General features: G+C 59.4%; 55 protein-coding genes and 2 pseudogenes (1 of these 57 cut by a window edge). 29 read left to right on the top strand and 28 right to left on the bottom strand.

The annotated features are described in order from the left end of the window. Positions 1-64 precede the first annotated feature (64 nt). Complete coding sequence (gene rnt, locus TMS3_RS14235) at positions 65-742, bottom strand: ribonuclease T (RefSeq protein ID WP_025165948.1); 678 nt, start codon at positions 740-742, stop codon at positions 65-67. Beyond that, the gene (gene pyrC, locus TMS3_RS14230; RefSeq protein WP_025165947.1) at positions 739-1,785 is read right to left on the bottom strand and encodes a dihydroorotase; all 1,047 of its coding nucleotides are present in this window, start codon (positions 1,783-1,785) and stop codon (positions 739-741) included. The genes rnt and pyrC overlap by 4 nt, the downstream gene beginning before the upstream one ends. A 168-nt stretch (positions 1,786-1,953) precedes the next feature. On the opposite strand from pyrC, the gene TMS3_RS14225 reads away from it, so the two are divergent. The 3 genes from TMS3_RS14225 (at position 1,954) to gloA (ending at position 4,736) form a co-directional block, all read left to right on the top strand. Beyond that, the gene (locus tag TMS3_RS14225; RefSeq protein WP_025165946.1) at positions 1,954-2,877 is read left to right on the top strand and encodes a flagellar protein MotY; all 924 of its coding nucleotides are present in this window, start codon (positions 1,954-1,956) and stop codon (positions 2,875-2,877) included. A gap of 132 nt (positions 2,878-3,009) precedes the next feature. Next, positions 3,010-4,227: an argininosuccinate synthase gene (locus TMS3_RS14220; RefSeq protein ID WP_025165945.1), complete on the top strand. Its 1,218-nt coding sequence runs from the start codon at positions 3,010-3,012 to the stop codon at positions 4,225-4,227. Between the two features lie 116 nt (positions 4,228-4,343). Next, entirely contained in the window at positions 4,344-4,736 is a 393-nt protein-coding gene (gene gloA / locus TMS3_RS14215; protein ID WP_025165944.1) for a lactoylglutathione lyase, read from the top strand. A 69-nt stretch (positions 4,737-4,805) separates the two neighbouring features. Here the strand turns inward: gloA and TMS3_RS14210 are convergent, their stop codons facing one another. The 9 genes from TMS3_RS14210 to metG form a co-directional block, all read right to left on the bottom strand. After that, positions 4,806-4,985 (bottom strand): PA3496 family putative envelope integrity protein, encoded by a 180-nt coding sequence (locus TMS3_RS14210; RefSeq protein ID WP_025165943.1) that lies wholly within the window; start codon positions 4,983-4,985, stop codon positions 4,806-4,808. A 107-nt stretch (positions 4,986-5,092) separates the two neighbouring features. Then, positions 5,093-5,731: an endonuclease III gene (nth, locus tag TMS3_RS14205; protein ID WP_025165942.1), complete on the bottom strand. Its 639-nt coding sequence runs from the start codon at positions 5,729-5,731 to the stop codon at positions 5,093-5,095. Further along, the gene (locus TMS3_RS14200) at positions 5,728-6,441 is read right to left on the bottom strand and encodes an electron transport complex subunit E (RefSeq protein ID WP_025165941.1); all 714 of its coding nucleotides are present in this window, start codon (positions 6,439-6,441) and stop codon (positions 5,728-5,730) included. Before TMS3_RS14200 ends, nth begins: the two co-directional genes overlap by 4 nt. Continuing rightward, the gene (rsxG, locus tag TMS3_RS14195) at positions 6,434-7,075 is read right to left on the bottom strand and encodes an electron transport complex subunit RsxG (RefSeq protein WP_025165940.1); all 642 of its coding nucleotides are present in this window, start codon (positions 7,073-7,075) and stop codon (positions 6,434-6,436) included. Before rsxG ends, TMS3_RS14200 begins: the two co-directional genes overlap by 8 nt. 3 nt (positions 7,076-7,078) lie before the next feature. Then, positions 7,079-8,110, bottom strand: a complete 1,032-nt coding sequence (locus tag TMS3_RS14190; RefSeq protein WP_025165939.1) for an RnfABCDGE type electron transport complex subunit D — start codon at positions 8,108-8,110, stop codon at positions 7,079-7,081. Positions 8,111-8,173: 63 nt separating this feature from the next. Then, positions 8,174-10,846 carry an electron transport complex subunit RsxC gene (gene rsxC, locus TMS3_RS14185; RefSeq protein WP_025165938.1) on the bottom strand — a complete coding sequence of 891 codons (2,673 nt, stop codon included), beginning with the start codon at positions 10,844-10,846 and terminating at the stop codon, positions 8,174-8,176. After that, positions 10,843-11,418 (bottom strand): electron transport complex subunit RsxB, encoded by a 576-nt coding sequence (gene rsxB, locus TMS3_RS14180; protein WP_025165937.1) that lies wholly within the window; start codon positions 11,416-11,418, stop codon positions 10,843-10,845. Before rsxB ends, rsxC begins: the two co-directional genes overlap by 4 nt. Then, positions 11,415-11,999, bottom strand: coding sequence for an electron transport complex subunit RsxA (gene rsxA / locus TMS3_RS14175; protein WP_025165936.1), 585 nt, complete (start codon positions 11,997-11,999; stop codon positions 11,415-11,417). Before rsxA ends, rsxB begins: the two co-directional genes overlap by 4 nt. Positions 12,000-12,155: 156 nt before the next feature. Next, positions 12,156-14,213: a methionine--tRNA ligase gene (gene metG, locus TMS3_RS14170; RefSeq protein ID WP_025165935.1), complete on the bottom strand. Its 2,058-nt coding sequence runs from the start codon at positions 14,211-14,213 to the stop codon at positions 12,156-12,158. A 218-nt stretch (positions 14,214-14,431) separates the two neighbouring features. Between metG and apbC the strand changes: the two genes are divergently transcribed. Next, on the top strand, positions 14,432-15,520 hold the full coding sequence (gene apbC / locus TMS3_RS14165) for an iron-sulfur cluster carrier protein ApbC (protein WP_025165934.1): 1,089 nt from the start codon (positions 14,432-14,434) through the stop codon (positions 15,518-15,520). A 201-nt stretch (positions 15,521-15,721) separates the two neighbouring features. On the opposite strand, the gene TMS3_RS14160 is transcribed toward apbC, so the two are convergent. Next, positions 15,722-15,931, bottom strand: coding sequence for a cold-shock protein (locus TMS3_RS14160; RefSeq protein WP_004423761.1), 210 nt, complete (start codon positions 15,929-15,931; stop codon positions 15,722-15,724). A 323-nt stretch (positions 15,932-16,254) separates the two neighbouring features. Between TMS3_RS14160 and dcd the strand changes: the two genes are divergently transcribed. Both dcd and TMS3_RS14150 read left to right on the top strand, forming a co-directional pair. Continuing rightward, positions 16,255-16,821: a dCTP deaminase gene (gene dcd / locus TMS3_RS14155; RefSeq protein WP_025165933.1), complete on the top strand. Its 567-nt coding sequence runs from the start codon at positions 16,255-16,257 to the stop codon at positions 16,819-16,821. 290 nt (positions 16,822-17,111) lie between these two features. After that, positions 17,112-17,339, top strand: a complete 228-nt coding sequence (locus tag TMS3_RS14150; protein ID WP_025165932.1) for a hypothetical protein — start codon at positions 17,112-17,114, stop codon at positions 17,337-17,339. Positions 17,340-17,524: 185 nt separating this feature from the next. Here the strand turns inward: TMS3_RS14150 and TMS3_RS14145 are convergent, their stop codons facing one another. The 4 genes from TMS3_RS14145 to TMS3_RS14130 all read right to left on the bottom strand — a co-directional run bounded on the left by TMS3_RS14145 (position 17,525) and on the right by TMS3_RS14130 (position 21,708). Continuing rightward, entirely contained in the window at positions 17,525-20,062 is a 2,538-nt protein-coding gene (locus TMS3_RS14145) for a penicillin acylase family protein (protein WP_025165931.1), read from the bottom strand. Between the two features lie 478 nt (positions 20,063-20,540). Further along, positions 20,541-21,005: a DUF2489 domain-containing protein gene (locus TMS3_RS14140; protein WP_025165930.1), complete on the bottom strand. Its 465-nt coding sequence runs from the start codon at positions 21,003-21,005 to the stop codon at positions 20,541-20,543. Between the two features lie 7 nt (positions 21,006-21,012). Further along, on the bottom strand, positions 21,013-21,204 hold the full coding sequence (locus TMS3_RS24660) for an SEC-C metal-binding domain-containing protein (RefSeq protein ID WP_043301902.1): 192 nt from the start codon (positions 21,202-21,204) through the stop codon (positions 21,013-21,015). A 6-nt stretch (positions 21,205-21,210) separates the two neighbouring features. Next, positions 21,211-21,708, bottom strand: coding sequence for an LEA type 2 family protein (locus TMS3_RS14130; RefSeq protein WP_025165928.1), 498 nt, complete (start codon positions 21,706-21,708; stop codon positions 21,211-21,213). A 112-nt stretch (positions 21,709-21,820) separates the two neighbouring features. Between TMS3_RS14130 and TMS3_RS14125 the strand changes: the two genes are divergently transcribed. After that, positions 21,821-22,378 (top strand): hypothetical protein, encoded by a 558-nt coding sequence (locus TMS3_RS14125; protein ID WP_025165927.1) that lies wholly within the window; start codon positions 21,821-21,823, stop codon positions 22,376-22,378. 36 nt (positions 22,379-22,414) lie between these two features. On the opposite strand, the gene TMS3_RS14120 is transcribed toward TMS3_RS14125, so the two are convergent. Beyond that, the gene (locus TMS3_RS14120) at positions 22,415-22,897 is read right to left on the bottom strand and encodes a YchJ family protein (protein ID WP_407691617.1); all 483 of its coding nucleotides are present in this window, start codon (positions 22,895-22,897) and stop codon (positions 22,415-22,417) included. 7 nt (positions 22,898-22,904) lie between these two features. Then, entirely contained in the window at positions 22,905-23,402 is a 498-nt protein-coding gene (locus TMS3_RS14115) for a DUF6231 family protein (RefSeq protein WP_025165925.1), read from the bottom strand. A gap of 430 nt (positions 23,403-23,832) precedes the next feature. Here TMS3_RS14115 and TMS3_RS25625 point away from each other — a divergent pair. The 4 genes and pseudogenes from TMS3_RS25625 to TMS3_RS14095 form a co-directional block, all read left to right on the top strand. Further along, a pseudogene (locus TMS3_RS25625) lies at positions 23,833-24,195 on the top strand (OmpA family protein); the annotation flags it as partial. A gap of 379 nt (positions 24,196-24,574) precedes the next feature. Continuing rightward, positions 24,575-25,069, top strand: a pseudogene (locus tag TMS3_RS14105) (OmpA family protein); the annotation flags it as partial. A gap of 64 nt (positions 25,070-25,133) precedes the next feature. After that, positions 25,134-25,517, top strand: coding sequence for a DUF1145 domain-containing protein (locus TMS3_RS14100; RefSeq protein WP_235576642.1), 384 nt, complete (start codon positions 25,134-25,136; stop codon positions 25,515-25,517). Continuing rightward, positions 25,510-26,271 (top strand): hypothetical protein, encoded by a 762-nt coding sequence (locus TMS3_RS14095; protein WP_025165921.1) that lies wholly within the window; start codon positions 25,510-25,512, stop codon positions 26,269-26,271. Before TMS3_RS14100 ends, TMS3_RS14095 begins: the two co-directional genes overlap by 8 nt. A gap of 47 nt (positions 26,272-26,318) precedes the next feature. Here TMS3_RS14095 and TMS3_RS14090 read toward each other — a convergent pair whose 3' ends face one another. Then, positions 26,319-26,783, bottom strand: coding sequence for a CopD family protein (locus tag TMS3_RS14090; protein ID WP_025165920.1), 465 nt, complete (start codon positions 26,781-26,783; stop codon positions 26,319-26,321). 288 nt (positions 26,784-27,071) lie between these two features. Here TMS3_RS14090 and dinG point away from each other — a divergent pair, with 288 nt between their 5' ends. From dinG to TMS3_RS14010, 15 genes are all read left to right on the top strand, one after another. Then, the gene (gene dinG / locus TMS3_RS14080) at positions 27,072-29,216 is read left to right on the top strand and encodes an ATP-dependent DNA helicase DinG (protein ID WP_025165918.1); all 2,145 of its coding nucleotides are present in this window, start codon (positions 27,072-27,074) and stop codon (positions 29,214-29,216) included. Positions 29,217-29,288: 72 nt separating this feature from the next. Then, positions 29,289-31,637, top strand: coding sequence for a beta-galactosidase (locus TMS3_RS14075; RefSeq protein ID WP_025165917.1), 2,349 nt, complete (start codon positions 29,289-29,291; stop codon positions 31,635-31,637). Between the two features lie 62 nt (positions 31,638-31,699). Then, positions 31,700-32,845, top strand: a complete 1,146-nt coding sequence (locus TMS3_RS14070) for an EstA family serine hydrolase (protein ID WP_025165916.1) — start codon at positions 31,700-31,702, stop codon at positions 32,843-32,845. Between the two features lie 94 nt (positions 32,846-32,939). Further along, complete coding sequence (locus tag TMS3_RS14065) at positions 32,940-33,581, top strand: OmpA family protein (RefSeq protein ID WP_025165915.1); 642 nt, start codon at positions 32,940-32,942, stop codon at positions 33,579-33,581. Between the two features lie 47 nt (positions 33,582-33,628). Further along, the gene (pdxH, locus tag TMS3_RS14060) at positions 33,629-34,276 is read left to right on the top strand and encodes a pyridoxamine 5'-phosphate oxidase (RefSeq protein ID WP_025165914.1); all 648 of its coding nucleotides are present in this window, start codon (positions 33,629-33,631) and stop codon (positions 34,274-34,276) included. A 257-nt stretch (positions 34,277-34,533) separates the two neighbouring features. Next, positions 34,534-34,998 (top strand): outer membrane lipoprotein, encoded by a 465-nt coding sequence (locus tag TMS3_RS14055; protein WP_025165913.1) that lies wholly within the window; start codon positions 34,534-34,536, stop codon positions 34,996-34,998. 346 nt (positions 34,999-35,344) lie between these two features. Beyond that, complete coding sequence (locus TMS3_RS14050) at positions 35,345-38,137, top strand: monovalent cation/H+ antiporter subunit A (protein ID WP_025165912.1); 2,793 nt, start codon at positions 35,345-35,347, stop codon at positions 38,135-38,137. 1 nt (position 38,138) lies between these two features. Beyond that, the gene (locus TMS3_RS14045; RefSeq protein ID WP_025165911.1) at positions 38,139-38,468 is read left to right on the top strand and encodes a Na+/H+ antiporter subunit C; all 330 of its coding nucleotides are present in this window, start codon (positions 38,139-38,141) and stop codon (positions 38,466-38,468) included. After that, the gene (locus TMS3_RS14040; RefSeq protein ID WP_025165910.1) at positions 38,465-39,970 is read left to right on the top strand and encodes a monovalent cation/H+ antiporter subunit D; all 1,506 of its coding nucleotides are present in this window, start codon (positions 38,465-38,467) and stop codon (positions 39,968-39,970) included. The genes TMS3_RS14045 and TMS3_RS14040 overlap by 4 nt, the downstream gene beginning before the upstream one ends. Further along, a complete protein-coding gene (locus tag TMS3_RS14035; RefSeq protein ID WP_025165909.1) occupies positions 39,967-40,470 on the top strand; it encodes a Na+/H+ antiporter subunit E in 504 nt (167 codons plus the stop codon). The genes TMS3_RS14040 and TMS3_RS14035 overlap by 4 nt, the downstream gene beginning before the upstream one ends. After that, positions 40,455-40,724, top strand: coding sequence for a K+/H+ antiporter subunit F (locus tag TMS3_RS14030; RefSeq protein WP_025165908.1), 270 nt, complete (start codon positions 40,455-40,457; stop codon positions 40,722-40,724). Before TMS3_RS14035 ends, TMS3_RS14030 begins: the two co-directional genes overlap by 16 nt. A gap of 9 nt (positions 40,725-40,733) precedes the next feature. Next, positions 40,734-41,066, top strand: coding sequence for a Na+/H+ antiporter subunit G (locus TMS3_RS14025; protein WP_025165907.1), 333 nt, complete (start codon positions 40,734-40,736; stop codon positions 41,064-41,066). 306 nt (positions 41,067-41,372) lie between these two features. Next, on the top strand, positions 41,373-42,278 hold the full coding sequence (locus TMS3_RS14020) for a DMT family transporter (protein WP_025165906.1): 906 nt from the start codon (positions 41,373-41,375) through the stop codon (positions 42,276-42,278). Positions 42,279-42,291: 13 nt separating this feature from the next. After that, positions 42,292-43,386, top strand: a complete 1,095-nt coding sequence (locus TMS3_RS14015; RefSeq protein WP_025165905.1) for a PLP-dependent cysteine synthase family protein — start codon at positions 42,292-42,294, stop codon at positions 43,384-43,386. Positions 43,387-43,652: 266 nt separating this feature from the next. Continuing rightward, positions 43,653-44,165, top strand: coding sequence for a GNAT family N-acetyltransferase (locus TMS3_RS14010; RefSeq protein WP_025165904.1), 513 nt, complete (start codon positions 43,653-43,655; stop codon positions 44,163-44,165). A gap of 231 nt (positions 44,166-44,396) precedes the next feature. Here TMS3_RS14010 and TMS3_RS14005 read toward each other — a convergent pair whose 3' ends face one another. The 3 genes from TMS3_RS14005 to TMS3_RS13995 form a co-directional block, all read right to left on the bottom strand. Then, positions 44,397-46,013 (bottom strand): NAD(P)/FAD-dependent oxidoreductase, encoded by a 1,617-nt coding sequence (locus TMS3_RS14005; RefSeq protein ID WP_025165903.1) that lies wholly within the window; start codon positions 46,011-46,013, stop codon positions 44,397-44,399. A 249-nt stretch (positions 46,014-46,262) separates the two neighbouring features. Further along, a complete protein-coding gene (gene gap / locus TMS3_RS14000; protein WP_025165902.1) occupies positions 46,263-47,261 on the bottom strand; it encodes a type I glyceraldehyde-3-phosphate dehydrogenase in 999 nt (332 codons plus the stop codon). A gap of 72 nt (positions 47,262-47,333) precedes the next feature. Further along, on the bottom strand, positions 47,334-48,005 hold the full coding sequence (locus TMS3_RS13995) for a COG3650 family protein (RefSeq protein ID WP_025165901.1): 672 nt from the start codon (positions 48,003-48,005) through the stop codon (positions 47,334-47,336). A gap of 67 nt (positions 48,006-48,072) precedes the next feature. Between TMS3_RS13995 and TMS3_RS13990 the strand changes: the two genes are divergently transcribed. Beyond that, positions 48,073-48,471, top strand: a complete 399-nt coding sequence (locus TMS3_RS13990) for a DUF488 domain-containing protein (protein WP_025165900.1) — start codon at positions 48,073-48,075, stop codon at positions 48,469-48,471. A 479-nt stretch (positions 48,472-48,950) separates the two neighbouring features. On the opposite strand, the gene TMS3_RS13985 is transcribed toward TMS3_RS13990, so the two are convergent. From TMS3_RS13985 to TMS3_RS13965, 6 genes are all read right to left on the bottom strand, one after another. Further along, positions 48,951-49,157, bottom strand: a complete 207-nt coding sequence (locus tag TMS3_RS13985; protein WP_025165899.1) for a cold-shock protein — start codon at positions 49,155-49,157, stop codon at positions 48,951-48,953. 411 nt (positions 49,158-49,568) lie between these two features. Then, positions 49,569-50,111 (bottom strand): hypothetical protein, encoded by a 543-nt coding sequence (locus tag TMS3_RS13980; protein WP_025165898.1) that lies wholly within the window; start codon positions 50,109-50,111, stop codon positions 49,569-49,571. A 471-nt stretch (positions 50,112-50,582) separates the two neighbouring features. Then, positions 50,583-51,350, bottom strand: coding sequence for a hypothetical protein (locus tag TMS3_RS13975; RefSeq protein WP_025165897.1), 768 nt, complete (start codon positions 51,348-51,350; stop codon positions 50,583-50,585). Between the two features lie 122 nt (positions 51,351-51,472). Then, positions 51,473-51,940: a hypothetical protein gene (locus tag TMS3_RS25065; RefSeq protein ID WP_152985510.1), complete on the bottom strand. Its 468-nt coding sequence runs from the start codon at positions 51,938-51,940 to the stop codon at positions 51,473-51,475. An 80-nt stretch (positions 51,941-52,020) separates the two neighbouring features. Further along, positions 52,021-52,584, bottom strand: coding sequence for a hypothetical protein (locus tag TMS3_RS13970; protein WP_025165896.1), 564 nt, complete (start codon positions 52,582-52,584; stop codon positions 52,021-52,023). Between the two features lie 86 nt (positions 52,585-52,670). Further along, positions 52,671-53,993, bottom strand: coding sequence for a hypothetical protein (locus tag TMS3_RS13965; RefSeq protein ID WP_025165895.1), 1,323 nt, complete (start codon positions 53,991-53,993; stop codon positions 52,671-52,673). A 154-nt stretch (positions 53,994-54,147) separates the two neighbouring features. Here TMS3_RS13965 and TMS3_RS13960 point away from each other — a divergent pair, with 154 nt between their 5' ends. Together TMS3_RS13960 and TMS3_RS13955 are read left to right on the top strand one after the other, a co-directional pair. Continuing rightward, the gene (locus TMS3_RS13960) at positions 54,148-55,110 is read left to right on the top strand and encodes an integron integrase (protein ID WP_025165894.1); all 963 of its coding nucleotides are present in this window, start codon (positions 54,148-54,150) and stop codon (positions 55,108-55,110) included. 442 nt (positions 55,111-55,552) lie between these two features. Continuing rightward, positions 55,553-55,962, top strand: the start of a protein-coding gene (locus TMS3_RS13955; RefSeq protein ID WP_025165893.1) for a glycosyltransferase. The gene runs 1,804 nt beyond the window's last position; 410 of the gene's 2,214 nt are visible here — the first part of the coding sequence; the start codon lies at positions 55,553-55,555; the stop codon falls past the right edge of the window.

Raw genomic sequence — 55,962 nt, 5'->3', positions numbered from 1 at the left:
GCCGCGCGCTTACGAAAAACCCGGCCTAGGCCGGTTTTTTTGCTTTTAGGTTACTGCGGCGAGATCAGTCGTCGAAATCCATCCAGCCGCCCATCTCCTTCCAGCGGTTGACGATGCCGCAGAACAGTTCGGCGGTTTTTTCGGTGTCATAGCGCGCCGAGTGCGCCTCACGGCCATCGAACTCGATATCCGCGGCCTGACAGGCTTTAGCCAGTACGGTCTGACCGTAGGCGAGGCCCGCCAGGGTGGCGGTGTCGAAGCTGGAGAAGGGGTGAAACGGGTTGCGCTTGATCTCGCACCGGGCAACGGCGGCATTGAGGAAGCCGAGGTCGAAGCTGCTGTTATGCCCGACCAGAATTGCTCGCTTGCAACCGTTGGCTTTCAGCGATTTGCGCAGACCGCGAAAAATTTCGGTCAGGGCGTGTTCTTCGCTTACCGCCATGCGCAGCGGGTGGTCGAGTTTGATACCGGTGAACTCCAGCGCTGCCTGTTCGATATTGGCGCCCGCAAAGGGTTCTACGCGGAAGAAGTGCGTGTGGTCAGGGTAGAGAAAGCCCTGCTCGTCCATGGCTACGGTAGTGGCGGCAATTTCCAGCAGGGCATCGGTGGCGCAGTTGAAACCGCCGGTTTCCACATCCACCACCACTGGCAGGTAGCCGCGAAAGCGCGCCGCCATGGGGTGGCGCGAGCCGTTGCCGTTGCTGCTGCCGTCACGTTCGTCGTCGAAATGTTCGTCGCTCACGCGTTGTCCTCCAGCAGGCGCCAGTTCAGTGTTTCACCGGCTCGTAGTGGCACAACGACGTGTTCGCCAAGTGGCAGGCTGGCCGGCGCGGTCCATGTCTCGCGCACCAGGGTAATGGTCTCGCTGTTGCGCGGCAGGCCGTAGAAGTCTGGGCCGTGCTTACTGGCGAAGGCTTCCAGTTTGTCCAGCGCATTACGCTGCTCGAAGGCCTCGGCGTACAACTCGATCGCGGCGTAAGCGGTGTAACAACCGGCACAACCGCAGGCGGCTTCCTTGGCATGCTGGGCATGCGGCGCCGAGTCGGTGCCGAGGAAGAACTTGCTGCTGCCGCTGGTGGCCGCGTCGAGCAAGGCTTCCTGATGCAGGTTGCGCTTGAGGATCGGCAGGCAATAGAAGTGCGGGCGAATGCCGCCCACCAGCATGTGATTGCGGTTGTATAACAGGTGGTGCGCGGTGATGGTTGCGCCGACATTGGCCGACGCCGCGTTGACGAACTCCACCGCATCGCGTGTGGTGATGTGCTCGAGCACTACGCGCAGGCTGGGGAAACGCTCAACCACGCGGCTCAGTTGCTCGTCGATAAAGAACTTCTCGCGGTCGAACACGTCGACTTCACTGCGGGTTACCTCACCATGCACCAACAGCGGCAAGCCGACTTCGGCCATGACTTCGAGTACCGGGAAGATTTTGTCGAGGCTGGTCACCCCGGAGTCGGAGTTGGTGGTCGCGCCGGCCGGGTAGAGTTTGGCCGCGTAGACGAAGCCCGAGGCCTTGGCCGCGCGCACATCGTCGGCGCTGGTCGCGTCGGTGAGGTAGAGCACCATCAGCGGTTCGAAGTGGCTGCCGACCGGGCGTGCGGCGAGGATGCGTTGGCGATAGGCATCGGCTTCGCTGGCGTTGCGCACCGGTGGCACCAGGTTCGGCATGATGATGGCGCGGGCGAAGGTGCGGGCGACATCGGCGACGGTGCGTGGCAGCGCGGCACCATCGCGCAGGTGGATATGCCAGTCGTCGGGACGCAGCAGGGTCAGGCGGTCAGTCATGGAGGTTTCCAGGCGGGCAAAACGTTGCAGGAATGCTACCGGAAAAGCCCCCCCAGAGCACGCTGGACATGCGCCGTGACGCTGCACGCTGGTCTTACCCAGGGCTTAAGTTATTTGCTTTGCCACCGATACCCCGAGGTAACGCCGTTATTCCTTGTGGAGCTTGCCGTGCGCCAGCCTTGCCTTGTCCTGTTCAGCCTGATTGCCAGCTTGCCTGTATGCCTGCCTGCCTGGAGCATCAGTTTCCAAACCCGCCTGGAAAAGGTCGAGTGGCAGATCGAGGGCGACCAGTTCGAGTGCCGTCTGTCACAGGCAATCACCGGCTTCGGTGCTGGCGAGTTCGTCCGTCGTGCCGGAGAGCAGGCGACTTTCCGTTTGCAGGCGCGTGAGCACTGGCTGCGGGCCGGCTCTGCCACACTGCTGGCGGCAGCCGCGCCCTGGCAGCCGGGGCGCGGCGATATCAACCTGGGAGTGGTCAGGGTCGGCACTGGCGAGGTGCCGTTCAGCAGCTCTCAGGAGCAAGCCGCGCGTCTGCTCACCGGCTTGCTCGAGGGGCGCAGTCCGCTGATCCGTCATCGCACCCCGCAAGGCGGCGACAGCCTGGAAGTGCGCTTGCTGCCGGTCAAGTTCCACAAGGCTTACAGTGATTACACCGCCTGTACGGCCAAGTTGTTGCCGGTGAATTTCGATCAGATCCGCCAGGCCCAGGTCGGCTTCCCAGGCGGTGGCGTGGACTTGGATCCGCTGGCGCAGGCCAAGCTGGACATCATTCTGAGCTTTCTCAAGGCCGACCCCAGCGTCAACCGGATTCAGCTCGACGGACATGCCGATAACAGCGGCAATCGCCTGACCAACCGCGACCTGTCACGCCGTCGCGCTTTGGCGGTGATGGATTACCTCATGGCCAATGGCGTGCCGGCCGAGCAGATCACCTTGCGCTTTCATGGCGAGCGCTACCCGCTGGTGCCGAATAAGGGCGAGGTCAATCGAGCGAAGAATCGTCGGGTCACGCTGCGCCTGGATCGTGCGCCCGCAGTTGAGCCATCTCCTGAATCCACTGCTGCCGATGGTGCATCATCCGCGGCGGGTTGAGGGCGGCAAGGCACGACGCTATTACGATATAAACCGTCGCTTGGTCGTCACAAGCTGTCGCGCCTCTGTAAATCATGCGGCATGGGCAGTAGAATCACGGGTTTTCCCGAACAACCCCGTGGAGTTGATGGCATGGCCGACGTAAACAAGGTAGTCCTGGCGTATTCCGGTGGCCTGGACACTTCGGTGATCCTCAAGTGGCTGCAAGATACCTATAACTGCGAAGTGGTGACTTTCACTGCCGACCTCGGCCAGGGTGAGGAAGTCGAGCCGGCTCGTGCCAAGGCCAAGGCCATGGGCGTCAAGGAAATCTACATCGACGACCTGCGTGAAGAGTTCGTGCGCGATTTCGTCTACCCGATGTTCCGTGCCAACACCATCTATGAAGGTGAGTACCTGCTGGGTACTTCCATCGCTCGTCCGCTGATCGCCAAGCGCCTGATCGAGATCGCCAACGAAACTGGCGCCGATGCCATCTCCCACGGCGCCACCGGTAAGGGCAACGACCAGGTTCGCTTCGAGCTGGGCGCCTATGCACTCAAGCCGGGCGTCAAGGTGATTGCACCGTGGCGCGAGTGGGATCTGCTGTCGCGAGAGAAGCTGATGGACTATGCCGAGAAGCATGCCATCCCGATCGAGCGCCACGGCAAGAAGAAGTCGCCGTACTCCATGGATGCCAACCTGCTGCATATCTCCTATGAAGGCGGCGTGCTGGAAGACACCTGGACCGAGCACGAAGAAGACATGTGGAAGTGGACCAAGTCCCCTGAAGCCGCACCGGATACTCCAACCTATATCGAACTGACCTACCGCGCCGGTGACATCGTTGCCATCGACGGCAAGGACATGACGCCGGCGACTGTGTTGACTGAGCTGAACCGCATTGGCGGTGAGAACGGCATCGGTCGCCTGGACATAGTCGAAAACCGCTTCGTCGGCATGAAGTCGCGCGGCTGCTACGAGACCCCCGGCGGCACCATCATGCTCAAGGGCCACCGTGCCATCGAGTCGATCACCCTGGATCGCGAAGTCGCTCACCTGAAAGACGAGTTGATGCCCAAGTACGCCAGCCTGATCTATAACGGTTTCTGGTGGAGCCCGGAACGCATCATGTTGCAGCAGATGATCGACGCCTCGCAGGCCAGCGTGAATGGTGTGGTGCGCCTGAAGCTGTACAAGGGCAACGTTATAGTGGTGGGCCGCAAGTCTGACGATTCACTGTTTGATGCCAATATCGCCACCTTCGAAGACGATGCCGGCGCCTACGATCAGCGTGATGCGGCGGGCTTCATCAAGCTCAACGCATTGCGCATGCGCATCGCCGCGAACAAGGGGCGCAAGCTGCTGTAAGCAGCCTGTGGCAGCCCCTGGCTGCGCTATAACCTATCGCAAGCACTGCCCCGGCAATCGCCGGGGTTGTGCTTTCTAAGGACCGCCACAAGCGGTACAGAACGAGGAGAACGCTGATGAGACTGCTGCATACCATGCTACGGGTTGGCGACATGGATAAATCCATCGCCTTCTACACCGAAGTGCTGGGCATGACCTTGCTGCGCCGTAAGGATTACGCGGAGGGACAGTTCACCCTGGCCTTCGTCGGCTATGGTGATGAGGCACATAACAGTGTGATCGAACTGACCCATAACTGGGGTGTGGACAGCTACGAGCTGGGCACCGGCTATGGTCATATCGCCCTGGAGGTCGAGGATGTCTACAAGGCCTGCGAGGACATCCGGGCGCGCGGTGGCAAGATCACCCGCGAGCCGGGACCGATGAAGCACGGTAGCAGTATCCTGGCCTTCGTCGAGGATCCCGATGGCTACAAGATCGAACTGCTGTCGCCATCGCGTAACGATTGAAACTGGCCGTTTCGCCCGGAATCAAAAAGCCCCGCACTTGTGCGGGGCTTTTTGATTTTGCATTCGGCGCTACAGATCGAAATCGTACTCGGCCAGTTGTTTGTTCAGGCGTCGCTCGTCGAGAAAGTTGTCGATGATGCGTCGCTTGGTCAGGTTGGTCTTGGCAACTTCGACGGGGCTTTCGGTATCGTCTGCATCGTCTGCGACAAAATCTTCATCGAGTTCGAGGTCTTCTTTATCGCTGCTCATCTTCTCTACTCCAGGCTACCGGGGCCATTTGCGCACCTTATAGCGGCAAAATCGCTGCAGGTAAAAAAGATTTTTTCAATCGGCTCATCAAGTTTCTTAATGAAAGCTCAATCGTCAGAGGTTTTGTGCTTGTACTCGCACAGGTCTTCGATGAGGCAGCTGCCACAGCGCGGCTTGCGTGCCTGGCAGACGTAGCGGCCATGCAGGATCAGCCAATGGTGCGAGTCCAGCAGAAATTCCTTGGGCACGAACTTCAGCAGCTTTTTTTCGACCTCAAGCACGGTTTTGCCGGGGGCGATGCCGGTGCGGTTGCTGACCCGGAAAATATGTGTGTCGACTGCCATGGTCAGTTGCCTGAAGGCGGTGTTGAGCACCACATTGGCGGTCTTGCGGCCGACCCCGGGTAGTGCCTCCAGGGCTTCGCGGGTCTGCGGTACCTGGCCGCCATGCTGTTCGACCAGCAGGCGGCAGGTCTCGATGACGTTCTTCGCCTTGCTGTTGAACAGGCCGATGGTCTTGATGTACGCCGACAGCCCTTCTACGCCCAGGGCATAGATGGCCTCCGGCGTATTGGCCACCGGGAACAATTTGGCGGTGGCCTTGTTGACCCCGACATCGGTGGCCTGGGCGGAGAGAATAACGGCGATCAGCAGTTCGAAGGGTGAACTGTAGGCCAGTTCGGTTTTCGGTTCCGGGTTGTCTTCATGCAGGCGGCGGAAAATCTCGTAGCGTTTTGCCGCGTTCACTCGATCACTCCTGTGACCCGCACCCGTCGGCTCTGCACCGGCGCGTCCGGTTGCTTGGCTCTGGCTCGTTCGACCAGTGCCTGATCGATGCGATTCTTGCCGGCGATCAGCAGGCCGAGGACGATAAAGGCACCTGGTGGCAGGATGGCCAGCAGAAAGCCGGGGTAGCCTGGGAATACCGTCACCTGCCAGCCGGCCGCCATCGGGCCGAACAGCAGCTGCATATTGGCGAACAGCACGCCGGTGCCGAACAGCTCGCGCAGGGCGCCGATCAGTACCAGCACCACGCCGAAGCCCAGGCCCATGACCAGGCCGTCATAGGCGGCGCGCAGCGGGTCGTTCTTCGCCGCGAAGGCATCGGCGCGGCCGAGGATCACGCAGTTGGTGGTGATCAACGGAATGAAGATGCCGAGAATCTGATACAGCTCGTAGGTGTAGGCCTGCATCAGCAGCTCGATACAGGTGGTCAGGGCAGCGATGATCATGACGAAGGCGGGCAGGCGGACGGCGGTGTTAACCACTCCACGGACCAGCGATACGGCAGTGTTGGAACAGATCAACACGATCGCGCTGGCCAGGGCCAGACCGAGCGCGTTGACCGTCGAGTTGCTGGTACCCAACAGAGGGCAGAGGCCTAGTAACTGGACCAGCGCCGGGTTGTTCTTCCACAGGCCGTTGAGGGATATTTCGCGAAAGCTGGGACTAGCCATTGGATTTCACCTGGGCTGCGAACAGCTCCTTCTTGTGCGCGTCGAAATACTGCAAGGCCTTGTGCGTGGCCTTGACCACCGCGCGCGGGGTGATGGTGGCGCCGGCGAACTGATCGAAGCTGCCGCGATCTTTCTTCACCGCCCAGCCATCCTCGTTGGGGTCGCTCAGGGACTTGCCCTCGAAACTGCGAATCCATTGGCTCTTGGCCAGTTCGATCTTGTCGCCCAGGCCCGGGGTTTCCTTGTGGCTAAGTGCGCGCACGCCGGCCAATTGGCCATCGGCGCGAATACCGACCAGCAGTTGGATCGCGCCGCCGTAACCGTCCGGTGCGGTGACCCGCAGGATCAGCGCGCTGGGCTGGCCGTCTTTGAGGGCGATATAGGCCGGTTGTGGACGCTTGTTGCCGAGCAGGATGGGGTCATGCACCTGGATGGGGTTGTCCAGCAGGTGATTGTCGTAACTGTCGGTGGGCAGAATCTCGGTCAGGGCGCGCACCTGGGCTTCGCGCTCGGAGGTGGCGATGCGGCTGGCGGTGGCTTGTTGCACCAATGCCACCAGACCCACCGTGGTGATGGCGAAGAGGCCGAGGACCAGGCTGTTTTTCAGCATCGAGCGGCTGATTTCGGGTAGCACGGGTTACTCCCCCAACTTGAAGCCGCGAGTCGGCTTGCGGTGGCCATAGGTGCGCGGCCGGGTGTAGTAGTCGATGGTCGGTGCGGCCAGGTTCATTAGCAGCACGGCGAAGGCCATGCCGTCCGGGTAACCGCCCCAGGCGCGGATGATGTAGACCAGCACGCCGACGCCGAAACCGAAGATCAGCCGGCCGAGGTTGCTGGTGGCGCCGGACACCGGGTCGGTGACGATAAAGAAGGCGCCGAGCATGGTCGCGCCACTGAGCAGGTGAAACAGCGGCGAGCCGTGGGAGTCGGAGCCCGAGCCATTCCAGAACAGCAGGCTCATCAGGGCCAGTGCCGCGAGCATGGCGACCGGTGCGTGCCAGGTGAACAGCCGCTTGTGCAGCAGGTACAGGCCGCCGGCAAGGAAGGCCAGATTGACCGCCTCGACAGAGGCGCCGCCGAAACGGCCGAACGCCGGATGTTGCGCCCAGAGCTCGTCGATGGTCAGGCTTTTGTTTATTTTCAGCGCATCCAGGGCGGTGGCCTGGGTCCAGCCATCGGGCAGGGCGGCGATGCCGAGGATGTGCTGCAGGCCGTCGAGCAGGCCGACGCGGTGCGGTGCAGGCCAGCTGGTCATCTCGACCGGGAAGGAGATGAGCACCACCACGTAGCCGAGCATCGCCGGGTTGAAGGGGTTCTGGCCGAGGCCGCCATACAGCTGCTTGCCAAACACGATGGCAAAGCCGGTGGCGATCAGGGTCAGCCACCAGGGCGAATAGGGTGGCAGGGCCAGGGCCAGCAGTACGGCGGTGACCAGGGCGCTGTAGTCGTTCAGGTAGAAGCCCAGCGGGCGCTGGCGCAAGGCGAGAATGGCAGCCTCGAAACCGAGGGCGCAGGCGCTGGCCCAGAGCAGGTTGATCAGCGTGCCGAAGCCGAATAGCCAGCTCAGGGCGAACACCCCGGGTAGGGTGGCCAGCAACACCTGCAGCATCACCTGCTGAGTGCGATTGCTGCCCTTGGCGTGGGGCGAGGTGATGCGGGGCAGGGCCATTGGCGCTCCGGTGTCATGTGCGGTGCTGTGCGGCTTAGTCGCGTAGCGACCTACTCCAGCGGTTTATGCGTTCTGGTGTTCGTTCAGCTTGCGTTCGGCTTCGGCCAGGCGCAAACGCGCGGGTTCGATGACATCTGCCGAGACGTTCTCCTCGCGCTCCAGCTTGCGTAAGTCGGCGCGGGCGAAAGCGACTTCGGTTTTCAGCGTGCGGGTGGCTTCGTCGATGGGACGTTTCTCGCTACGCACCAGGTCGGGTGCAGGCTTGCTGGATGTGGCTTCGGCGGAATGCAGAGCCTGCTCGGCTGCAGTGACGGCATCGCGCAAGGCGCCCAGGTCGATGTCCTCGGCTGCGGCTTTTTCTGCTTTTTTCAGCTCGGCGCGTTTCATTGCCAGTTCGATCTTGGCTTTTTTCAGCGCACCATCGTCAACCGCCTTGGCTGGCGCTGCAGGCGTCTGGCTGTCCAGCTCGGCCAGCAGTTTTTCGGCAGCGGCCAGCTTGTCGCGCAACTGCTGCAATTCGTTTAGTTGCGCCGCGTCCGGTGCTTCGAGCTTCTCCTGCTTGCGCAGTTGCGCGCGGAGCATGGCGGCGTCGATCTTGGCTTTTTTCAGCGCGCCGTCGTCGGCCGGCTTGGTTGGCGCTGCGGGCGTCTGGCTGTCCAGCTCGGCCAGCAGTTTTTCGGCAGCAGCCAGCTTGTCGCGTAACTGCTGCAATTCGTTCAGTTGCGCCGCGTCTGGCGCCTCGAGCTTCTCCAGCTTGCGCAGTTGCGCGCGGAGCATGGCGGCGTCGATCTTGGCTTTTTTCAGCGCGCCATCGTCGGCCGGCTTGGTCGGCGCTGCGGGCGTCTGGCTGTCCAGCTCGGCCAGCAGTTTTTCGGCAGCGGCCAGCTGGCTGCGCAGTTGTTGCAATTCGCTTTGCTGGGCCGCGTCTGGCGCCTCGAGCTTCTCCAGCTTGCGCAGTTGCGCACGGAGCATGGCGGCGTCGATCTTGGCTTTTTTCAGCGCGCCATCGTCGGCCGGCTTGGTCGGTGCAGGGGCGGCGACTGAGTTGGTTGCCAGCGCGGCGTCCAGGGCCTGCTGCGCGGTCTCTGCGGCGCTGCGCAGGTCCGTGACCTGGGCCTGCAGTTCGGCGGTGTCGTGACTGGCCAGCTGTTTTTCGGCCTTTTTCAGAGCGACTTGGGCCATGCTTGCGGCGATTTTCAGTTTCTTCAGCTCATCGCTAAGCCCGGCGGGCTTGTGTGGCTGTTCTCCACTGCCAGCCCCGTCTTGGGCGGCGTCGGTCTGGGCGGCTTTGGCGCGGGCGGCTTTTTCCGCGCGCGCTTTGCGCTCGGCTTCTTTCTGTTCTTCGGCGCGGCGCAGGCGGTCCTGGCGCAACTCGAAGCGCTGCTTGGACTGTTCGGCCTTGAGTTGCTTCTGTTCCAGCTCGCGGATCTCGCCTTTGGCGGCGCGGTAATACTGCACCAGCGGAATGCTCGACGGGCAGACATAGGCGCAGGCACCACATTCAATGCAGTCGAACAGGTTGTGCGCCTTGAGCTGCTCATGCTCTTGGCCGAGGGCGAAGAAGTGCAGCTGCTGCGGCAGCAGGCTGGCCGGACAGGCCTCGGCGCACTTGCCGCAACGGATACACGGCATGGCCGGCGGCGGTGGCGGCAATTCGGCTTGGCTGGCGGCCAGCAGGCAGTTGGTGGTCTTGATCAACGGCACATCGAAGTCGGGCAGGGTGAAGCCCATCATCGGGCCGCCCATGACCAGGCGATACAGTCGAGCCTGATCGAGGCCGGCAAATTCCAGTAGTTCGTTGACCGGCGTGCCGAGCAGGGCTTCGACGTTCATCGGCCGTGCCAGCGCTTCACCGGTCAGGGTGGTGATGCGCGAGATCAGCGGTTTGCCGAGGATCACCGCATCATGGATGGCTACAGCGCTGCCGACGTTCTGGCAGAGAATGCCGATATCGGCAGGCAGGCCGCCGCTGGGTACTTCCACGCCGGTGAGAATCTGGATCAGCTGCTTCTCACCGCCAGAAGGGTACTTGGTTGGAAACACCCGCACGCTGAAGGGGTGCGCGCCGATCGCCGCCTGCACCGCGGCAATGGCTTCAGGCTTGTTGTCCTCGATGCCGATGAGCACCTGTTCCGGTTGAATCAGCTGGGCGAGGATCTCGATGCCGGCGATCAGTTCGGCGGCCTTCTCGCGCATCAGCCGGTCGTCGGCGGTGATGTAAGGCTCGCACTCGGTGCCGTTGAGCACCAGGGTGTGGATCTTCTGGGTCGGCCGCGCGGTGAGCTTGACCGCGGTGGGGAAGCCGGCGCCGCCGAGGCCGCTGATCCCGGCCTGGCGGATGCGCTCAAGCAGATCGGCGGGTTCCAGGCTGCGAAAATCCGGGCAGGGCTTCAGCTCGCACCATTCATCCAGGCCGTCGCTGTCGATGACGATGGCCGGGGCCAGCATGCCGGAAACATGCGGGTAAGGCTGGGGGCCGATAAAACTGATGGTGCCCGACGTCGGCGCATGCACCGGTACGCTGACGAAGCCGTTGGCGGCTGCGATCAGCTGGCCCTTGAGCACGCGCTCACCGAGTGCCACCACGGGTTCGGCAGGTGCGCCGATATGCTGGTTCAGCGGCAGGACCAGGCGCTTGGGCAGTGGCACCGGCTGAGTCGACGTGGCGTTGGACAGCGCCTTGTGTTCGGGCGGGTGAATGCCGCCAGGGATGTTCCAGATCTGCGACGAACTCATGCTGCCTGCCCCCGGTCGCTGGCGATCAATTGGCCGGGTGCCAGTGGCTGGTTCCATTTCCAGGTCTGCACTGTGCTACCCACTGCAATCATGTCGATACAGTCCACCGGGCAGGGTTCGACACACAGGTCGCAACCGGTGCATTCGGAGACGATCACCGTGTGCATCTGCTTGGCCGCGCCGACGATGGCGTCGACCGGGCAGGCCTGGATGCATTTGGTGCAGCCGATGCACTCGGCCTCGCGGATGTAGGCGACCATCTGCGGTTTCTCGCCTTCCACTGCGTCCAGCGGTTCCGCCTCGACATCCAGCAGGTCGGCCAGCGCCTGGATGGTCGCTTCGCCACCTGGAGGGCATTTGTTGATCTTGTCGCCTGCGGCAATCGCCTCTGCGTAGGGCTTGCAGCCGGGGTAGCCGCACTGGCCGCACTGGGTCTGCGGGAGCAGGGCGTTGACCTGCTCGGCGATGGGGTCGCCTTCGACCTTGAAGCGTACCGCGGCGTAGCCGAGAATCGCCCCGCACACCAGGCACAGGGCGAGCAGGGCGAGCACCGCACTGATCACCAGGGTCATAGCTTGATCAATCCGGTGAAGCCCATGAATGCCAGCGACATCAGGCCGGCGGTGAGCATGCCGATGGCGGCGCCTTGAAAGGATTTCGGCACATCGGCGATGGCGATGCGCTCACGCATGGCGGCGAACAACACCAACACCAGGGAGAAGCCCAGGCCGGCGGCGAAACCGTTGGCAGTGGCGGTAATGAAGGTGAATTCACTCTTGTTGGCGTTGAGCAGGGCTACGCCGAGAACGATGCAGTTGGTGGTGATCAGCGGAAGAAAGATACCCAGCACGCGATACAGCAACGGACTGGTCTTGTTCACCACCATTTCGGTGAACTGCACCACCACGGCGATCACCAGGATGAAACTGATGGTGCGCAGAAACTCCAGATCCAGCGGCTTGAGCACATATTGCTGCACCAGATAGCTGCACATGGCCGCGAGGGTCAGGACGAAGGTGGTGGCCAGGGACAGGCCGATGGCCGTCTCGATCTTCTTCGATACGCCCATAAAGGGGCAGAGACCGAGAAACTGCACCAGCACGAAATTATTGACCAGAATGGCGCTTACCATGATCAGGGCGAGTTCGGTCATCACGGGTACCGTTGGTGGACAGGCGCAGGCCGTAGAAATAGGGCGCCTATTATCGGGAACCGGCCCGGTGCAAACAAGCCGGCATTGGCCGGCTTGTTGACTGCCTATAAGGCTAGTTCAGTACGCGAGGCGGCTTCAGCCCGCCGCCCATTTCACTTACTTGACCCGCTGGCCTGGCTTGGCGCCGCTGTCCGGGCTGAGCAGGTAGATTTCATCGCCGCCGGGGCCCGCTGCCAGAACCATGCCTTCGGACACGCCGAACTTCATCTTGCGTGCGGCTAGGTTGGCCACATACAGGGTCAGGCGGCCTTCCAGCTGGCTTGGGTCCGGGTAGGCGCTCTTGATGCCGGAGAACACGTTACGCTTGGCGTCGCCGATATCCAGGGTCAGGCGCAGCAATTTGTCGGCGCCTTCGACGAACTCGGCTTTCTCGATCAGGGCGATGCGCAGGTCGACGGCGGCGAAAGTGTCGAAGTTGATTTCCGCGGCCAGCGGCTCTTTGCTCAGCTCGCCATTGCCTCGGGGAGCGCTCTCCAGTGGGGTGGGGCCGGCTTCGCTGGCGGCGAGGTCTTCTTTGGAGGCTTCTATCATGGCGTCGATTTTCACAGGCTCGATACGGCTCAGCAGGGCGCTGAACGGCTTCAGTTGATGGTTGGCCAGCAGGTGCTGGTGATCGTTCCAGGTCAGCGGGGCGACATTGAGGAAGGCTTCGGCGTCGGCAGCCAGTTTCGGTAGCACCGGCTTGAGGAAGATCACCAGCTGGCGGAACAGGTTGATGCCCAGGGCGCAGATTGCCTGGACTTCGTCCTGCTTGCCGTCCTGCTTGTTCAGCGACCAGGGGGCCTTATCGGCGATCCAGGCGTTGGCGCGGTCGGCCAGACCCATGATCTCGCGCATGGCACGGGCAAAATCGCGGGCCTCGTAGGCCTCGGCGATGCTTGGCGCGGCGCCGATGAAGGCGTCGGTCAATTCGGGCGCGGCGTTTTCCGCCACCAGTACCCCAGCATTGCCCTTGTGGATGAAGCCGGCGCAACGGCTGGCGATATTCACCACCTTGCCGACCAGGTCGGAGTTGACCTTCTGCACGAAGTCCTCGAGGTTGAGGTCGAGGTCATCGACGCCACGGCCCAGCTTGGCCGCGTAGTAGTAGCGCAGGTATTCCGGATTGAGGTGATCCAGATAGGTGCGCGCCTTGATGAAGGTGCCGCGCGACTTGGACATCTTCTGGCCATTGACGGTCAGGTAGCCATGCACGGCGACGGCTGTCGGCTTGCGCAGGCCGGCGCCTTCGAGCATGGCTGGCCAGAACAGGGCATGGAAGTTGACGATGTCCTTGCCGATGAAGTGATACAGCTCGGCTGTCGAGTCCTTGCCCCAGAATGCATCGAAATCCAGTTCCGGGCGCTTGCCGCAGAGGTTCTTGAAACTGGCCATGTAGCCGATCGGCGCGTCCAGCCAGACATAGAAGTACTTGCCCGGTTCGTCGGGGATCTCGAAGCCGAAGTAGGGAGCGTCGCGGCTGATGTCCCATTCCTGCAAGCCGCTGTCCAGCCACTCGGCAATCTTGTTGGCCACTGCGTCTTGTAGGGCACCACCACGGGTCCAGCTCTTCAGCATTGCCTCGAAGTCTGGCAGCTTGAAGAAGAAGTGCTTGGAGTCGCGTAGCTCAGGTACCGCGCCGGAAATCGCCGAGCGCGGGTTCTTCAGTTCGGTGGGCTCATAGGTCGCACCGCACTTCTCGCAGTTGTCGCCGTACTGGTCTTCGCTCGCACACTTCGGGCAGGTGCCCTTGATGAAGCGGTCGGCGAGGAACATGCCCTTTTCCGGGTCGTAATACTGGGTCACCGAGCGGGTGGCGATATGCCCGGCGTCGCGCAGCTTCAGGTAAATGGCGGCTGACAGCTCGCGGTTCTCATCGGAGTGGGTCGAGTGGTAGTTGTCGAAGTTCACCCCGAAGTCGGCGAAATCGGCGGTGTGCTCGGCTTGCACGTTGGCGATCAGTTGTTCTGCGCTGATGCCTTCCTTCTCGGCGCGCAGCATGATTGCCGAGCCGTGGGCGTCGTCCGCGCAGACGTAGATGCACTGGTTGCCGCGCAGTTTCTGGAAGCGCACCCACATGTCGGTCTGGATGTACTCGAGCATATGGCCGAGGTGAATCGAACCGTTGGCGTAGGGAAGGGCGCTGGTGACGAGAATCTTGCGGGCTTCAGACATGGTGATCGGCTGCACTGGTAACTCGAGGGAGGTCGGCAACTATATAGGCGCAACGGTTTTTTTTCATCCGTCCTCTTGGTTGTAGCGCTCGCGGCGATGTCCTTTGCCTCGCTTGTCGCCTTGATAAGGGGTATGCAAGTGGCGGCCACGGGCATGCGCAGAGGGCGGCTCTCGGGTAGGATGACCGCCTGTTTTACTCGGTCTTTTCTGGAGTTGCCATGAGCGTCGTGACCCGTCAGGCGGTAGAAACCGCGCTGAGTCAGTACACCGATCCCCACCTCAATCAAGATCCGGTCAGTGCCGGTTGTGTGCGTGAAATCGATATTCAGGGCGGCCAGGTCCGCGTGCGCCTGCAGTTGGGTTACGCCGCCGCGCTGTTCAAGAGTGGCTGGGCGCAGATGTTGCAGATGGCGCTGGAAGGGCTCGACGGCGTCGACAGCGCCGAGGTGCAGGTCGATTGCCTGATCGAGGCGCACAAAGCCCAGGTGGCGGCCTTGCCGAATGTGAAAAACGTGATCGCCGTGGCGTCGGGTAAGGGTGGCGTTGGCAAATCGACCACGGCCGCCAACCTGGCGTTGGCGTTGGCCCGGGAAGGCGCCAAGGTCGGCATCCTCGATGCGGATATCTACGGGCCGAGCCAGGGCATCATGTTCGGTATTCCTGACGGCACTCGTCCTCAGGTGCGGGATCAGAAGTGGTTCGTGCCGCTCCAGGCCCATGGTGTCGAGGTCATGTCCATGGCCTTTCTCACTGATGAAAATACCCCGGTGGTCTGGCGTGGGCCGATGGTCTCCGGTGCGCTGATCCAGTTGATCACCCAGACCGCCTGGAGCGATCTGGATTACCTGGTGGTGGATATGCCGCCGGGTACCGGTGATATCCAGCTGACCCTGGCGCAGAAGGTGCCAGTGGCCGGCGCTGTGATCGTCACCACGCCGCAGGACTTGGCGCTGCTGGATGCCAAGAAGGGGGTGGAAATGTTCCGCAAGGTGAGCATCCCGGTGCTCGGCGTGGTTGAAAACATGGCCGTGCATATCTGCTCCAACTGCGGTCATGCCGAGCATCTGTTCGGTGAGGGTGGCGGTGAGAAGCTGGCGGCGCAGTTCGGTGTGGACCTGCTGGCTTCCTTGCCGCTGTCGATGGCTATCCGCATGCAGTCCGATGGCGGTAAACCGACCACTATCGCCGATCCGGAAAGCCAGATTGCGATGATCTATCAGGAAGCTGCACGTAACGTGGGGGCGCGGATCGCTCAGGGCGGACAGCAGGCTGCTGCCATGCCGAATATTGTGGTCAGCGACGACTGATAGCGTGTCGGCAGGCCGGGCGTTGGTGCTGAGAGAGGTGAGGTCGGACTAAAGCGTTGTTCATACCTGGTAGGTGAGCGCTTTGGGGTCGGTTTCAACTTGGTATCAGCTGCCCGGCAAGGCTCTGGGATAGTTAGACGCTTTTCTCCAGGCATAAAAAAGCCCCGCACGATGGCGGGGCTTTTTTGAAGTCAGTGCAGGTTAAACTACCTGAACTTCCTCAGCTTGCATGCCTTTCTGACCACGAGTGGCCACGAAAGTAACCTGCTGGCCTTCTTTCAGGCTCTTGAAGCCATCGCTCTGGATAGCTTTGAAGTGTACGAACAGGTCGTCGCCGGATTGTGGGGTGATGAAGCCGTAGCCTTTTTCATCGTTGAACCACTTAACGGTACCAGTTTGACGATTGGACATGTGATGTCTCCTAACAAAAGTAATAGCAGCCCTGGACAAGCCGAGGCAGGGACTGAGTGCAACGAGTACTAGGAGTCGGACGATGTTTGGATCGAAATCTAGGCATCAAGTAGCGATTCGCGGTGACACATGCAGCACAGTGGGGGCACCATACGCCTTTTTAACGCTGAGGGCGAATGCTCTGTGCGTCTTTTTGTGATTTAACCGCTCGGGGAGATAATGGGACCATCTCGGATGGCATCCGTCAGCAGCCTTTGAACCGTATCGCTGGCCCCGGTAAGATGCGCTCACTTTTTCACCATTAGCTATTCAGGACGCCTGCCATGAGCATCAAATCGGACAAGTGGATTCGCCGCATGGCCCAGGAGCACGGCATGATCGAGCCGTTCGTCGAGCGCCAGGTGCGTACCGAAGGCTCGCAGCGGCTGATCTCCTACGGCGTCTCCAGTTACGGCTATGACGTGCGCTGTGCCGACGAATTCAAGGTGTTTACCAACATCAACTCGGCCACAGTCGACCCGAAGAACTTCGATGAGAAGAGCTTTGTCGATGTGAAGAGCGATGTGTGCATCATCCCGCCGAACTCCTTTGCCCTGGCGCGCACTGTCGAGTACTTCCGCATCCCGCGCAACGTGCTGACCATCTGCCTGGGCAAGAGCACTTATGCGCGCTGCGGCATCATCGTCAACGTCACCCCGCTGGAACCTGAGTGGGAAGGCCATGTGACTCTGGAGTTTTCCAACACCACCACACTGCCGGCGAAGATTTACGCCAACGAAGGCGTGGCGCAGATGCTGTTCCTCGAGTCCGATGAGGCCTGTGAGGTTTCCTATAAGGACCGCGGTGGCAAATATCAGGGTCAGCAGGGGGTCACTCTGCCCAAGGCCTGATAGCGCACGGTCGATATTGAGTCGGATCGACAAGCCGGGCCTGTGCCCGGCTTTTTTGTGCGCGTTGCTCGGTATTCGGCAAATCCCAAGCATAAGCAGGCGCTATAGACGCCCTTTGCAATCAATCGATGCAGTGTGAGTGAGTAGTGGCTGGACAAGGCGTTCAATGGGAGCAGGACGCCGCTGGCATCAACCGAAGCGAACTGCTAGGGCAGGAGAAACTCTAACTGCAGCAAGAGGTTCGCATTGGTGCGAATCGGAGAAGAAGTTTCTGGAGGGCTAAGCGAGTTATGGCCAAGTGGATGATTACCTACAGTAAAGACGAGGGAACCGGGGTGTTCGAGGTCGAGGCGGACGACAAACCGAGCATGGAGCAGGCGGTGCAATGGCTACTGGAAATGGCGGCGCAGAACTATCCGCAAGAGGAACCCAAGGATATGCCCCATGAAACCCAAACGCCGGCAGTGCGCCTGCTGGAGCGTTACGGCATTGCCGTTACTGGTATTGCCCTCGAGTGAGGTTCTTCACGGTCGGCGCGAAGACCTGCGTTGCTGGTGGTGGAGTCTGCTGCGCTTGGTTCGGGCAATTCTTAGGCAAAAGAAAGGGCGCCAATAGGCGCCCTGAAAAAAGATCTATGGAGTAAGTCCACTTACTCAGAGCGACAGTGTTGCGGATTAGTTCCGCGGCCAATGAAAAACACGTGTCATTGGCCGGGCATCAGCAGCAGTCGTTTAGTGCCGTAGGTCTTGTCCAGGTTTTTCGACTGGAATGGGAAGCTCATGTAGCGGCCTTTGAGCCAGGCATCGATGCCGTCAGCGTAGTGCCCGCTCGCCGGGTTGCCGGACTGGCCCGAGCTGTTCAGGCCGATCAGTGGCTCCTCGCGGCCGAAGTCGACGACGATGCGCATGGCCGGTATCAGCCAAGTGTCGAAGTCCTGTCCCCAGCGGTAGGCCGAGGCGTTCAGGGTGCTGTGATCGCCGCCGGCCGGGAAGGGGCCTCGATCGAGGTAACCATCGATCGCGTTGAGCTTGGCGCGTTGGCTGGCGCTCATGTATTTGGCCAGCTGCGTGGTTTCACTGGCCCAGGTGTAGCTGTGCAACTTGCCCCACTGCCAGCTTGTGTGGTCGGCGCCCAGTTTGCTTTCGGCAAAGGTCACCGCGGCCGCCAGGCTGCGCGCGAGGATGGCGGGCTTGTCTTCTTTCTGCGCGGTACTTCGATCGTCCCAGAAAGGGCTGTCGTCGCGGGCGAGCAGGTGGTCGGCCTGGGCCGAATAGGAGCTGTTGGCGGTTTCCACCAAGGCTTTCCAGGCTGGGCTGGTGTCTGGCCCCAGTTCGTCGAGGAATATTTGCCGCGCGCTTTCATGCAGGAAGGCGCCGTACAGCGCGGCGTCGGCCGAGTTGGTGGCGAGCTTTCCGTCGAACGCCAGCAGGCGGCTGAGCGCTTCTCGGGCTTTCGCTCGTTCTGCTTCTGGCAGGGCGTCAATCGCTTGTTGCAAGGGAGCGGCCATGCCCGGGGCATCGAACATACTCTGCAGCTTGCCGGCGAAGGGCGAGGTCTGATCGTATTGCATGGCAATCATGCTGGCCGTGTCGTGCTTGCCGCTGCCAGCCAGTTGCGCGATGCGCTCGGCACGCTCCGGGTAGTACCAGGAGTTGGACAGCTGCATGCCATAGCCGCGCGGCACCGTGCGCTGGTTGGCGGTGCCCAGCCAGCCTTGTGGTGGGTCTTGGTCGTAAGGGTGGAGCATTGGGTCGGCGAAACCATCCCATTCGTAGCGGCTGTCCCAGCCAGGCGAGGGCAGTAACCCGAGGCCTTCGCGGCGGTTGGGGAAGCGGCCCGTAACCTGCCAGCCAATGTGCTGGGCGTCGGCGAAGACAATGTTCAGCGGCATGGCGCGGACTTCACGGGTGGCCTCGAAGGCCTGTTCGACAGATTGCGCGCGCGATAGGTCGAAAAATGCGTCGAGGGTCTTGTCCGCTTCAAACTGGGTGGTCTGCAGGGCCAGGCCGTAACCGCTGCTCAGTTGCAGGGGCTGAAGTCTGTGTTTGCGCTCGCCCAGCACCGAATTCAGCAGGGGGCCATGGCGCGTCTCGTAGATGGTTTCGCGGATCGCTCGCTGGCCTTTGATGAAGAAGGTTTCCTGGCGCTCCATTGCCGGTAGCCATTTCCCGTCGGCTTGATAGTAGAGTCGCGAGCCTTGGCGTTTTACTTTCTCCAGGAACAAGTCCTGGTTGTCGCCCATGACCATGGTCATGCCCCAGCCGAGCTTGCCGTTGAAGCCGGCTACTACAGCCGGGACTCCGGCAATCGATACACCGGCAACCTGGTACTTGGGCGAGCGAATCTGCACGAAATTCCACACCGAGGGCATGGACAGCGGCAGGTGCGTGTCATTGGCCAGCAGGCTCTTGCCACTGCGGCTGCTCTGTGGGGCGATAGCCCAGTTGTTCGAGGCGGCGAGGCCGAGCATGTGGGCGTCGGCGAATTGGCCGGTCGCGTTGCTGATCGCGCTGAGGCCGGCAAGCTGTCCGTCGAGTGCTAGGCCCTTGAGCTTGCCTGCTTCCTCGAATGGCAGCGGTTCGTCGGGGTAGGTCGGCAGCAACCAGGCCAGTTGGTCGCTGCCGACTTTCTGCGCCAGCACCAGGGCGGAAATTTCTTCCTGCAGATTGACCGACAGGCCGAAGTTGAGCAGGCAGAACACCAGGACCGAGTCTTCGGCTTTCCAGTAGGGTGGGCGGTAACCGGATTCGGCCAGGTCCATCGGCAGCTTGTCGCGGTAGCGGAACAGGTAGGCATTGACACCGCGGGCATAGACCTCGAAGAACCGCTTGAGGCGTGGCGAGGCGTTGGCGTAGAGCACCTCGGCACTTTTTTTCAGGTTGACCGCGCGCATCAAGCGATCCATCTCCAGTACACCGGGTCCCGCCATTTCCGCCAGCCGGCCTTCGGCCATCAGGCGCAGGCTCATCATCTGGCTGAGTCGATCGCTGGCATGCACATAGCCCAGGGCGAACAACGCATCATGGAAGGTGGTGGTTTCGATCAGCGGCATGCCTAAGGCGTTGCGGCGGACCACCACGCTTTGGGTCAAACCCTGGACGCGAACGATGCCTTGATCTGGGGGCAGGCTGTCGTTATATCGGCTGTTAAGCAACGATTGGCAGCCGCTAAGCGCCACTGTGGCGGTCAGGGTGGCGGCCAGGCTCAGGTGGGCCATTGGGCGAAACGCGCGCGATAGCATGCAGCAGGCTCCTTGCAGGACGCAGGAAAAGGGCTGTTGGGGCGGTAAGTGCGCTGCTTGGTAGTCTGGCGGCGCGGGGCTGTAGCCAGTCACATCTCAGGAGTGTCGGCGGATGTCTGAACGGGGAGTACGTTAGAGAGCGGCGAGGCAACTGGCAAGAGGCGCTGGGTTATTGGGCGATGTTGCGAGCGAAGATTAAGCCGGGCTAGGGTCTGTTGCCGTTTCATTCGCGGCCGCGCCGTAGCCTGTTTTTGCGCGAGGCAAGACACTAGGTCCGTTTGTGTGGGGCGTGTGGATTTTCCACAGGCTTGTGCAGCATGCAGCCAGGCGAAGACGTGGGAAACCCCCAGAGGAGCGTTATGAGATGAGCGTAAGCTGGACGCACAAACCGGAGCCGAGTGTATGGGTCATACACGGCCACCTTGCCTGACCTTTTGGCAACGCTCCAGCGCGAGGGTGGCCGGTATGTCGTGGGGTTTTAAGCTCGTTTGGATGGGGCCTGCAAGCCATCTTCTAGCAGCCAGCGAGCGGCCGTACGGGCGGCGGCCTTGTGTTGCAACTCCAGTTCGTGGAAGTGCTTTTCATGCTGGCGTCGAGTGGTCTTGTCCAGCGCCTTCCAGTCACCATGGGTCGGCACTTGGGCCGTGGCTTCAAACAGTTGATGGAACACTTGGCAGCGCGTGTCCTGGCTCAGAGCGCTGTCGTAGTTGTCGAGCAGTACCTTGATGCGGATGGCGCCCTCGATCAGCGGCAGTTGACCGTCGAGCAAACTGCCAGCGAGGATTTGCAGGTCACCAGCCAGGCGTTCTCGACGTTCGTTGGTCGCCAGCTCCTGGTTGCGCTGTTGCGCCCAGACGCGGCGCCACAGATATAGGGCATACAGCGCAAGTGCAGTCAGCAGCGCTACACCAGTCACCAGCAAAACCAGGCTTAGGGTGCTCATTGGCGAGTCAGGCGCCGTGGCATTTCTTGAATTTTTTCTGGCTACCGCAGGGGCAGGGATCGTTGCGGCCAACGTCTTTCAAGGCGTTGCGCACGGGTTCCTGATGGTTGCAGTCGGGACCGTGTACATGGCCATGGTCATGCTGGTGGTCGTGATCATGGTTGCAGTCAGGGCCGTGGACGTGGGCTTGTTCGTTCATGTGTAGTTACTCCGGGATAAAATCGCCGGGAATTATCTCGCCATTTCGCTTCATGTGCACGCTGCGTCCGAACAACAAACCGGTTTTTACTTCGCCTTCGAGCTGATAGCGAATCGGTTCATCGGGATGCTCGAGCAACTTGACGATTTGCCGTACATGACGCCAGAGGTTGGTGCGCACTGGTACATCGAACACGTGGTGGCCATAAGCGGGAACGGTGAACCAGGCATCTGACTCGCCTTCTGCCAGCTTCACTTCATTGAGGTGGACCGAATAATCGAGGCCGCGTACTGGCAGGCTCATGCTGTTGGGGTTGTCGATGCGAAAACGCAGGACGAAGCGTTGTTCCAGCAGCTTGGCGCGAATGACTTCAACTTTCATCAGGCGAACATCGGGATCTTTGAAATCACCCGTCATCCACGTGGAGCATCCACCGAGGCCTGTAAGTAGGGCTGAAAATAGCAAGATCTTGAAAATTATTATTATTTTGCTCGGTGAAGACATTTCATACTCCGAATGACGCCCCAGTGTAACAAGCAACTGCTTGGTTGCAATGTGTTGTGAGGGTAAAAAAACCTGCGCCATACTGTATGTCGATTAGGACAGGAGTATGACCATGGATCTCTACGAGATCGCTTTTACTGGCCAATTAGTGCCGGGTGCCCAGTTGGAGCAGGTCAAAGCCAATCTGACCAAGCTGTTTCAAGCCGATGCTCAGCGTATCGCCATGTTGTTTTCTGGGCGGCGCATCGTCATCAAGAACAATCTGGATGCTGCAGGTGCGGAAAAATACCGCGTCACCTTAGCGCGTGCCGGTGCCCTGATCGAGGTGCTCGCCATGCCAGTGGCGATCGAAGAGGTTGAGCTGGCTCCGCCGCCTGTCGTACAGGTACCTGCCCAGGCAGGCGGCGAGGCGTCGGTGAATGCGTCGCCGGGACGGCTGACCATCGCGCCGCGGGATGAATATATGGCGGCCTTCGCCGAGGTGGATGCACCGAATTTCGGCATCGCCCCCCTGGGTGATGACTTGCAAGATGGCAAGCCCGAACCTCAAGCGCCGCCGCTCGACTTGTCGCAGTTCAGTCTGGCCCCGGCCGGTAGTGACATGGGGCAGGCGCAAGCCGTGTCCGACGCACCCGTACCGGATATTTCGCACCTCAAATTGCAGAATTAGTCATGTCGGGTCGTCGAATCAGGGCTGCCGGAGCTTTCAGACGAAGGCTGCACAGCATTTTTTGAATTTCTGTCTGCTGCCGCAGGGGCATGGGTCGTTGCGTCCGGCTTTCAGTTCTACGCTGGGGTCGATGAAGTACCAGCGGTCATCGTGCTGAACGAAGGCTGAGCGTTCGCGGTGGCTGTGTTCGCCGTCGTGATCGTGCCAGCGTGCGGTGAAGGTCACGAACGCGTGCTCTGGTTGGCCAGCCAGGATCTCGGCGCTTTCCACATTCAAGCCAAGCCAGGTGCTCTCGGAGCTCCAGGCGCTGACCGCGTCGCGATCCAGTCCGTCCTGTTGGGCCGGTAGGGTGGTCGTCAGTAGATAGTCGACCTGCCCCAGTACATAAGCGCTGTAGCGCGAGCGCATCAATGTTTCCGCGCTGGGTGCCGGGGCGCCGGCATGGTAGCGGCCACAGCACTCATTCAGAGGCTCGCCACTGCCGCAAGGGCAGCTTGTACGGGGAAGGGGAGTGGCCATCATGTCATCACCACCAAAACTTGCCGAAGTTTTCCGGGTTGGCCCAGAACTTGGCGTTGAGCCAGTCCGGTACCTGTTTGTAGTCGAGCAGATCGTAGGTAAACAGGTTGAGGGTTTGCTCGTCGCGTTGGAAGCGTTCGCTGGCTTGCAGGGCCAGGGCGTAGAAGTCGGTGTCTTGCCAGGCGCAAGCCTGCAAGTCGACCAACACCGCCATGCGGCTGGCATTCAGGTTGCGAATGCCTCCGAGAAGCTCCAGGCCGGTGCGTTTGGGTAGGTGCTCAAGGCAATCGACGATCAGCGCCAGATCAAAGCGTTGCGCAGCCACGTCAGCCGGCAGGACTCCCGCCACGGTGTGCGTGATCTGGCAATCCTCGTGAGCAGCCTGGAATGCGGCAATGGCCGGCAGTTCGCTAGCGCCGATTAGCAACAGGCGGCTCGGGGCGTAACGCTCAAGCAGGGCGGCTATGGCTTGTTGTGGTGTGCGGGAAGAAATACATGCAGCCATCGAAAATCCTCGATCAAGTTTGAAAAGACTAACGTGCTGGCGCGAGATGGCCTAGAGCGATCATTTACTTGAAGTGAGTCAACCATATCTGGCGGATTTTAAAACTGACGTCTTTACTCCATAAGTATCGGTTTTGGGCCGATTTCCAACAGGAGACTTGTTTATGAGCATCACAAGGAAAGCAGTACCCCTGATCTTGGCGACCAGCCTCTTGACTGGTTGTGCGGGATTGCAGAAGAGCGACTGGCCGAAGTGTGCCGCTGTCGGCGGTGTAGGCGGAGCTGCGTTGGGCGCGATCGAAAGCTCTACATGGGCTGGTGGCGGCGCGCTTGTCGGTGCCGGTATGGCGGCAGCGTACTGCTGGGTGCATGGCGCCGAGGCAGAGCAAATGGTGATGGTTGAGGAGGTTATGGTCGAGGAGCCCATGGCACCTGAGCCGGCTGAAATGGTTCGAGTCGAGTTGGACGTGAAGTTTGATTTCGACAAATCTGTGGTTAAAGAGGGAAGCTACGGCGATATCAAGAGTCTGGCTGATTTCATGCAACAGTTCCCACAAACCACCACGGTAGTTGAAGGTCATACCGACTCCGTCGGCACTGATGCTTACAACCAGGGATTGTCGGAGCGTCGCGCCAATGCCGTTCGTGACGTGTTGGTCAACCAGTACGGCGTCTCGGGTAGCCGAGTCAACGCAGTGGGCTACGGCGAGTCTCGCCCTGTTGCTGACAACGCCACTGACGCGGGGCGTGCCATCAATCGTCGGGTTGAGGCTGAGGTTGAAGCTCAGCCATAAGCGCTTGGCCGCACTCGGCGACAACACCAGGGAGTTGGCCAAGGCGTCTGTTGGCCTATAGCTAAGCTTGTGCAGTTCGAGTTGTGGGTCTTTACTCCTGTGTTATCGGTGCTAAGCCGGTAACATAGGAGCCTCCTCAATGAGCGCTAACCTCTCCAAGCTCATCCCCCTTCTTATGCTCAGCAGTGTTCTTGCTGGTTGCGTCACGACTTCAAATTCACAAAGCGTGCCACTCAATCAGGGGAACTGGCCTCTTTGCAGTGCGATTGGTGGTCTGGCCGGAGGTGGCTTAGGCGCAATCGAAAACTCTACCTGGGCAGCGGGCGGTGCTGTGGTCGGTGCGGTAATAGGCGGCCTGATCTGCTATGCCCAAGATGGCGATGAGGATGGTGATGGCGTTTTTGATCGACGAGATCGTTGCCCTGGCACACCGGCTAATACTCCGGTGCACCACAATGGTTGTGCGCTCAAGCTGTATTCGAGCAGCCCGGCAGCCGTGGAGCCTGAAGTCGTTGAGGCTGCCGAGCCGGTTCGCGTCGAATTGGATGTGAAATTCGATTTTGACAAGTCCGTTGTCAAGGCAGAAAGCCAAGCTGACATCAAGAGTTTGGCTGACTTCATGAAGCTATACCCGCAGACCATTACGACCGTCGAAGGGCACACCGATGCCGTCGGCACTGATGCCTATAATCAAGGTCTGTCCGAGCGCCGTGCCCATGCCGTGCGCGATGTGTTGGTCAACCAGCACGGCATCGAGACCAGTAGGGTTTCGTCCGTTGGCTACGGCGAGTCGCGACCTGTTGCCGACAACACTTCCGAGTCTGGGCGCGCCATCAATCGTCGGGTAGAGGCCGAGGTCGAAGCGCGGCCTTGATCCACGTCAGCTAATCCGTCCGGCGGAGCCTCACGTTGTCTTCAGTGAGGCTCGGTCTGCGCTCGTGTTTATTGGCTTATCGCTTTTTTCCGGCTGGTGCGGGCAATCTGCAGCAGTTAAGGTGCGGCCAAAGAATAATCTGCAAGGGGCGGATATGACGACTTTCTTGGGTCTGGGGAAAGTGCTGGCGGCGTTGTTTTGGGGCGCGCTGCTGGCCAACCTGTTCGATTCGTTTGCGCAGCCATTCTCGCTGCTGCTGCATGTGCTCGGTGGCTTGATTTTGCTGATGCATGGGGTCGAACTATTGCTGTTCAAGGATTGCCTCAGCGGGTGTCCACGGCCTTGGCGGGAACGTGCGCAGGTCATGCTCTTCGGCATATTCCATGTGATGGGAATGCCGCAATCGCAAGCAATGCTCGCAGTACCGCAGGAGGTTGAGCATGCGTAGGCTCTTGTTGTTGGCTACGTTGTGCAGCCCGATGGCACTGGCGCAGGCCTTGATCGAAGTCGAATCCCACGCACTGTTGCGGTTGCCGGCCACCACCGACGTGTTGCTGGTCGAGCGGCTAAGCATCGCCGACAACGGAACCTTGATGGTTCCAGCGGGGCTGACTGAAATTCGCGTCAGCGAACTGCGCCTTGGGCGTGATGCTCGGATTGCCATTGCGCCAAGCGAGCGACCTTTTCGCTTGCACGTCGGTCGTGGCGAAATTGCCCCTGGCGCGCAGATTAGTGCGCGTGGCGCCTCAGGTTCTCGGCTTAAACAGTCATTGCCTGGACGCACGCTGAGTATTCGTCTTGAGAACGTGACGACTGACGCGTTGATAGTCGATGCTCGCGGCAGTGCGGGTGCGCCAGGTTACGTAGGCTTGGATGGCGCCGATGGCAAGGCCGGTGGTTGTGCCTGGGGGCAGGCCAGCCGAGGCCATGACGGACAGAACGGCGGCGACGGACAGACTGGCACGGCGGGTGGCCGAGTTCGCGTGGAAGTACCGCAGGCGTTCCCGCTCGAGCGCCTGCAGATACGTTTGGATGGTGGGGCCGGTGGCCCGGCAGGCGAAGGTGGTAGCGGCGGTAGCGGTGGTGCGAGCACCGGCTGCTGGCTCTACAGCGCCGACGGCGCTGCCGATGGCCGGCCCGGTCAAACGGGGCGCGCGGGCGCCCAAGGTGCGGCGGGTGATTTGGATCTAGTGCGTTTCTAACGCCGCACTGGCCGGATAAGGAGCGCGTCAAGCGCTCCTGGCGCGGTTTAGAAACCGGGGCGTACGGCGGCGATGCTCACCACGAACAGCCCCAATATCAGGTTTAGACCCACCAGGCGGCGAATCCGCCCGAGTACCGCGCCGCCACTCGGCCAGTCTTCGGCGGCTACCGCGCGGCGCAACTCCGGTAATTGCAGCGCCTGCACGCGAATAAACAGCGCGAGCATGACCAGATAGAGTCCCATCATGATGTGCACGTAACGCGGGGCGCCTTCGAAGCCGGCGAAGCGCAAGTGCAGCATGCCCACGCCTGTGATCGGCAGCACCAGCACGGCGGCCCATACCCAGAGAAAGAAGCGGCTGAACACCTCGAGCCACAGTTTCAGTCGTGCCGGGGCTTCCAGCGCGCTGACGGCTGCGGGGCGCAGGACCATCCAGGCGAAGAACATGCCGCCTACCCAGATGAGGCTCGCAAGCAGGTGCAGGGCATAAGTCAAAGCGTGAGGCGTCATGCAAGTACTCCAGTCATATGAAAATTCGTTGAAAAACCACGGTGAGTTGCGCATGTCGCCGAAGAGTCGAGACGGCTCGAAGGTCCTCGCCCTGTTGCAATACGCGATTTTGGCAGCTGCGAGTACGCTATCGCCAGCATCCATGTCGCAGCTCTGTTTCTCGGTTGGCGTTTGCCAACGTTTTCAGCTGTCCGGTAAGCGGTTCAGCGCCGGGGTGAATAGCGCGTTATGATAGCGGCCGTTTGCAAACACTGAAAATTTATCCAGCCTTTTCGCGCCCAGATCCCCATGCTCAGTACCGAACTCAAGACCCAGATTCAGGGCGCCTATTCCCGTTTCCTCGATGCCAAGGGGCTAAAGCCGCGCTATGGGCAGCGCTTGATGATCGCCGAGATCGCCAAGGTGCTAGGTGCGATCAAGACCGACGATGAAGGTAAACGCAGCGGCGACCCCGCTGTGGTGGCAGTCGAGGCCGGTACGGGCACGGGGAAGACCGTGGCCTACTGCCTGGCGGCGATTCCCACGGCCAAGGCGGCCGGCAAGCGGTTGGTGGTTGCCACCGCAACCGTGGCCCTGCAAGAGCAGATCGTGCACAAGGATCTGCCGGACCTGATGCGCAACAGTGGCCTTAATTTCAGTTTCGCCCTGGCCAAGGGGCGCGGTCGCTACTTATGCCTGTCCAAGCTCGACCTGTTGTTGCAAGAAGGTCAGGCGCAGAGCTCCACCGCCCAGCTGTTCGCCGAAGAAGGCTTCAAGATCGACGTCGATGAGCAGAGCCAGAAACTGTTCACCGGGATGATCGAAAAACTTGCAGGCAACAAGTGGGACGGTGACCGCGACAGCTGGCCCGAGGAGCTGGAGGACGCAGACTGGGCGCGGCTGACCACCGACCACAGCCAGTGCACCAGTCGCCATTGCCCGAATTTCCAGCAATGCGCCTTTTATAAGGCGCGCGAAGGTATGGGCAAGGTTGATGTGATAGTCACCAACCACGACATGGTACTGGCCGATCTGGCCCTGGGTGGCGGTGCGGTGCTGCCAGACCCGCGTGAAACCTTCTATGTGTTTGACGAAGGCCATCACTTGCCCGACAAGGCGATCGGCCACTTCGCCCACTTTACCCGTCTGCGTTCGACCGCCGACTGGCTTGAGCAAACGGCGAAAAATCTCAGCAAACTGCTGGCCCAACATCCGCTGCCGGGCGACCTGGGGCGCTTGATCGAGCAGGTGCCCGAGCTGGCGCGCGCGATCAAGACTCAGCAGCAGTTCATGTTCAGCGCCTGTGAGCAACTTGCCGACTTCAAGCCGGGTGAGGACATGGAGGGTCGCGAGCGACCACGGCATCGCTTCGTCGGTGGCCGGGTGCCGGAGCACCTGACAGAGATGGGGCTGGAACTGAAAAAAGGCTTCTCCAAACTCACCGAGCTGTTCACCGGGCTTACCGAGAAGCTCAAGGAAGCCATGGATGGCGAAGCCACCATCGGTATCGCCAGTCATCAAGCGGAAGAATGGTACCCGCTGTTCGGCAGCCTGCTGGCTCGGGCTCAGGGCAACTGGGAGCTGTGGCTGGCCTTTACCGCCGAAGACCCGGAAGACAGTCCGCCAATGGCGCGCTGGCTGAGCCTGGCCGAGAGCGGTGCGTTGTTCGATATCGAGGTCAACGCCAGTCCCATCCTGGCGGCCGAGACCTTGCGGCGCAGCCTGTGGAACGTGGCCCATGGCGCCCTGGTGACGTCGGCGACCCTCACCGCCCTGGGCACCTTCGACCGTTATCGGATGCGCGCCGGACTGCCGAAAGTGGCGGTAACCGCGGTGGTGCCCAGTCCGTTTCATCATGCCGATGCCGGCGTACTGCGAGTGCCGGATCTCAAGGCCGATCCGCGCGATGCCGTGGCGCACACGGCGGCGATCATTCGTGACCTGCCCGCGCTGGTAGAAGGCTCGCGTGGCACCCTGGTGCTGTTCTCCTCGCGCAAGCAAATGAAGGAAGTCTTCGACGGCCTGGACCGTGATTGGCGTAAGCGCGTGTTTATCCAGGGCAATCTGTCCAAGCAGGAAACCCTGAACAAGCACAAGGCGCGGGTCGACGGGGGGGAGTCCAGTGTGCTGTTCGGCCTGGCCAGCTTCGCCGAAGGCGTCGATCTACCGGGCGCCTATTGTGAGCACGTGGTAATCGCCAAAATTCCCTTTGCCGTTCCAGATGACCCGGTGGAGGCGGCGCTGGCCGAGTGGATCGAGGCGCGCGGCGGCAATCCGTTCATGGAAATCTCCGTACCGGATGCGTCGTTACGCCTGGTCCAGGCCTGTGGCAGGCTGCTGCGCACCGAAGAAGACCGCGGCACCATCACCCTGCTTGATCGCCGGCTGGTAACCCAGCGTTACGGCAAGGCAATTCTCAATGCGCTGCCACCGTTTCGCCGAGAAATAACCTGAGACTTTTGTTTGTCAGGGGAAATGTTCGGTGAATGCAATGTCTGTTGGCCGGTCGCTTAGGAGAACCTGTAGATGATGTCCCGCGCAGTGCTTGTGGTCGCCCTGTTGTTTGTTTCACCGCTGTTCGCCGCCCCAGCGGGTCAACAGACCTTGTTTAACTTCGTCAGCCCCACCGATGTGGTGCAGGTGACCTCCCGTGACGCCAGTTTTCCGCAGTTGAGGGGTGAAACCACCCAAGCGGATGAAGTCCTGCGCAGGCTGGTATTTAACGCCGCCGAGCGGCCGAGTCTGCAGATGACTCCACAAGCGGGCGCCTGGAACTGGTCGAAGGCCGGCGCCATGACCCTGTATCTGCAAAATGCGATGGATTGGGCGTTGACCCTGAACGTGCGCATCGAAAGCCGTGACGGTAAGGTGCTGAATAGCCGTATCGCCCTACCGGCAGGGCCTGCGCAGGTTCTGCTGGTGCCGCTGCAGGCGACGTCGCCGAAAGCCCTGGGCATGCGTGCCGGGCCACCGATGCCCTGGCGCCACGAGGGGGAGTTGTTATTGCTGGCGACTGCCGTCGAGGGTGAGTTGGACCCAAGCCAGGTCACGGCAGTGACCCTTTCCATGGATCAGCCGGATGTACCGCAGAGCATCCTGCTCGGCCGCTTCGGCGTGCGCGAGGGTGTGGCGCCCCAGCAGGCAGCCTATGCGGGCATCGTCGATGGCTTTGGCCAGTACAGTCGTAGCCACTGGCCGGAAAAGATCAACAGCGTCGCGCAGTTGCAAGCGGCCGCCGTCAACGAACAGCTGCAGCTGAACAAATGGCTGGCGGAGCGTCCGGCACAGGATCAGTTCGGCGGTGTGCTCAACGCCCCGGCGTTCGAGGCCACGGGATTCTTTCGCACCGAAAAACAGGACGGCCGCTGGTATCTGGTCACCCCACAAGGGCATGCGTTTTTTTCCCTCGGGGTGAACGCGGTGACTTCCAGTCAGAGCCAGACCTATATCGAAGGTCGGGAGGCGATGTTCAGTGCGCTGCCCAAGGTCGACGAGCCGCTGGCTGCGCAGTACGGCAGCAGCGACAGCCGAAACAATAGCGGCGCGAGCAAAGGCCGTGGATTCGATCATGGGCGCTGGTTCGATTTTTACCGAGCCAACCTGCAGCGCACCTATGTGCAGGCGCGCTGCAGTGAGCCAGGCAAGCCGACCGCTGCGGCGCCAAATCCCAAAGCAGCTGACGTGGCAAAGGCTCCAGATGCTGCCAGCCCGACCTCGGCCACGCGAAACGCGAGCGAGAGCGCTTGTATCGATCAACCCTTCGATGCCGAACGCTGGAGTCGTCAGGCGCTGGATCGTTTGCAGGCCTGGGGATTCAATACCGTCGGCAACTGGAGCGAGCCGGCTCTGGGTCAGGCCAAACGTGTGCCCTACACCTTGCCGTTGTCGATCAGTGGCGATTACCAGACCATCAGCACAGGCCAGGATTGGTGGGGCGGCATGCCCGATCCGTTCGATCCGCGCTTCGCCATGGCCGCGGAGCGGGCCGTCGCCATTGCCACCCGTGATCATCGCGATGACCCCTGGCTGCTGGGCTATTTCGCCGACAACGAGCTGGCTTGGGCGCACCCGGACGCGGGGGCGCGCGGACGTTATGCGCTGGCCTACGGCACCCTGCGCTCGACCACCGATGTGCCGGCCAAGCGGGCCTTCCTCAAGCTACTGCGCGACAAGTACCGCAACCAGCAGGGTTTATCGCGGGCCTGGGGTATCGAGTTGGCGGCTTGGGAACTGATGGAAGATCCGGGCTTTGAGGCGCCGCTGCCCAGCGCCGAACACCCGGCCATCGAGCAGGACTTCCAGCGCTTCCAGCGACTGTTCGCCGACACCTATTTCAAGACCATTACCGATGCGCTCGATTGGCACGCGCCCAACCACCTGCTGCTCGGTGGTCGTTTCGCCATCAGCACGCCGGAGGCGGTGGCGTCCTGCGCCGAGTATTGCGATGTGCTGAGCTTCAACCTCTATACGCGCGAGCCGCAGCAGGGCTACGATTTCGCCGCGTTGCGCACGCTGGATAAACCTGTGCTGATCAGCGAGTTCCATTTCGGTTCGCGTGACCGTGGTCCGTTCTGGGGCGGGCTCAGCGAAGTGCCCAATGAACAACAGCGCGGGCCGGCGTATGCGCATTTCCTCAAGCAGGCCCTGGCCGAACCCTCGATAGTCGGTGCGCACTGGTTCCAGTATCTGGATCAGCCGGTAACCGGGCGCCTGCTGGATGGCGAGAACGGTCATCTGGGGCTGGTGGGCATCACCGATCGGCCCTTCAATAGCTTTATCGAGATCGTGCGCAAGAGCAATCTGAGGCTGGGTGAAGGCCTGGCTGCAATGCTCAAGACGCCAGAAGCCAACCCCGAACCGCAGTCAACGCCTTAGCGGTGTCTGTGTAGCGCCGCAGGTTGAACGCGGCCTTAGTCAAAGTGCATAAGGATTTATCTATGCTGATTCAGGGATATTTCGACCTTAAGTTCGAGGCCGTCAAGGACGCCTTTGCCGCCTTGTTCGAAGACCCACAAGAACGCGGTGCGGCCCTCTGCGTGCAGATCGCCGGCGAGACCGTGCTGGACATCTGGGCTGGCACGGCCGACAAGGACGGTCAGCAGGCCTGGCACTGCGACACCATTCTCAACCTGTTTTCCTGCACCAAGACCTTTACCGCCGTCACGGCCTTGCAGCTGGTCGGCGAGGGCAAGCTGGAATTGGATGCCCCGGTAGCGCGGTACTGGCCGGAGTTCGCCGCGGCGGGTAAGGAGAAAGTTACCTTGCGCCATCTGCTCAGCCATCAGGCCGGCTTGCCGGCATTGCGTGGGCAGCTACCGGCCGAAGCCCTGTATGACTGGCAGGTCATGACCACGGCGTTGGCTGCCGAGCAGCCATGGTGGCCGTTGGGCGCGGGGCACGGCTATGCGCCGATCACCTACGGTTGGCTGGTTGGCGAAGTATTGCGGCGTATCGAAGGTCGCGGACCAGGCGAGTCGATAGTCGCGCGCACGGCCAAGCCGCTCGGTTTGGATTTCCATGTTGGTCTGGCCGATGAAGAGTTCGAACGCGTGGCTGCGATCACTCGAGGCAAGGGCAACTTCGGTGACGCGGCCGCGCAGCGGCTGCTCAAGGTAACGATGAGTGAGCCAGCGGCCATGAGTACCCGAGCCTTTACCAACCCGCCATCGATCATGACCAGTACCAATAAGCCGGAATGGCGGCGTATGCAGCAGCCTGCGGCCAATGGGCATGGCAATGCACGCAGTCTCGCGGGATTTTACAGCGGTCTGCTCGATGGCCGTTTGCTGGAAAGCGAGCTACTTGATGAGCTGACTCGCGAGCATGGCGTTGGCGACGATAAGACCCTGCTGACGTGCACCCGCTTTGGTCTGGGCTGCATGCTCGATCAGCCAGCTGTGGCGAATGCGACCTACGGCATGGGCCCACGCGCCTTTGGTCATCCGGGGGCAGGCGGCTCCATTGGCTTTGCCGATCCAGAACGTGATGTGGCTTTTGGCTTTGTCACCAACAATTTAGGACCGTTCGTCTTAATGGACCCCCGTGCGCAAAAACTTGCGCGCATGTTGGCTGATTGTTTGTAGGAAGCTCGACTAAACTCCCTGCCAAATGTGGCTGCTCAGGCGTTAATACTGGCCAGTGGCCGGTTCCTTTTGACTATTTTGTGTGTGGATACCCATGGTTGCTAACAGATCTCTCGCGTTCGTCCTGTGTTTGCTGATTGCCGGTTGCGCCGGCTCTGAAAAGAGCAAAAGGGCAGACGCGGTTGCTATGCCCGCCGCGAAAGTCATCCAGGCCGATTTGGATGAATACGAGCCGCGCGTGCGAGAGGCGATCAAGGGCAGCCATTTCGAGTTGGTGCGCCAGGAGAATGTCTTGGTGGTTACTGCGCCAGTATTGGGAACATTCAACCCCGATCGCCCGCACATGTTGTTGCCGGTGACGCTCGGCCCCATCAGCCGCATTGCCAAGCTGTTGGAGCGCGACAAGAGCATCGGTGTGCTGGTGCTCGGCCATGCCGATAGCAGCGGTGCGGCGGCGCTTAACCGTGAGTTGAGCCATGAGCGGGCGCGGGCGTTTACCGCGATCTTCCGCTTGAGCGGGCTGAGACAAGATCGATTGATGGTCAAGGGCGTGGGCTCGGACATGCCGCGTGCCGACAACAATAGTGCTGCGGGTCGTGCCCTGAACAGGCGTGTGGAGATCATTCTGACCTCGCAGGACACCATGCAAGCCCTGCTCGCCAAGTACAGCCAGCCGGCGCTCCCAGCCGCCGCAGTGGTGGCCAAGCGGACAGTTGACGCCGATCAAGCCAAGTGAGGCTGATCTGGGTAAGCTAGGCAAAATTCGTGTTTGAGAATCTTGCCATGACCCCGACCCTGGCCGATATGCGCCGCGATTACATTCGTGACGGTTTGAGTGAGGCGCAGGCGCCGAGCGAACCCTTCAGCCTGTTTGAGCAATGGTTCGCCGAGGCCGTAAAAACCGAACAACTGCCGGTCGAGCCCAATACCATGACCCTGGCGACGGTCGACGACGACGGTCGTCCGCATTGTCGGGTGCTGTTGCTCAAAGGCCTGGATGCGCGCGGCTTTACTTTTTTCAGTAACTACGACAGCGCCAAAGGGCAACAGCTGGCGGCCAAGCCCTATGCGGCAATGACCTTCTTCTGGCCAACCCTTGAGCGCCAAGTGCGTATCGAGGGGCGGGTCGAGCGGGTTGCCCCGGCCGAGTCCGACGCCTATTTCCAGGTGCGACCGTTGGGCAGTCGCCTGGGTGCCTGGGCTTCGCCGCAGAGTCGGGTGATCAGCGGGCGCGCCGAGCTAGAGGCCATGCTGGCCGAGACTGAGCAGCGTTTTCTCGATCAGGCACCACACTGTCCATCTCATTGGGGCGGGTATCGCCTGCTGCCCGAGCGTATCGAGTTCTGGCAGGGGCGTGCCAGTCGACTGCATGATCGCCTGAATTACCGCCTGCAAGACAGCGTCTGGCTACGTGAGCGCTTGGCGCCCTGAGTGGTGTAGGTGGCTGAAGTAGCCTCGGTCACTGCGGATGCTTTGCCTCTGGGCGATCAACTGGCTCGTTTAACCGGCTGGCTGCTAGTGCGTTGAGCCATGGCTTGAGCGAGCCTGTGACATTGCCAGTGTGTGGCATGTGGCGTAACAGATCAGCCGTCAAGTCCAGCCGCTCCGCTCGGTTAATGTTGCGCTATAGTCGTGACATGGGCCCCTTGGGCGCTGTCTAATGGGAGAAACCCACTGGAGGAATTGTTATGCGTCAACCCACTCTGTTCATTGCCTCGTTTACGGCGCTGGCCCTGACTCTCGGCGGTTGCGCGTCCAGCCTGACAGGTGATAGCTACTCGCGTGATGAAGCGCGGAGCGTACAAACCGTGCGTATGGGCACAATCGAGTCGTTGCGTCCGGTGAAAATTGAAGGCACCAAGACCCCAATCGGTGCGGGGGCAGGTGCGGTCGTCGGTGGTGTGGCCGGCAGTGGCGTCGGTGGCGGTCGCGGCAGTGCCGTGGCGGCTGTGATCGGTGCGGTGGCGGGCGGTTTGATTGGTGCTGCGGCCGAGGAGGGCATCACCCGCACCCAAGGCGTGGAAATCACCGTGCGTGAAGACGACGGCACCATGCGCGCGTATGTCCAGCAAGTCGAAGAGAACCAGATCTTCCGAGTTGGCCAGCGCGTACGCATCATGAGTGTTAACGGCACCAGCCGCGTTTCCCTCTGAATGAGGCTTAAGCCGGATCAGCTCTCGCTGATCCGGCTTTTTCGTGTGCGCCATTCGGCGCGGCAAAGCGCACTGCCGGGCGGCCAGTCTCCAACTAGAGTCTGTTAACCGTCGGCTTAGTGCTTTTCGTAATACTTCTATTCATGACGTTGTGTCGATAGTTATGGATAATCGACAAATTATCCTGCGCCAACAAAAGCTTAGGCTACGCAGCAGGTATGGGTTGCACTGTTAAGGTGCGCCGGTCAGGTGAGGCGTTGACCGTCGACACAGGGTCAGTGCACCCGTTAGGACGCTAACAGGCCGTCATGCCATTTTCGGCGGGCTTGCAGAAGGGGTTTAGTGTATGGCGCTTGCGCTGATTATCGCCTTGCCATTTTTTGGGGTGATATTTCCTCTATTGACCGAGCGCTTGGGGCGTTCGGCCTGTTCTGTAGCGGCGGGAATTGCGCCGCTCGCTGCACTGGCAATATTGCTGTCGAAACAGTCGGCAGTGTTCGCCGGCGAGGTGTTGCGGGTCAAGCTGGAGTGGCTGCCGACGCTGGGATTGAACCTGAGTTTGCGCCTCGACGGCTTGGGTTTCCTGTTTGCCTTACTGATCCTCGGCATCGGTTTGCTGGTCATCCTCTATGCCCGCTACTACCTGTCGAAACAGGAGCCGATGGGCCGCTTTTATGCCTTTTTGCTGTTGTTTATGGGGGCCATGCTCGGCGTAGTGCTGTCGGAAAATCTGCTGCTGATGTTGATGTTCTGGGAGCTGACCAGCCTGTCGTCGTTTCTCCTGATCGGCTACTGGAGTGCTCGCTCGGATGCCCGTAAGGGCGCGCGCATGGCACTGGCGGTCACCGGGGGCGGCGGCCTGGCCTTGCTCGCAGGCATATTGCTGATCGGTCACATCGCCGGCAGCTTCGAGTTGTCTCGGGTGCTCGCCTCGGGCTACGCCATTCGTGCCCATGAACTGTATCCGCTGGCCCTGGTGCTGGTGTTGCTCGGCGTGTTCACCAAGTCGGCGCAGTTTCCCTTCCATTTCTGGTTGCCCCATGCGATGTCGGCACCCACGCCGGTCTCGGCCTACCTGCATTCGGCGACCATGGTCAAGGCCGGGGTCTTCCTGTTGGCGCGCTTGTACCCGGCCCTGGCCGGTTCCGAGTGGTGGTTCTACCTGGTCAGTATCACCGGCCTGGTGACCTTGCTGGTGGGCGCGGGCATGGCCTTGTTCCAGCACGACTTGAAAGGCTTGCTGGCCTACTCGACCATCAGCCATCTGGGCCTGATCACTCTGTTGTTTGGCGTGGATACGCGCCTGGGTGCGGTGGCCGCGGTGTTCCACATCATCAACCACGCCACCTTCAAGGCTTCGCTGTTCATGGCTGCGGGGATCATCGATCACGAGACGGGAAGCCGCGATATGCGGCGCATCAACGGCATGTGGAAGTACATGCCGCATACGGCGATGCTGGCCATGGTGGCGGCCTCGGCTATGGCCGGGGTGCCCTTGCTCAACGGCTTCCTGAGTAAGGAGATGTTCTTCAGCGAGACCCTCAACCTGCACATGCTCGGCAGCTTCAACTGGGTGATTCCGGCCGGTGCGACCCTGGGCGGGGTATTTTCGGTGGCCTATTCGCTGCGCTTCATTCACGACGTGTTCTTCAATGGCGAGCCGATCAACCTGCCGAAATACCCACCGCATGAGCCACCACGCTATATGAAGGTGCCGGTGGAGGTGCTGGTGTTCCTCTGCCTGCTGGTCGGCATCGTGCCGGCCTACACCGTGGCGCCGCTGCTGGCGGCCGCTGCCTCGGCCAGTCTCGGCGGTGAGCTGCCGGTCTACAGCCTGGCCATCTGGCACGGTTTCAACCTGCCGCTGTTCATGAGCTTTATCGCCTTGTTCGGCGGTGTGCTCATCTACTCCTTCCGCCAACCCTTGTTCCGTTGGTATGCCGGCTTGCCGAGCATGGATGCCTCGCTGTTATTCGAGCGTGGTGTGGTGCTGCTGGTCGAGACTTGCACGGCTATCACCCAGCGCCTGGAAAACGGTTCGTTGCAACGTTATCTATCGCTGCTGCTGGGGGCTGCGCTGGTAGTGGTGACTCTCGGCCTGGGCCCCTTGCCTGAGGTTACGGGGGCGGTGGCTATGACTCCGATCAACGGCATCGGCGCACTGGGTCTGGGAATTCTGGCCTTGGCCGCGCTGGTCACTGTGGTGTTCCATCGCCAGCGCCTGGTCTCGTTGCTGATGCTCAGCGTGGTCGGCTTGATGGTGGCGCTGGTGTTTGCCGGCTACTCCGCGCCGGATCTGGCGCTGACCCAGCTGTCGGTGGAGGTGGTGACCATCATCCTGCTGATGCTGGCGCTGTATTTCCTGCCGGCACAGACCCATGGCGAGTCGAGCAGTATTCGCGGTTTGCGCGACTTTATCCTGGCCATCGGCAGTGGGGTGATGGTGGCGATGCTGGTGTTCGCCGTGCTGACCCGGCCCTACGACAGTATTTCCAGTTTCTTCCTGGCGAACAGCCTGTCCGGCGGGGGCGGGCACAACGTGGTCAATGTGATTCTGGTCGACTTCCGCGGTTTCGATACCCTGGGTGAAATCAGCGTCCTGGCGATTGCCGGTGTCGGTATCTACGCGATGCTCGACGGACTGCGGCTGATCCAGCCGCGTGCCGATGCGCAGGGGCGCAACTGGGCGCGCGATCGCCATCCGCTGATCCTCGCAACCTTGTCGCGGGTGTTGTTGCCGATGGCCTTGCTGATCTCGGTATTCATCTTCCTGCGTGGGCACAATCAGCCTGGTGGCGGCTTTATCGCCGGCTTGATCACCGCCGTGGCGCTGATTCTGCAATATGTCGCCAGCGGTGTGCAGTGGACCCAGTCGCGCCTGCCGCTGAACTATCACCGCATGGCCGGAGCCGGGGTCATGATCGCCGGGTTGACCGGCTTGGGCAGTTGGCTGTTTGGCAAGCCATTCCTGACCTCGACCTTCGGCCACGTCGCTATCCCGCTGGTGGGCGAAGTCGAACTGGCCAGCGCCATGCTGTTTGACCTGGGCGTCTATCTGACCGTAGTCGGGGCGACCCTGCTGATTCTCGCCAACCTGGGCAAGCTGACCCAGGAAAAAGCCGGACAAGAGGTTCTTTGAGATGGAAGCATTATTTGCCGCAGCGCTCGGCATTCTCACCGCCAGCGGCGTGTACCTGTTGCTGCGAGCACGTACCTTCCCGGTGGTGATGGGCCTGACACTGATTTCCTACGCGGTAAACCTGTTTCTGTTCGCCATGGGCCGTCTGCATACCGGGGTGTCTTCGGTGATCGCAGAAGGCGCTGAATATGGCGATCCGTTGCCACAGGCGCTGGTGCTCACTGCAATTGTGATCGGTTTCGCCATGACCGCCTTCGTGGTGGTGCTGGCGTTGCGTAGCGTCGGTGAAATGCAGACCGACCATGTCGATGGCCAGGAGCCTGGACGATGAATCATGGCTTGGCTTTGCCGGTGCTGTTGCCGATGTTTATCGGCTGCCTGCTGTTGTTCGGTGCGCGACTTAGCATGCCGATCAAGCGCGTCTTGTCGCTGACCTCGACCACCCTGTTAGTGCCATTGAGCATGTGGCTGATGTGGCAGGCCGATCAGGGCGCGCTGCAGACCTATGCGATGGGTGATTGGCAAGCGCCATTCGGCATCATCCTGCTACTCGATCGTCTGAGTGCGCTGCTGCTGGTGGTTACCGCGGTGTTGGCGTTTTTCGCCTTGCTCTACGCAGTGCGCGGGGATGACGAGCGTGGACGCAACTTCCATGCGTTGTTCCAGTTTCAACTGATGGGGATCAATGGCGCTTTCCTCACCGGCGACCTGTTCAACCTGTTCGTGTTCTTCGAGATCCTGCTGATCGCCTCCTATTCACTGTTGCTACATGGCGGCGGCCCGGAGCGGGTTCGCGCCGGCCTGCATTATGTGATCCTCAATCTGGTGGGCTCGGCATTTTTCCTGATCGCCGTAGGCGTGCTGTATGGCATTACCGGCACCCTGAATATGGCTGATTTATCCATTCGGGTAGCGGCGGCGAATGCCGAGCAGGCGCCGCTGCTGGGGGCTGCCGGCTTGCTCTTGCTGGTGGTGTTCGGCCTGAAGGCGGCGTTTCTGCCGCTGTATTTCTGGCTGCCCAAGGCTTATGCGTCGGCGTCGGCGCCGGTGGCGGCACTCTTCGCCATCATGACCAAAATTGGCCTGTATTCGATTCTGCGGGTGTACACGCTGATCTTCGGGGATGACGCCGGCACCTTGGCCAATATGGCTGAGGCCTGGCTGTGGCCGCTGGCGCTGCTGACCATGGTCGGCGGGGTGATTGGCGCATTGGCGGCGACCAGTCTGCACGGCTTGTTGGCTTACCTGGTGGTGGTCTCGGTGGGCACTTTGCTCGCGGGGCTGGCCCAGGGCACGGCGGAGGCTTTGTCTGCCGCCTTGTACTACCTGATTCACAGCAGCTGGATCGCCGGCGGTCTGTTCCTCCTGGCTGACCTGATCTCCCGCCAACGCGGGGCGAAAACCACCCGCCTGATACAAGGGCCGGAGTTGCAGAATCCCCACCTGCTCGGTGGCTTGTTCTTTATCGGGGCGATCGCCGTGGCGGGGTTGCCGCCGCTGTCCGGCTTCGTCGGCAAACTGCTGTTGCTGCGGGCAGTCGAACCGGGCTTGCAGGCCTTGTTCCTGTGGCCGGTGGTGCTGGTGGGCGGCTTGGCCACCATGATCGGCCTCAGCCGAGCCGGCAGCACCTTGTTCTGGCGGGTGGGGCAGAGCCAGCTGGACAGTGCCGAACTGGATTACGGGCGGTTGTTTGCCTGCGCCAGCTTATTGCTGCTCAGTCCCTTGCTGGTTGGTCTTGCCGCGCCGCTGCTGGCCTATGTCGACGCGACGGTCATTCAGTTGCACGATCTTCAATTGTATCGACAACTGGTGTTGCCGGGAGGTGCGTCATGAAGGCGCGTCGCTGGTTCCCTCAGCCGTTGCTCAGTCTCTCCTTGCTGGTGGTCTGGATGCTGCTGGCAAATGATTTCAGCCTCGGCCAGTGTCTACTCGGCGCGCTACTCGGCTGGGTTATTCCATTGGTGACCGAGGTGTTCTGGATCAATCCACCGCGGGTAGACAAGCCCTTCAAGCTCTGCCTGTTCTTCCTGCGGGTGCTGGGCGATATCGTGGTCGCCAACCTTGAAGTGGCGAGGCTGATCCTCAATCCGAAGGCCGAGATGCGCCCGGCGTTTGTCGAGATTCCCATCGAACTGGAAGACGAACTGGCCTTGACCATGCTTGCCAGCATCATCTCACTCACCCCGGGCACTGTGACCGCCGACATGAGCGACGATCGCAAGACCTTGTTGGTGCACGCCCTGGACGTGGCCGATGAGGCCCGCCTGATACGTGATATCAAGACCCGCTACGAAGCGCCGTTGCTGGAGGTGTTCGCATGCTCGACTACGTGATTCCGCTGTGCCTGGCGATGATGGGCCTGGCCCTGGTGCTGACTCTGGCGCGGATGATCAAGGGGCCGGATCTGCCGGACCGCATTCTTGCCCTGGATACCCTATATATCAACGCCATTGCCTTGCTGGTGCTATTCGGTGTGTGGCTGGACACCGGGTTGTATTTTGAGGCGGCGCTGTTGATCGCCGTCATGGGCTTTATCGGTACGGTGGCCGTGGCCAAATACCTGTTGCGTGGCGACATCATCGAATAAGGAGCCGCAATGAATAGCTGGATCGAAGCACTGGTCGCCCTGTTTCTCCTGGCGGGCAGTCTGTTTGCCCTGATTGGCGCGATTGGTTTGTACCGACTGCCGGATTTCTTCATGCGCCTGCACGCTCCGACCAAGTCGACTACCTTGGGCGTCGGCGGCATGGTCATCGCTTCATTGATCTACTTCAGCAGCCGTGGCGATGGCCTCAGCCTGCATGAGCTGCTGATCACCCTGTTCCTGTTCATCACCGCGCCGGTCAGCGCGCACATGCTGGCCAAGGCCGCCCTGCAGCAGAAAGTGCGTCTCAGCGACAAGACCCACGGTAGGCCCTGGGAGCAGTAAGGAGCCTGGTCAATTGCCGCATGCGCGCCGGGTTTCATGAGGTGCATCCATGCACCTCACCCTGCGGGTAGCTAAAGCTGTGCAGAACGACGTCCTGCCGTTCTGTCGCTGCGCTCTACGCCAGCCTACAGCTGCACGACGTCAGCCTGGGCTGGGTGATTGAAGTGGGGAGGGCGCGCGGCATAAGCCTGCTGCGCGTCGTCCATGCCGGTCAGGCTCCCTCCATCGCACACAGTTCAGGCGCCTGACTGTACCTGTCATCAATATCGCAGCCTCTCTACACTGGCGTTTTGTGTAGGGGCGACGATGAGCGGGCAGGGCAGAGGTGTGGCGGTGATCAGCCTGATCGTGGCGACGGCGCTGTGGGGCAGTGCTTTTATCGCCCTGAAACTGGCGTTCACCGAACTACCGCCCTTGTGGGTGATTTTCGCGCGTATGGCCTTGGGCAGCTTGGTGTTCATGCTCGCCTGGCGTTGGCGTGGCCACGTGCAGTACCGTCCTGGCGACTGGAAATACCTGCTCGGTCTGGCTGCCTGCGAGCCCTGCCTGTACTTCATTTTCGAGGCGCTGGCGCTGCAGAACACCAGCGCCTCCCAGGCCGGGATGATCACCGCTTTACTGCCGCTATTGGTGGCGATCGCCGCCTATGTTTTTCTGCGTGAGCGCATCAGCCGCACCACCCTGGCCGGTTTTCTCCTGGCGATGTGCGGGGCGGTCGGCTTGAGCCTGGCCGGCAGCGCCGATGAACATGCCAGCAACCCCATGCTGGGCAATTTCTACGAGCTGCTCGCCATGCTCTGTGCCGCCGCCTACACCCTGTTGGTCAAGCGCCTGTCCGCGCGCTATTCGGCGTTTATGCTCACCGCAATGCAGGCCTTTACCGGTACGCTGTTCTTCCTGCCGCTGGCCGCACTGGAAGCACCCTTGCCACAAACCATCAGCGCGCTGGGCATGGCCACCTTGCTCTACCTGGGCGTGGTGGTTACCGTCGGCGCCTATGGCCTGTACAACTTCGGTATCAGTCGCCTGTCAGCCACTGAAGCCTCGGGGTACACCAACCTGATTCCGCTGTTCACCCTGGCCTTCGCCGTGCCGCTGCTCGGTGAGACCCTGAATACCCTGCAAATGCTGGCTGCCGCCGTGCTGTTCGGCGGCGTTGCCCTGAGCCAGTGGCGCGGTGCAACGCCGGTACCGGTCGGCGTGCTGGATTGAGGAGAAACTGTCGATGAGCGATTCGAGAACCTGGGCCCGCGAGGCGATCCGCATCATCGAGGCGGACTTTCAGCGCAGTGCCGACACCCACCTGATTCCCCTGGAGTTGCCCGGCCTGCCCGGTATCGAGCTGTACTTCAAGGACGAGTCCAGTCACCCCACCGGCAGCCTCAAGCACCGCCTGGCCCGCTCGCTGTTCCTCTATGCCCTGTGCAACGGTTGGCTCAAGCCGGGCGCGCCGGTAATCGAGGCCTCCAGCGGTTCCACGGCCATCTCCGAAGCCTACTTCGCCCGTTTGCTGGGCCTGCCGTTTATCGCGGTGATGCCGGCCAGCACTTCGCAGGAGAAGATCGCGCAGATCGCCTTCTATGGTGGTCAGAGCCACCTGGTCAGCGATCCGACGCAGATCTATGCCGAGTCCGAACGCCTGGCCCGCGAGACGGGCGGGCACTTTATGGATCAGTTCACCTATGCCGAACGCGCCACCGACTGGCGCGCCAACAACAACATCGCCGAGTCGATCTTCCAGCAACTGCAGCGCGAGCATCATCCCGAGCCCGCCTGGCTGGTGTCCAGCCCCGGCACCGGCGGCACATTGGCCACCCTGGGGCGTTACGTGCGTTATCGTCAGCACCACACCCGGGTGCTCTGTGCTGACGCCGAGCGTTCGGTGTTCTTCGACTACTACCGCAGCGGCGATGCCAGCCTGACCCTGGACTGCGGCTCGCGTATCGAGGGCATCGGTCGGCCACGGGTCGAAGCCTCCTTCCTGCCCTCGGTGATCGACGCCATGTGCAAGGTGCCGGACGCCCTGTCGCTGGCGGCCATGCACTACCTGGCGCGGCGCCTTGGCCGACGCGTCGGCGGCTCCAGCGGTACCAACCTGATCGGCGCCTTACTGGTGGCCCAACGCATGGTAGCGGCTGGGGAGCGTGGCTCGGTGGTGGCGATTCTCTGCGATGGCGGTGAGCGTTACGCCACCACCTATTACAACAATGCCTGGCTGCATGCTCAGGGCTTCGACCTGGCGCCGTTGATAGATTCGGTGGCGGCCTGTGCCGAGCAGGGCGTGGCCTTGCCGGATGAGTTGCCCAGCGCTGGGCTTTAGCGGTAGCCGGATGCAATCCGGGCATGAGGCCTGCCTACCGAGAGCTACCCCCGGATTTCATCCGGGCTACGAGTCTGGAATCTAGGCAGCAGCCCGGAGCAATCCGGGCATGAGGCCTGCCTACCGAGAGCTACCCCCGGATTTCATCCGGGCTACGAGTCTGGAATTTAGGCAGTAGCCCGGATGCAATCCGGGATTGGGGCCTGCCTGCCGATAGATATCCCCGGATTTCATCCGGGCTACGAGCCGCCAATCCGGAGGATTAGATGAACGAGCTTGAGATACGCAGGGCCGCTGCACACGACATCGCCGGCATGACCGAGCTGATCTTCGCCCACGGCGCCAATCCCTGGAATCACCTGCCTCGCGTTGAGGTGACCGCACACCTACAGGCCATCGCCAAGGATTCGGTGCAGGCGATGTTGGCCGAGCGCGACGGCAAGCTGCTGGGCTTTGTCAGCTTCGAGCTGTCGCGACAGTTTGCCGGTTACCAACCGCCAGAGCGGCGAGAACAGGAGCATGCCTATATCTGCGAGGCGGTCATTCATCGAGATATGGCTGGGCAAGGACTGGGTTCGCGCCTGCTGGGCGAGTCGGTGAAATTTCTGGCCGAACAGGGCGTGCAGGACATCTACATCGACCGCCATGAAGAAAACGCCGCTTCGGCCGGGATGATGCGCAAGGCCGGCTTCGTCGAACTCGACACCTTTCCCGATCCCGCCCGCCGACCCAGCGGCTCGGGCCGTACCACCCTCAGCTGCCTGCGCATACACCCGTAGGCTGGCGTAGAGCGTAGCGACAGAACGGCAGGACGTCGTTCTGCACAGCTTTAGCTACCCGCAGGGTGAGGTGCATGGATGCACCTCATGAAACCCAGCATCTTGGATGTTATTGACGACCTGTGTTGGTTACGCTGCGGCCTAAATTCGTCCTGTAGGTGAACCCGCATTCCCGCCGCTAACCTAGCCTAGGTATTTCCTTAACCTGCTCGGCGTAACCCAACTACGGTCTCAGGCCTCGGTGATGCCCAGCATATCCCGCGCCAGTGCCTCGGCCACGCGAATGCCGTCGACCCCGGCCGAAAGAATCCCGCCGGCGTAACCGGCGCCTTCACCGGCCGGGTACAGGCCCTTGACGTTGAGGCTCTGCAGGTCGGCGTTACGGGTGATGCGCAGCGGCGAGGAGGTCCGGGTCTCAATGCCGGTGAGTACCGCGTCGTGCAGGGCGAAGCCCTTGATCTGCTTGTCGAAGGCCGGCAGTGCTTCGCGGATCGCCTCAATGGCGAAGTCCGGCAGCGAAGGCGCCAGGTCACCGAGTTTGACCCCCGGCTTGTAGGACGGCTCGACGCTGCCCAGGGCGGTCGAGGGCTTGCCGGCGATGAAGTCACCGACCAGCTGCCCCGGCGCCTCGTAGGTGCTGCCGCCGAGGATGTAGGCGTGGGACTCCAGACGTTCCTGCAACTCGACGCCGGCCAGTGGGCCGCCCGGATAATCCTGCTCCGGGGTGATGCCGACGACGATGCCGGCGTTGGCGTTACGCTCGTTGCGCGAATACTGGCTCATGCCGTTGGTCACCACCCGGTGCGGCTCGGAGGTGGCGGCGACCACGGTGCCGCCCGGGCACATGCAGAAGCTGTACACCGAGCGGCCGTTCTTGGCGTGGTGCACCAGTTTGTAATCGGCGGCGCCGAGCTTGGGGTGGCCGGCGTATTTGCCCAGGCGCGCGCGGTCGATCAGCGACTGCGGGTGTTCGATGCGAAAACCCACCGAGAACGGCTTGGCTTCCATGTACACGCCGCGGGCGTGGAGCATGCGGAAGGTGTCGCGCGAACTGTGACCGAGGGCGAGGATCACGTGGCGGCTGCGAATCTGTTCGCCGTCTTCCAGCACCACGCCCTGCAGCTGACCATCCTCGATCAGCACGTCGCTGACCCGCTGCTGGAAGCGTACTTCACCGCCCAGCGCCTTGATTTCCTCGCGCATGGTGGCGACCACGCCAGTGAGGCGGAAGGTGCCGATGTGCGGCTTGTTGACGTAGAGAATCTCCTCCGGTGCGCCGGCTTTGACGAACTCATGCAGCACCTTGCGGCCGAGGTGCTTGGGGTCCTTGATCTGGCTGTACAGCTTGCCGTCGGAGAAGGTGCCGGCGCCGCCCTCACCGAATTGCACGTTGGATTCCGGGTGCAGCTGATTCTTGCGCCACAGGTCCCAGGTGTCCTTGGTGCGCTGGCGCACTTCGGTGCCGCGCTCCAGTACGATCGGCTTGAGACCCGCCTGCGCCAGGATCAGTGCGGCGAAAATGCCGCAGGGGCCGAAGCCGACCACCACTGGGCGCTGTTCGAGATTTTCCGGCGCCTGACCAACCGGCTTGTAGCCAGTGTCCGGGGCGATGTTGATGTGGCGGTCTTCGCTGAATCGGGCTAGCAGCGCCGCTTCATCACGCAGGGTGCAGTCGATGGTGTAAATGAAGTGCAGCTCGCTCGACTTCTTGCGCGCATCGTAGCTGCGCTTGAACAGGGTGAAGTCGAGCAGCTCGCCGTCGTCGATATCCAGGCGCTGGACAATGGCCGGGCGCAGGGCTTCTTCAGGATGATCGAGGGGCAGTTTCAGTTCGGTGATGCGCAGCATGGGTCAATCCTGTAAGGGCCGGAGGCAACCCGGCAGCTTTTTACGAGGCGGCGATTATACCCGCGATTGTTCGGCAAGCGTCGGCGCTGCCGGCGAACGGGGGACCGCCGGAGACTAAGTGTGGCAGTGGTCTCGACTGCGAACAGGGTGAGTCGTCATGTTGCATAGCTTGGGTTTGCGCTCGAGTCGTCCGGTTCGCGGTCATGGCTTCTTCCAGATACACGCAGTCTCTGGGCGTCAATTGGGGAATCAGGGTTTCGGCCAGGCCAACGACACGTCCAGCATACGATTGGCGAACGCCCATTCGTTGTCGTACCAGGCCAGCACCTTGACCAGCTCACCCTGCACACGGGTGTGATTGAGGTCGACCACGCAAGACGCCGGGTAGCCATTGAAATCGCTGGACACCAGCGGCACCTGGTTGCACTCCATCACGCCCGACGGTAGTTGCTGCGCGCCTTGCTGCAAGGCCTGGTTGATCGCTTCGCGACTGGCCGGCCGTTCGGCGCTGAAGGTCAGGTCGAGCAACGACACGTTCGGCGTCGGCACTCGCACCGACAGTCCATCCAGGCGGCCGGCCAGCTCCGGCAGCACCAGGCCGATGGTCTTCGCTGCGCCAGTACTGGAGGGGATCATCGACACCGCCGCGGCGCGGGCTCGATAGGGGTCGCGGTGGGTCTTATCCAGCAGGTTCTGATCGTTGGTGTAGGCGTGCACCGTGTTGATCAAACCTTGGCGAATACCGACGGCCTGATGCAGCACTTTGGCCAGCGGCGCCAGACAGCCCGTGGTGCAGGAGGCGTTGGAGACTATCTGCTGGCTGCCCAGTAGCTTGTGGTTGACCCCGTATACCACGGTGAGGTCGGCGCTCTCCAGCGGGTGGGAGAGCAGCACCCGTGGCGCGCCGGCGCTCAGATGTTGCGCCGCCAGCTCGCGTTTCTTCAGTTTGCCCGAGCACTCCAGCACCAGGTCGATGCCGAGTCGCTGCCACGGCAGGTTGAGCACTTCGGGTTCGCGCAGCAGCTCGATCGACTGACCGTTCACCTGCATTGACGTGTCATGCAGGTCGATATGGCCCGGGAAGCGGCCAAAGGTCGAGTCGAAGCGTGTCAGGTGGACGAGGGTCGGGTGATCGCCCAGATCATTGACCGCGATCAGCTGAATCTGTTGCTCCAGCCCGCGTTCGAACAGTGCGCGCAGCACTGCCCGGCCAATTCGCCCGTACCCATTGATGGCAATGCGCAGCATAAGACACCTCCCGTGTGCGGTATTGCCTTCAGCTTAGGCGAGCGGCGTGGTGATGCGCCGGGCAAACTGTGTTCAGTCGTTACGCGCGCCACCCAAGTAACCGCAGCCGCGCAGCACCTGGCCATTCAGGCGCAGTTCGGCTGTCATGTGCTGAACCGCGCCGCTCATGCCGTCGACGCAGCGTTGCGGCGCGAGCCACAACTCCAGGCGCTGGCCGTTGGCCTCGCTGGTCAGGTTGACCCGGCCTTCCGGCAGTTGCTCTTCCAGATAAGGCAGGGCCAAGGGCGGCTGACCGGGACGATTGAGGATCAGGCCTTTGCCGCTGACCGCCACGCTCCAGTCAGGTTCGTGGCCGCTGGCATGCAGGGTCGTGCGCTTGAAGTTGAGGTCGTCACAGCCCGCTCCCTCGCGCTGCAGGCGATACACCTTGCTGAGCAGCAGCGTGCCGTCGACCCCGGCCTGGGGTGTCGCGGCTAACAGGCCGCGAACGTCGGTAAACAACGGGCCTGAACCACCGGCGAACAGCTCGGCGGACTCGCGCATGATGCCGGTAGTGCCGTCATTGCTGATGACAAAGCGGCGCTGCTCCTGACAGGGGCGAAACAGCAACTGCCCCGCGTCCCGGTTGAGTTCGCCCTGCAGGCGCGTGTGGTTGGCGGAAAGGTCGCTGGGACGATCAGTGAACAACTGGCAACTGGCGAACAGCGGTAACAGGGCAAATACTAAGGTGCGGCTAACGGACATCGAGGCTCTCCTGGCAAGAGCGCCACGTTACTCAGGCCATCGGGCGTTCACAAGGGCAACGCAAGCAATGATCCAGTGTAAGCGGGTATATGAAGCGCAGAGCACCAGCGACGGTCAACGGGTGCTGGTTGACCGTCTGTGGCCGCGGGGGTGCAACAAGGCGACGCTGGATCTGCATGCCTGGCTGAAAGACCTGGCACCTTCCAGTGAACTGCGTAAACAGTTCGACCATACGCCGGCACTGTTCGAAGAGTTTCGCGAGCACTACCGACGTGAACTGGCTGCTCACCCGGAGTATTGGCAAGGGCTGCTGGACATTGCCGAGCAGGGCACCTTGACCCTGTTGTACGCCGCGCGAGATACCCAGCGCAATAACGCGCAGGTGCTGGCAGAGTTTCTCGAAGAGGAACTGGATCGCCGAGCAGAGTCGAGTTCGCCGGTGTGTTATACGAATAGGCAAGAGTGAGCGCTAACCCCGTTGTGCGCGCGTTGCTCAGGCGAGTTTGACGCTGTGAGTTCGCAATGCCAGTGGGCATTCGTTGTCCTCAGCGGTATAGCGCCAGCAGCCAGTCATTGTTGCGTGCGCGTTTGGCCCGGCGGCACAACTGCAAAGCAGCCAGGCTGATAACGTCCATTAAGGGAAAATATTAAAATGAAGTTGTTCTGGCGACAGGGCTGGAACAGTAATTACTTACTGCTGATGGTTTGAGTAAAAAAGGGGAGGGCGAGGCGAGTTGTTACTAATGGTGTGTGCTGAGGTGTTGGCTGGCTTTTATTACGGTTTGTTGATTGTTGAATGCTCTTGTTGCTGTAATTGTTAATTGGCATGGCAGATGTACACGTGCGGCTGAAGCGAATTGAAAGATGTTTTGCCGCGCGTATTGCTACGCGCATGCTTACACTTCTCAGCTGCTATCAGCCGCACATAATAGCGTTAAATCAACACTAAACAGGCACGACGTTATTCGCGCAAGGGCCTTTCTGGCCTTGGCCTACTTCAAATTCAACTGCCTGACCTTCATTTAGCGTTGCATAACCGCCACCCATCTTTATTTCAGAGTGGTGTACAAAAAGATCTTTGCTTCCATCTTCGGGAGTGATAAAGCCAAAACCTTTGTCTGCGTTAAACCACTTTACGATGCCTTTGGTCATTTTTCATTTCCTGTGTCTATGGGGGTTCCCATCTTTAAGCCTAACACGTATTGCTGTGGATGAGTTTTATTTAATTGTATGCGTGCGGAAATATATAGATATATATGGTGCGTTTAAGTGCTCCATATGTGTATAAAGAAACGTTGAAGATGACGTCCTGATTTTGCAGAAATACTCGATTTCACCGGCAATTCTCCCATTTTTAGCGCTGTCCAGAAGTAGAGCTCTGGCCCCTGGTGGCCTCGGCAAGCAAGATGGTGAGGATCTGCTGGGCGATCTGGCGCTCCCAAAGATCGCCTCAGTGGTGAGCGGTGGCACTGTCGGAGCCGGCGAGTCCTGCGACGGAACANNGCACTGACGGCAGGGCTGGAAGAGCGTTACTCACTGCTTGTGGGGAGAGTCCATATACCACTAGTTAGAGGGTGGTACCGATATTCCAGCTGTTCTCATGCGTTTTATTAACAGATTGATTCCGTCGGATTTTATGCAAAGTATTATTCCGATGAATATTTCAACGATTGTAATGAGCTCGTTTATTGCGAGCTCACCGATCCTGCCGGGATATTCTGGCGGTTGTCCAATGTAGCTAATAAGCCAGGCAGCATTAAATATTAGGTCGGATATGTTTTTGGTGATGATGTAAATACCCAATATGCATAGTGCTACTGATTGTAGTTGCTCAGCGGTAATATTTGTGTTGAGCTTACTTTCAGCATTTACTGGCGTAAGAAATTTGGAGATTGTCAGTGGAAGCTTTGTTAGTGCTAATGCTGCGATTAACATGAAGCTTACTTCAAATATTGCAATTGCTGCATAAGTCTTATACTCGCCAGAATTTATTGCTGCTACCTGGCTTAATAAAAAGTATTGACGTATTACTGCAAGAAAAGTCGAGTAGAAAATATAAATTCCAAGAACCCGGATTGGGATGCTCAGGAGTTCAGTGTATTTCATGTGCATCCTCTAACGTTTGGTTAAGGGGCGGGCTTTAGCCCGTCCCAGTGAGCGAAGCGAACGGTTTGAACCATTTGTTAGAAGCCAACACTCGGTTGTGTTTCTAGTTTATGCAACGCCGCGATGCTGTAACTGAGATTTCATTGCTTTCGCTAACTTTGGCCTGCGTGCTTAGTTGTACAGTGCTCTTTTCTTTTGTGTCGTAACCGGTATGAGTAATAACAACCGAATAACCGTCGCGGTGGTAAGGTACGACACAACCACTCTCGTAGTGCCATTCATACTTTGATTCGAGTGGTTCGTTTTCTTTGACGTGCTTCATTATTGCAGTTGTTGCTTCCGGCCACTCGCACCAAAGATCGTCTAGAGAATCGTACCTTTGCATCATATTTTCTTTGGCCTTCTAACGTTTGGTTAAGGGGCGGGCTTTAGCCCGTCCCAGTGAGCGTAGCGAACGATTTGAACCAGTTGTTAGGCGCTTGCTACGCGAGCGTGCCCAATAGGGAAGATTAAATTCTGCCAATCTTCTTTTCTATACTCTCTCAGGCCTTGAGGTTCAATTTTCTCAAAGGCGTTTATTAGTTGACAGAACTTTATACAGTAGTCTCGTACTTGATTTCCCATGCCTGTGATGAGCTGACTAGGTACGTTGCCGAAGCCGGGGATTGTGAAAGTGCATATTGCGCTTAGGGATTGACAAACTCTCATAAATTCGGAATTCAGTAGGTTGTCCACCGCTACAAACAAGTCTTGATCTAAGTTGTCTCCGGATGCAGCCAGCATTGAGTGGAGGGAGCTGGATACTTGTATAAATGAGTCTTCTATATATTTGTAGTAAGGTGTTGTGCCCATGGAGTTTGCTGGTGAGGGTGCATAAATATTAAGGGAGGCAAATGTTTCTTCGTAGCGAATGCCGAGAAAAGAATTTACATCTTTAAACTCCGCTGGCTCTGCACCGGCGTAAGCACTTCTGTAGCAGTCAAGCAAAACCCTGTAATGTTGTCGCAGAGTGATTTTTTGATTTGAAATCGCTCGGCGCTGTTTTTCTTTTCTAAGCTTTTCTTGCTGCCTTTCAATTAATAGGTCATATGCATATATAAGAACAACTGACGTTACAATGCCGGAGCCGATATTTAGAAGTGCAGAAGAAAGCCACTCAGACTTTTCAAAAAGCCAAGACAGAAAGGTAAGTAGGGCGCCAATGCCCGCAAGTAACTTCAGGATTTGTAGGTTCTTCATGGCTGTTTATGCCTAACGTTTAAGCTAAGGGGCTGGCTTTAGCCAGTCCCAGTGAGCGAAGCGAACGATTTGAGTGCTGTAATGGACTCTCCTTGNNGTAGGGGGAGTCCATATACCAATTGTTAGAGATTTACCCTAGCTCTACGTTGCATGTCTTTATGCCAGCCAGAAATTATTACACATTCAACGTATGCGATTATTCCGTAAAGTATGAGATGTGCGACTTTTTCTATTTTAAAACTCTCTGGCTCGGTGACTAGCCAGATTAAGGGGAAGGTAAGAAGTACGCCTGCAGCAATTCTTATGATGCTTAATGCACCAGAACCTGCCTCGTGGAGAACTGCTGTGATGATTTTCCATGCTTCTCTAGCCGAGTCAGTTGGTTTCCAGATTAGCCAGTTCAGACTGCCTACAAGAAGAAAAGCTACAAATAAAGATATTAAGTAATATGTGAGAAAATTATTGTTATTTATTAAAGCCTTTATCATGGCTTCGAGGTTTTTAGCTCCGCCTAGCAAATAGCTTGCTATCAGAGGCGTTCCCCCGAGTAGGAAAATTACAAGAGCTTCGGTTGTCAGGCGACTCTTCATTTGCAGGGTTCTCTAACGTTTGGTTAAGGGGCGGGCTTTAGCCCGTCCCAGAGAGCGAAGCGAACGATTTGAACCATTTGTTATGTGTCAATTGCAAGGCTTTTCACCTGTTCCGTTAGCAATGCTTGCTCTTCAAGTAACTTGGAAAGCAGTTCTTTTGCCGGAGGGATTATGTCATTGGCCTTTTTACTGTCGCCTTCTCTTGTCATTACGGTGTATTGAACTCCATTTCTCTGTATTTCCCGAATAACATAATTTATGTAATCCCTTTCCTGTGCTATTTGATGATTTACGGAGGTTAGGAGAATGTTTAGGGATTGCAGTTTCGCAGCTTTCAATGCGATCTTTGCTTGCTCTTCTTGCGACTTTTGAGTGTCTTGCAAAGCTTTCTTGGTTTCAGATAACTCTATTTTTTGTATTAATACAGACTTGGTTAGCCAGTAGAAGGCAAAAAAAGCAATTAGTGGGTTAATAAGTCCGCCAACAAAATCTCCAAATGCTCCCCAGTCGGTGGCATTCTTTGATATGTCTTGGTTGTTGAATGCAATGAACCATGTCATGTAAATGACTAACGGGGTTATCGCTACAAATAAAACAAAATTACGCGAGCGTGTTATCTCGCGCTCAAGTTCTTCGAACGCCATAGAATTCCCTTTGACACATAACGATTAAGCTAAGGGGCCGGCTTTAGCCGGTCCCAGCGAACGAAGTGAGCGATTTGAGCGCATTGTTAAATACCGGAAACGATAAGCTTTATGTCATGCCCATTAAATTTGTGTCCGTGCCAGAAATCTATAGCAACAGATACGGACTTGCTGCCATAGCTCTCGCAGTTCGGTTTTCCAGCGAGCAAAGCATTTTTTGTGGATTCGGTGATATTCATGTTTAAGCTTTTTTGAATCAGCGTTTCGGCGAGTGCTAAGAGTATTTCTCTTGAAGAGTGGGATCTGCTTGAGTCGTTAATGTTGAGTTTAATTTTTAAGATTTTTGCTATGCCTTCTATTCCCTCAACATAATAAGCAATGTTGTCAGGAATAATTTCGCTTCCAAGCTCCACCATTGGGGATGAAGCATGCCATTCATTGTCGAATAGCTTGTTGTAATGTCCGGTTGCAAGGCCTTCGTTAGCGAGAAAATCTTTTGCGATGTATGGTGACCACCCTTCTTCAAAGGGTACTTCATTTACGCTATTTTCGAGTTTCGTCACCTTGCGGATATGCTTAAATGAGTTTATTAGCTCTTTATGCGAAGAAGTTTTTTCTCTAGATATGTGGTTCAGCCAGCGCTCAAGCAGAGCTAAGCGGAAATTAAAAAATAAAATTGCATATATCTTCGCGGTAAACCTGAGTTTATTCTCTTTTATCGCGAACATTAGCCTGACGAACGCTTGCTCGTATGCCGAGTAAACCATCATCATAAAAATAAAAGGAAGATAAAATAGGGTTAGCAGCGGCGGTACGACAAAATCATATACAGTACTTTCTTGGCCAAATTCGTTAAAGTTAGTTATAAGCATGTAGACGGTATATGCAATTACCGTTATGCCAAAAAATATCATAAGCCCATCAAGAAGTTTCTTTACTTGATTGTATTTTTCGTCCGTCTCTGCAATGGCAGACATTCCACCTGTCAGTGCCAGTATAGGAACTAATAGCATTTCGACCCACAATGGGAAAGCATAGACACTAACGACAAACTGGATGATTGCGAGAATTTTTAGGTTGTCAATGACCGAGTGTTTGAAAAAGCTTTTATCTTTTTTGATTGACTCCAGCTTAAAGAATGACATGAAGCCAACAGCTACAGCCCAAAATATGGTGTTTTTTATTTGTCCGCTGTTCCATAGATCAGCCTCAAACATCAAATAGACGACCACTCCCATGTAGATGGTCATCAGTATCAGGACTGAAATTATCTGCCTTGCAAAGAAGGCGGAAAGTAAGCTTCTAAAAGATTTCCTAACATCCCTCATCTTGCTGGACGAGAAAATATAAATAGCGATAGCTACCACCCATAACGCAATAGCCATCTCTCTATTGTTTAAGAAATCCACCGAGCCTCCTCAAGGTATTTAACTATAAATAGACACCAAGTGGTGTGATAACGCTTTTGCGGGTTTGGTGGATAACATTCCTTGTCCTCTCGTCTATCCCTGCCTAGGCTGGGTATTGCAGCGGTCGGGTGACCGTATAAGGGAGTTATACACCATGGACGAAAAGCCCCGGTTGCTCGATCAGATGCGCGAGCAGATTCGCCTGAGACACTACTCGATTCGCACCGAACGCGTCTATTGCGAGTGGGTCAGGCGATTCATTCGTTTTCATCGCTACCGTCATCCGTTGGAAATGGGCGCTGCTGAAGTTGAGGCGTTTCTTTCCGATCTGGCGGTTCGCAGGCATGTTTCGGCTTCAACACAGAATCAGGCGCTGGCGGCTTTGTTGTTCCTTTATCAGCAGGTATTCAAGGCGGATTTACCCTGGCTTGGTGAAATTGTGCGGGCGAAGAAGCCTGTGCGTTTGCCGGTGGTGCTGAGTGTTGTCGAAGTTCAGCAGGTGTTGTCGCACCTTGATGGCGAGCTCTGGTTGGCCGCCAGCTTGCTGTATGGATCGGGTATGCGCTTGATGGAGGTTATGCGTTTACGAGTAAAGGATGTCGACTTCGTCCGACGGGAAATTTTGATCCGCGATGGCAAGGGCATGAAGGATAGGGTGACAGTGTTGCCGCAGCGTGTGATTGAGCCGTTAAAGCGGCATCTGGCAGTGGTGCGGGCTATGCACCAGGCGGAGCTGCAAGGCGGGCATGGGGATGTGTATCTGCCTTTCGCGCTTGAACGTAAATATCCGCAGGCGCCATGGGATTGGGCTTGGCAGTATGTGTTCCCTGCCAGTGGTGTGTCGCGAGACCCACGTAGCGGCAAGATGCGCCGTCATCATCTCGATGAGAAGAGGGTCCAACGCGCTTTCAAGGCTGCAGTCAAGGCAGTGGGGATCACCAAGCTGGCCACTCCGCACACCTTGCGCCACAGTTTCGCCACCCATCTGCTGGAGAGCGGGCAGGATATCCGCACGGTGCAGGAGTTATTGGGTCATACGGATGTAAAGACCACCATGTTCTATACCCATGTGCTGAATCGTGGCGGTCTGGGTGTGTTGAGCCCGCTGGACCGTTGAGCCGGTTCGGCCATTGTCTGAGTGCCGCAGCTGCAGCCGCTGCTTGATGACATTGCTGAGCCGGATGGCAGCGCCCGAAAGCGTACAGAGTGCCTGTGAGAATAGCGTGGGCTGCGCACTCAATCTTGAGTCTCCAGGGCTTGCTATGGGGCGCTCTATGTACGTCGCTGTGCCCGTCATCGTCATCGTCATCGTCATCGGTATTGAAAGTCGTGCCTGCTCACCCAGGCAGAGTCAGCCGCTGTTCGCTCTGCTGCGGTGTGATACCTGCGATATGGCTATGCTTAGCAGGTTGAGGGCGGTTCATGCCGTAAGGATTTATCAGGGCTAATCGTCTACCTCGTGGGATGGTGAGCTGTCATCTTGTCGCCATCGGCCTCTCGATCAACATCGTCCTGGCGGCGCAGCGGTACGCTTGGGCCCGTAGCCGGATCAGTCCTCAATGACAGTGCGCCGCCCACTCAAGGTCCTTTTCTATTGCAATGTGCTGATTGTCTGTCTGCTGCTGGGCTACAAGGCCTATTTGAATTTCTGGCTGCCGGATTTTGCAGCGGCCCATACCGCTCAGGTCGAGAGCATTCAGGCAAAGCTGGCGAACCGCGAGCGCTTCAGCTTCGCGGTGGTGGGCAACATCAATAACTCCATCGGCATCTTCGAGCGGCGCATCATTCCGCTGCTTAATGCCTCTGGCGTCGACTTCATGATCTCCGCCGGCAATGCGGTGAGTGGTGGGGGAGAAGACAAATACCGAGCGCTGTACGGCAGCCTAGGGCACCTGAAAGTACCTTACCTGCTGACCTTTGGTGCCCATGAATACGAAGATTTCGGCAGCTATCGTTTTTACGAACACTT

It is taken from the genome of Pseudomonas taeanensis MS-3 (assembly GCF_000498575.2).
Taxonomy (GTDB): Bacteria; Pseudomonadota; Gammaproteobacteria; order Pseudomonadales; family Pseudomonadaceae; genus Aquipseudomonas; species Aquipseudomonas taeanensis.
Note: the sequence above shows the minus strand (reverse complement) of the source record. Positions and strands in the feature narration are given on the sequence as shown.

Excerpts from the sequence above, each read along its gene's own strand:
- pyrC (WP_025165947.1), bottom strand. The coding sequence starts at position 1,785 with ATGACTGACCGCCTGACCCTGCTGCGTCCCGACGACTGGCATATCCAC.
- pdxH (WP_025165914.1), top strand. The coding sequence starts at position 33,629 with ATGACCCCGACCCTGGCCGATATGCGCCGCGATTACATTCGTGACGGT.
- TMS3_RS14005 (WP_025165903.1), bottom strand. The coding sequence starts at position 46,013 with ATGCTGCGCATCACCGAACTGAAACTGCCCCTCGATCATCCTGAAGAA.
- TMS3_RS14130 (WP_025165928.1), bottom strand. The coding sequence starts at position 21,708 with ATGTCTTCACCGAGCAAAATAATAATAATTTTCAAGATCTTGCTATTT.
- apbC (WP_025165934.1), top strand. The coding sequence starts at position 14,432 with ATGAGCGTCGTGACCCGTCAGGCGGTAGAAACCGCGCTGAGTCAGTAC.
- TMS3_RS14145 (WP_025165931.1), bottom strand. The coding sequence starts at position 20,062 with ATGCTATCGCGCGCGTTTCGCCCAATGGCCCACCTGAGCCTGGCCGCC.
- gloA (WP_025165944.1), top strand. The coding sequence starts at position 4,344 with ATGAGACTGCTGCATACCATGCTACGGGTTGGCGACATGGATAAATCC.
- TMS3_RS14210 (WP_025165943.1), bottom strand. The coding sequence starts at position 4,985 with ATGAGCAGCGATAAAGAAGACCTCGAACTCGATGAAGATTTTGTCGCA.
- TMS3_RS14120 (WP_407691617.1), bottom strand. The coding sequence starts at position 22,897 with ATGGCCACTCCCCTTCCCCGTACAAGCTGCCCTTGCGGCAGTGGCGAG.
- metG (WP_025165935.1), bottom strand. The coding sequence starts at position 14,213 with ATGTCTGAAGCCCGCAAGATTCTCGTCACCAGCGCCCTTCCCTACGCC.
- gap (WP_025165902.1), bottom strand. The coding sequence starts at position 47,261 with ATGCTGCGCATTGCCATCAATGGGTACGGGCGAATTGGCCGGGCAGTG.
- TMS3_RS13985 (WP_025165899.1), bottom strand. The coding sequence starts at position 49,157 with ATGACCAAAGGCATCGTAAAGTGGTTTAACGCAGACAAAGGTTTTGGC.
- TMS3_RS14125 (WP_025165927.1), top strand. The coding sequence starts at position 21,821 with ATGGATCTCTACGAGATCGCTTTTACTGGCCAATTAGTGCCGGGTGCC.
- TMS3_RS14025 (WP_025165907.1), top strand. The coding sequence starts at position 40,734 with ATGAATAGCTGGATCGAAGCACTGGTCGCCCTGTTTCTCCTGGCGGGC.
- TMS3_RS14160 (WP_004423761.1), bottom strand. The coding sequence starts at position 15,931 with ATGTCCAATCGTCAAACTGGTACCGTTAAGTGGTTCAACGATGAAAAA.
- TMS3_RS14070 (WP_025165916.1), top strand. The coding sequence starts at position 31,700 with ATGCTGATTCAGGGATATTTCGACCTTAAGTTCGAGGCCGTCAAGGAC.
- TMS3_RS14115 (WP_025165925.1), bottom strand. The coding sequence starts at position 23,402 with ATGGCTGCATGTATTTCTTCCCGCACACCACAACAAGCCATAGCCGCC.
- TMS3_RS14035 (WP_025165909.1), top strand. The coding sequence starts at position 39,967 with ATGAAGGCGCGTCGCTGGTTCCCTCAGCCGTTGCTCAGTCTCTCCTTG.
- TMS3_RS13990 (WP_025165900.1), top strand. The coding sequence starts at position 48,073 with ATGATCCAGTGTAAGCGGGTATATGAAGCGCAGAGCACCAGCGACGGT.
- TMS3_RS14020 (WP_025165906.1), top strand. The coding sequence starts at position 41,373 with ATGAGCGGGCAGGGCAGAGGTGTGGCGGTGATCAGCCTGATCGTGGCG.
- TMS3_RS14090 (WP_025165920.1), bottom strand. The coding sequence starts at position 26,783 with ATGACGCCTCACGCTTTGACTTATGCCCTGCACCTGCTTGCGAGCCTC.
- TMS3_RS13970 (WP_025165896.1), bottom strand. The coding sequence starts at position 52,584 with ATGGCGTTCGAAGAACTTGAGCGCGAGATAACACGCTCGCGTAATTTT.
- rsxC (WP_025165938.1), bottom strand. The coding sequence starts at position 10,846 with ATGAGTTCGTCGCAGATCTGGAACATCCCTGGCGGCATTCACCCGCCC.
- TMS3_RS14040 (WP_025165910.1), top strand. The coding sequence starts at position 38,465 with ATGAATCATGGCTTGGCTTTGCCGGTGCTGTTGCCGATGTTTATCGGC.
- TMS3_RS14030 (WP_025165908.1), top strand. The coding sequence starts at position 40,455 with ATGCTCGACTACGTGATTCCGCTGTGCCTGGCGATGATGGGCCTGGCC.
- TMS3_RS14150 (WP_025165932.1), top strand. The coding sequence starts at position 17,112 with ATGGCCAAGTGGATGATTACCTACAGTAAAGACGAGGGAACCGGGGTG.
- TMS3_RS24660 (WP_043301902.1), bottom strand. The coding sequence starts at position 21,204 with ATGAACGAACAAGCCCACGTCCACGGCCCTGACTGCAACCATGATCAC.
- TMS3_RS14075 (WP_025165917.1), top strand. The coding sequence starts at position 29,289 with ATGATGTCCCGCGCAGTGCTTGTGGTCGCCCTGTTGTTTGTTTCACCG.
- rsxB (WP_025165937.1), bottom strand. The coding sequence starts at position 11,418 with ATGACCCTGGTGATCAGTGCGGTGCTCGCCCTGCTCGCCCTGTGCCTG.
- TMS3_RS14140 (WP_025165930.1), bottom strand. The coding sequence starts at position 21,005 with ATGAGCACCCTAAGCCTGGTTTTGCTGGTGACTGGTGTAGCGCTGCTG.
- TMS3_RS13995 (WP_025165901.1), bottom strand. The coding sequence starts at position 48,005 with ATGTCCGTTAGCCGCACCTTAGTATTTGCCCTGTTACCGCTGTTCGCC.
- TMS3_RS14190 (WP_025165939.1), bottom strand. The coding sequence starts at position 8,110 with ATGGCCCTGCCCCGCATCACCTCGCCCCACGCCAAGGGCAGCAATCGC.
- dcd (WP_025165933.1), top strand. The coding sequence starts at position 16,255 with ATGAGCATCAAATCGGACAAGTGGATTCGCCGCATGGCCCAGGAGCAC.
- TMS3_RS25065 (WP_152985510.1), bottom strand. The coding sequence starts at position 51,940 with ATGAAGAGTCGCCTGACAACCGAAGCTCTTGTAATTTTCCTACTCGGG.
- TMS3_RS14015 (WP_025165905.1), top strand. The coding sequence starts at position 42,292 with ATGAGCGATTCGAGAACCTGGGCCCGCGAGGCGATCCGCATCATCGAG.
- TMS3_RS14045 (WP_025165911.1), top strand. The coding sequence starts at position 38,139 with ATGGAAGCATTATTTGCCGCAGCGCTCGGCATTCTCACCGCCAGCGGC.
- TMS3_RS13975 (WP_025165897.1), bottom strand. The coding sequence starts at position 51,350 with ATGAAGAACCTACAAATCCTGAAGTTACTTGCGGGCATTGGCGCCCTA.
- TMS3_RS13960 (WP_025165894.1), top strand. The coding sequence starts at position 54,148 with ATGGACGAAAAGCCCCGGTTGCTCGATCAGATGCGCGAGCAGATTCGC.
- TMS3_RS14065 (WP_025165915.1), top strand. The coding sequence starts at position 32,940 with ATGGTTGCTAACAGATCTCTCGCGTTCGTCCTGTGTTTGCTGATTGCC.
- TMS3_RS14220 (WP_025165945.1), top strand. The coding sequence starts at position 3,010 with ATGGCCGACGTAAACAAGGTAGTCCTGGCGTATTCCGGTGGCCTGGAC.
- rsxA (WP_025165936.1), bottom strand. The coding sequence starts at position 11,999 with ATGACCGAACTCGCCCTGATCATGGTAAGCGCCATTCTGGTCAATAAT.
- TMS3_RS14050 (WP_025165912.1), top strand. The coding sequence starts at position 35,345 with ATGGCGCTTGCGCTGATTATCGCCTTGCCATTTTTTGGGGTGATATTT.
- TMS3_RS14200 (WP_025165941.1), bottom strand. The coding sequence starts at position 6,441 with ATGGCTAGTCCCAGCTTTCGCGAAATATCCCTCAACGGCCTGTGGAAG.
- TMS3_RS14055 (WP_025165913.1), top strand. The coding sequence starts at position 34,534 with ATGCGTCAACCCACTCTGTTCATTGCCTCGTTTACGGCGCTGGCCCTG.
- TMS3_RS13980 (WP_025165898.1), bottom strand. The coding sequence starts at position 50,111 with ATGAAATACACTGAACTCCTGAGCATCCCAATCCGGGTTCTTGGAATT.
- dinG (WP_025165918.1), top strand. The coding sequence starts at position 27,072 with ATGCTCAGTACCGAACTCAAGACCCAGATTCAGGGCGCCTATTCCCGT.
- TMS3_RS14095 (WP_025165921.1), top strand. The coding sequence starts at position 25,510 with ATGCGTAGGCTCTTGTTGTTGGCTACGTTGTGCAGCCCGATGGCACTG.
- TMS3_RS14010 (WP_025165904.1), top strand. The coding sequence starts at position 43,653 with ATGAACGAGCTTGAGATACGCAGGGCCGCTGCACACGACATCGCCGGC.